Origin of the sequence: Labrys sp. (in: a-proteobacteria) (assembly GCF_047605565.1) — a bacterium.
GTDB classification, from domain to species: domain Bacteria; phylum Pseudomonadota; class Alphaproteobacteria; order Rhizobiales; family Labraceae; genus Labrys; species Labrys neptuniae.
The window spans coordinates 1-54688 of sequence record NZ_JASGFM010000016.1 but is presented as its reverse complement, the minus strand read 5'-3'; the positions used below and the strand labels follow the sequence as shown (position 1 = coordinate 54688).

The following is a 54688-nucleotide window of genomic DNA, read 5'->3' as shown; positions in this document are numbered from 1 at the left end:
GATGCGCAGCAATGTGGACTTGCCGCTGCCGGAGGTGCCGACCAGCACGGTGATCGTGCCGCGCTCGATGGTAAGCGAGACGTTGTCGACGGCCAGCTGGGAGCCGAAACGACGGCTGACTTGCCTGACTTCGATCATGCGTGCCGTCCTTTGAGTATGTCGACGAGTGCATCGAGGATGATGGCTGCCGAAAAGGCGAGGGCGATGGTGGGAATGGCGCCGAGCAGGACGAGATCGATGGCGGTGGCGCCCATGCCGTTCTGCACATAGACGCCGAATCCGCCGCCGCCGATCCAGGCTGCGATGGTCGCGAGGCCGATATTCTGCACCAGCACGATGCGCACGCCTGTCAGGATGACGGGGAAGGCGAGGGGCAGCTCGACCTGGAACAGGCGCTGCCACTGGGTCATGCCCATGCCGCGGGCGGCGTCGACGACGTTGGGAGAGACGGAGTCGAGGCCGATCGCCGTGTTGGAGACCACCGGCAGCAGGGCATAGAGGAAAAGGGCGATCAGAGCCGGCGACGAGCCGGTGCCATGCACGCCGACGGCTTCGATGAGGGGATAGGTCTTGGCCAGGTAGGTCAGAGGGGCGATCATCAGGCCGAACAGCGCCAGGGACGGGATCGTCTGGATCATGTTGAGGGCCGGCAGCACCACGCCGCGCAGCCCCCGATGGCGCTGGCAGACGATGCCGAGCGGCAGGCCGACGACCAGGGCGCCGAAAAGCGAGGCCAAGGCGAGGGTGACATGCACCGCGGCATTCGCGGCAAAGCCCGAACCGTTGGTGGCATATTCCTTCATGATCGACAGCCCGTTCCAGTGGCCGGAGAACAGGAAGGCAAGAAAGACCGCAAGCGTCAGCACGAGCGCGAGCACCCGCTGGGCTGGCCGCAGCGACAGCTTGACCAGCGCGTCCGTGAGCAGGATGGCAAAGGAGAAGGCGAGAAGCCAGAAGCCGGCGGCGGGCCCCACCCGTGGCCTGATATTGCCGGGGGGAATCAGGACCCCGGGTACCAGGCCGATCAGCACGGCAAGGATTAGTAAAGCACTGGCGGCCACCACCAGCCGCAGGCGCGGATCGGCCCGGCGGAGGAGCGCGATCAGCCCCACGACGAGCAGTGCGAGGCTGACCCAGGCAAGACCCGCAGGAAGTGCCTGGATGAAGCCGATGCCCTGGGCCTGGCCGATGCGACTCGGCCGGAAATTGGCAAAGGGCAGCGCCAGCGCCGCGGCGGCGATCAGCGCCATCACGACGCCGAGCTTGTCGAAGCCCGAGGTCAGGGCACCCGTGCCCGTGACGGCGGGGGGCGCCGGGAAAGCGCTCTTGTCGGCGTGAACATCCCCGGCGCTTGAACTCACTTCACCAGGCCCTTCTTCTTCAGATAATCGGCCGCGACATCCTTGGCCGCCTCGCCATCGACCTGGATGCGGCCGTTGAGCTCCTGCAGCGTGGTGAGGTCGAGGCTGGCGAAGACCGGCTTCAGCCAGTCGGCGATCTGAGGATGGGCCTTGAGCACGGATTCCCGAATGACCGGTGCCGGGGCGTAGACGGGCTGCACCGACTTGTCGTCGTCGAGCACCACGAGATTGCCGGCTGCGATGCCGCCATCCGTGCCGTAGACCATGGCTGTGTTGACGCCGTCCGTCTGCTCGGCGGCTGCCTTGATGGTGGCTGCGGTGTCGCCGCCCGAAAGCACCACGAGCTGGTCGGAGGAGAGCTTGAAGCTATAGGTGGTCTGGAAGGCGGGCAGGGCGCCGGCGCTGTTGACGAACTCGGCCGAGGCGATCAGCTTCACCTTGCCGCCGCCGGTGACGAACTTGCCGAAATCGTCGAGCGACTTCAGCTTGTTGGTATCGGCCACGTCCTTGCGGATGGCGATGGCCCAGGTGTTGTTGGCGGGCGCGGGATCGAGCCACACCAGCTTGTTGGCGTCGTAATCGAGCTTCTTGGCCTCGGCATAGCCTTTGGCGGCGTCCTTCCACAGGCCGTCATCGGCCTTATTGAAGAAGAAGCCGGCATTGCCGGTATATTCGGGATAGAGATCGATGTCGCCGGCTACCAGGGCCTTGCGCACGATTGGTGTGGTGCCCAGGCCCACGCGGTTGTTGACCTTGAGGCCATTGGCTTCCAGGACCTGTACGATCAGGTTTCCGAGCAGATTGCCTTCGGTATCGATCTTGGAGGCGACGGTGACGTCGGCGGCCTGGGCCATGCCAGCGGTCGCCATCATGGCGGCGGCGGCCGCTGCGGCTGTCAGCCGGTGCACCCTCTTGCCGATGAGGGAGCGGAGGGGAAGCGAGAATGGCATCTTGTGATCCTCTTGGTGTCCTTTGAGCGACGCCGGAAGCTGGAAGGGCTGTGCCGGCGGCCGATGATTCAGATTCTGAAGTTGAGCGAAGCCCCGCATCTTGTTGATCCGACTCCGGAACGCGCGCCGGCAGTCTTGGTTCAGGCGTCTCCTGCCGTCCCCGTCGCGAGGCTGGCGCACAGGGCGGCGACACCGATCCACAGGCTCGCCGACCAATAGGCGATGATGGCCAGGGGATGGGTGCTGCGGCACAGCGATCTCGCAAGCTGGCAAATATCGCTGTTGCTGACAAGGCAGAGCCCGGCATCCGGGAGCGAGAGGTAATTGTAGCCGATCACATCCTGATAGGTAATCCACCACCAGGCGAGGGACAGCGCGACGATACCAGCCCCGAAGATCTGCAGAAGGCGGGTGAAGGCGGGCAGGGCACTCATGAAAGCTGCAATCCGAGCGCCTGCAGGATCTCCCGACGCAGATGGACCAATTCCGTATCGTCGCGATGGCGCGGATAGGGCTTGTCGACGGCAAACTCCGCCTTGATCCGTGCGGGCCTGTCGGAAAACACGATCACGCGGGAAGCAAGCAGCAGCGCCTCTTCGACGTCGTGGGTTACCAGCAACGCCGTGAAGCCCGTACGTTGCCAGAGCGACACCAATTCGTCCTGCAAAGCGAGGCGCGTCAGGGAATCGAGCTTGCCCAGCGGCTCGTCGAGCAGCAGCAGGGAGGGATCGTGCACCAGCGCCCGCGCCAGCGAGGCGCGCTGCGCCATGCCGCCCGAAAGCTGGTGGGGATAAGCGTCGGCGAAGCGCTCGAGCCCGACCAGCGACAGGGCCTGGCCGATGCGATGGCGCTGGCGGGCGAGCACGCCGCGCGCCTCCAGCCCCGCCGCGACGTTCTTGCGGACCGTCAGCCAGGGAAACAAGGTCGGGTCCTGGAACACCAGGATACGGGCGGGATCGGGGGCCGTGACCGCCTGGCCGTCGGCCAGGATGGCGCCGGCAGCGGGCGGCTCCAATCCGGCGATGAGGCGCAGCAAGGTCGACTTGCCGCAACCCGAAGGGCCCAGCAGGGCAACGAATTCACCCGGTTCGACCTTGAGGTCGACGCTATCCAGCACCGGCAACTCCGCACCCGAGAGGTCGAAATGATGGCTGACGCCGTGGACGTCGATGCCGATGCTGTGGCTCGAGGCAGCCATCAGATAAAGCCCTTCTGCCAGGTGAGGAGGTGATCGCGTATGACGAAGAGCAGCTTCACGATGCCCGCGCAGATCACCGACATGATCAGCAGCGTCGCGTAGACATTGGCATAGCCCGAATAGGCGGTCTGGAACTGGATGTACCAGCCGAGCCCGTATTTCGCGCCGAGCATCTCGGCCACCACCAGCACTGCGAAGGAATAATAGAGGCCCATGAACAGGCCGACGAAGACATGCGGCAGGGAGGCGGGAATGGCGATGTTGCGGATCAGGTACCAGCTGCCGGCGCCGAAGATGCGACTGACGTCGTAATAGGCGCGGTTCACCGAGGCGACGCCGGAGGCCGTCAGGATGGCGACGGGAATGCCGGAGGCCAGCGCCACGATGAAGACGCTGGCATCGAAGGTGTTGGGGAAGAAATAGAAAGTGCAGGGGATCCAGGCCGTGGCCGGAACCGGGCCGATCAGCTTCAGCACCGGCATGCCCCAATAGCTGAACCGCTTCGACCAGCCGAGCGCCACGCCGAGCCCATAACCCACCGCGATGCCGCAGAAGAAGCCGACGGACCACAGGCGCAAGGAATAGGCGATGCAGATGAGAAGGCGCTGGCTCTCGGTGACATAGACATGGAGCAGGCCGTGCGGCGGCGAGAAGAAAGGCTTGGGCAGCCAGCCGGTCTTGGCCGTCGATAGCTCCCACAAGGCCAGCCAGACGCTGATGGCGGCGAACCAGGGGCCATAATGCAGGAGCGTGCGTCCCAACCCGCCGAGGCGATGGACGGTGAAGGCCACCACCAGGAAGATCAGCCCTGCCGTGCCGGTGATGGCGGCGAACAGACCGGCACTGCCCCACGGCACCACGTCCGGCAAGCCGATCGTGATGGCCGCCGTGGCGGCCAGGGTCACCGAGGCCAGGAGCCCATGCTTCCACACGCCGCCCCATAGGCTACGCAGGGATGCCTGTGACGGGGGCGCCGCCTTGAGGAGTCCGGGATTGGGGGCGCGCAGGGTATCGCTCATCGCAAGGCCTCAGGCGAGCAGGTTGATGGTGACCCGCTCGGCGAACTCCTTGGGATCGGTGGTGGAATCGAGCACCTTGACCAGTTTGAGGTCCTCGGCCGCCAGGCGGATCTGGTCGACCAGGGGCTGGCCGATCGGGTGGTTGTGATAGACTAGCGTTCCCAGGATTTCGGTGAGCTGGGCCGCCGTCAGACCGGCCGGCTTGAGCGTGTCGAAATACCACTGCGCCACTTCGTCGGGATGGTTGGCGGTATATTCGTGGATCTCGATATTGGCCTCGGCCAGGCGCCGCAGGCCATCCTTGTTGGCCTCCAGGAAGGGGCCGTTGGCACCGAGGACGCAGCAGGTGTGGTTCTCGTAATAGCCGGTCTGGGTGTCGGCGATCTTGACGAAATCGAACTGCTTTTCGATGGCCCAGGCCCAGGGATCGAGATGGGCGGCAAGCTCGACATCGCCCCGGTTGAGCGTCTCGCCGACGAGCTCGAAGGGCACGGCCTTCCAGGTCACGTCGGTTTCAGGATCGAGACCGGCCTTGGCGAAGCTGACCTGGAAGGCGACCTGGGGCGGGGCACCGATGCCATAGGTGGCGATGGTCTTGCCCTTGGCGTCGGCCAGCGTCTTGATGCCGGAATCCTTGCGCGCCAGCAGGCGCTGGCAGCCGCCATGGGAGCCGACGAAGAGCTTGACGTCGAAGCCCTGCTCCAGGGGCTTCAGCCAATCGCCGATCAGGCCGGCGCCGGCATCCGCCTTGCCGGTGGCGAGTGCCTGGATCAGCGTCTGGCCGCTGGCGCCCTGGTAGAACAGTTCGACGTCGAGATTGTGCTTGGCGTAGATGCCCTTGGCCACGCCGAAACCGAGCGGCGAGTGGCAGGCCGCCACCTCCGTCCAGGCCAGGCGGATCTTCGGCGCCGGCGCTGCGATCGCTGGCGAGAAGATGCGGCCGCCGACGGCGGAGAGAGAGGCGAGGGCACCGGCCGCTCCGGCCAGTTTGAGGGCCTTGCGGCGCGAGAAAGCGGGAAGTCTGGACATGGGTTCCATCCGTGGCCGGCTGCTTGGGGCTGATCCATCGATCAACGAAACGAATTGGCTCGACGTTTGTCATTGCCGGGCTTGACCCGGCAATCCAGTTTCCCTTCCACACGTCGAAGACGGAGGCTCCTGGATGCCCGGATCAAGCCCGGGCATGACAAAGGTGGTGGTTCATTATTCCCGGACCATGTCTCAAGCCGCCTTGCGTTCCGCCGCGTCGTGCTCGCCTTCGGCAGCGGCCAGGGCCTGGGTCAGGTCGGCGATGATGTCGTCCGGGTGCTCGATGCCGATGGACAAGCGCACATAGCCGGGCGTCACGCCGGTGGCGAGCTGGTCTTCCGGCGTCAGCTGCTGATGGGTGGTCGAGGCCGGGTGGATGGCGAGCGAGCGGGCATCACCGATATTGGCGACGTGGTAGAGCAGCTTGAGTGCGTCGATGAAGCGTTTGCCGGCCTCCACACCGCCCTTGAGCTCGAAGCCGACCAGGGCACCATAGCCGCCCTTGAGATAGGCCTCGGCGCGACGGCGGTTCTCGTCCGACTGCAGGCCGGGGAAGATGACGTGGCTGACGGTGGCCTGCTTGGCGAGGAAGTCCGCCACCTTGACGGCGTTCTCATTGTGCTGGCGCAGGCGCAGCGGCAGGGTTTCCAGCCCCTGCAGCAGCTGGAAGGCGTTGAAGGGCGACAGGGCCGCACCGACGTCGCGCAGCAGCTTCACCCGCACGCGCAGGATATAGGCGATCGGCCCGAGCGGCTTGGCGGCCTCGGTCCAGATCGCGCCGTGATAGGCCTCGTCCGGCTGGGTCAGCAGCGGAAAGCGGTCGGCATGGTCCTCCCAGGGGAAATTGCCGCCGTCGACGATCAGGCCGCCGATGGAGGTGCCGTGGCCGCCGATATATTTGGTCGCCGAATAGACCACGACGGCGGCGCCATGTTCGAGCGGGCGGGCGATCAGCGGCGCGGCGGTGTTGTCGACGATGAGCGGAATGCCGAGCGAGCGGCCGATATCGGCGATCTCGCGGATCGGCAGTACCTGCAGCTTGGGATTGGGCAGCGTTTCGGCGTAGAAGGCACGGGTTTTGTCGTCGCTTGCTCGGCGGAAATTCTCCGGATCGGAGGGATCGACGAAGCGGACTTCGACGCCGAATTGCTTGAGTGTCGAGGCGAACAGGGTCCAGGTGCCGCCATAGAGGTCGGTGGACGAGACGACGTTGTCGCCGGCCTGGGCCAGATTGAGGATCGAATAGGCCGAGGCCGTCTGTCCCGACGAAACGGCCAACGCGGCCGCGCCACCTTCGAGGGCGGCAATGCGCTGCTCCAGCGCGTCGGTCGTCGGGTTCTGCACGCGCGTATAGATATTGCCGAGTTCCTCGAGTGCGAAAAGACGCGCGGCGTGGCCGGTATCCTGGAACTGGTAGGAGGTGGTCTGGTAGATCGGCACCGCCACGGCGCCGGTGGCCGGGTCAGCGCGATAGCTGCCGCCATGCAGGGCAAGGGTCTCGAAATGTCGGGAATCGGTGGTCATGCCAATGGCTCCTGAAGCGTGGCTTTGAAGATCGAACCGAAAATCAGTAGGCGGAGGCGACCTGCACCGGCTTGCTGGTGTCGATCAGGTCGGGATGGTGGCGGCGGGCGACGTCGGGATGGGAACGCAGGCGGCTCTTGAGATAGTTGCGCCCAGCCTCTCGGAAGAGCGGATTGAGCGGGTCCTGCGTCAGGCCGCGTGCTTGGGCGGCAAACTCCGGTGCCAGCGTTAGCAGCGGTACTTCGGCCTCAAGATTGGCACCGAGGAAGAAGGGCACCGACAGCCGATCGGTACCGGCCGGTGGCGAGACGACGCGATGGACGTTGGCGCGCAGATAGCCATTCGAGGCCAGTTCCAGGATCTCGCCGATATTGACGACGAAAGTGCCGGGGATAGGGGGAGCCTCGATCCAGCCATGCGCGCCCTCGACCTGCAGACCGCCCTGGACATCCTGCAGAAGCAGCGTGAGGAAGCCCGAATCCTTGTGCGCGCCGACGCCTTGGTCATCCTCACCGGCTTCACGACCGGGATAGCGCACGATCTTGAGGAGCTGGTTGGGTTCGGGCGTGTAGATCGGCTGGAAGGCATCGGCCTTCTGGCCCAAGGCGAGCGCGAAGGCGCTGAGCACGCGAATGCCGAGCTGGGTGACCTCCTGGAGATAGCGCAGTGTGATGAGCTGCAGTTCGGGCAAGGCTTCAGGCCATTGATTGGGCCCCTGCAGGCGATGCCAGGCCGGTGCGGTGGGATCGAGGGGGCGGGCCCTCTTTTCGGCGCCGATATCCACCTGCTCGCGCCAGTCCGGCTTGCCGCGCGTATGCTCGAAGCCGGCCCGGTTGTAGCCGCGGAAATGCGGCGAGTTGATCATTTCGATCGCCAGCTTGTCCTGTTCGGGCAGGTCGAAGAAGCGGCGCGACAGGCGCAGCACATCATCGATCAACTGCTGGGGGACGCCGTGGCCGGTCAGGTAGAAGAAGCCGGGACCGCGAGCTGCCTCGCGCAGGTTCTGGAGGAAGGCCGCGCGCTCTGCGGCTCCGGCCTCGAACCAACGGAAATCGAGGATAGGCAGGCTTTCGGCTGAAGTCGTCATGGCATTGGACCGTTCGGTTGAATCTCTATGTGAAATCGACCATGGCGGTATTTATAAGTCAACTGATTTTATAGACTATATAGAATTATAAAAGAAATCTGCCGAAATTAAGCTTTCATAGCAAAGAGTTAGATGCTGGATCGGAATCAGGTCGCGAACAGTCCGTGAGGGAAACGCGACCTGAATCGTGGGCAAAATTCATGCAGTCGAGACAGGAAATTAATTATTGACTAAATCTATCAACTATTGGGATTATGGCGCCGATACCCTCAAGGATGACCTGATGACTGCGCTCTGGACCCGCCGCTCTCTGCTTGCCGCCGCGCCCGCCTTCGCCGTGACCGCCGCCCTCGGACCCGCGCGCGCCGCGACGAAGACGATCCGTGTCGGCTACCAGAAATACGGCACTTTCCTGTTGCTGAAGGCGCGCGGCAATCTTGAACGCAAGCTCGAGCCTCTGGGTTTCGGCGTGACCTGGACGGAGTTTCCCGGCGGTCCGCAATTGCTGGAAGCCCTGAATGTCGGCGCGCTGGATTTCGGCATCACCGGCGAGGCCCCGCCGATCTTCGCCCAGGCGGCCGGCGCACCGCTGGTCTATGTCGCCAACGAACCGGCGGCTCCCCTCAGCGAGGCGATCCTGGTGCGCAAGGACAGTCCGCTGCAATCGGTGGCGGAACTCAAGGGCAAGAAGGTCGGGCTCAACAAGGGATCGAACGTTCACTATCTTCTGGTCAAGGCGCTGGAAAAGGCCGGACTGGCCTATGGCGACATCCAGACGGTGTTCCTCACACCTTCCGATGCGCGGGCCGCCTTCGAGCATGGCGACATCGATGCCTGGGTGATCTGGGATCCCTTCCAGGCAGCGGCGGAGATCGCCGTCGAGGCGCGCCAGCTTGCCAATGGCGAGGGCCTGGTCGCCAACCGGCAGTTCTATCTGGGCGAGCGCTCCTTCACCGAAGCCAATCCGGCCGCGATCGACGCCGTCCTCGCCGCCATCAACGAGATCGACCAATGGGCGAAGGACCATGTCGACGAAGCGGCGAAAGAGTTGGCCCCCGCCGTCGGCATTCCGGCCCCCGTGCTCAAGCTGGCGCTCGGCCGGCAATCCTGGAACGTGCAGCCGATCACGGCCGAGACGGTGGCCGCCCAGCAGCAGATCGCCGATACCTTCCATAAGCTCGGCCTCATCCCCAAGGCGATCAAGATCGCCGATGCGCTCCGCCCCGGCGTGACGCTCTGACAAGGGAGGGGCCGATGGCTTCGCGACGCTTGAATGGACTGGCCCGTCGCCTAGTGCCCTGGTTGCTGCCGGTGCTGCTGCTGGCCGGCTGGGAGCTTGCCGCCGATCTCGGCTGGCTGCAGGCGCGAGTATTGTCGGCGCCGAGCGCAGTGGCGCTCGCCTTCTGGCAGACCCTCCAGGATGGCACCCTCCTGCACAATGTCGGTGTCAGTGCCGGACGCGCCCTGCAGGGCCTGGCCATTGGCGGCCTGATCGGCTTCGCGCTCGGCGTCGCCAACGGCGTCTGGCGTCCGGCCGAATTGCTGCTCGACTCCACTTTGCAGATGCTGCGCAACGTGCCGCATCTGGCCATCATTCCGCTGGTGATCCTGTGGTTCGGCATCGGCGAAAGCGCCAAGATCTTCCTGGTCGTTCTCGGCGTGCTCTTTCCCGTCTACATCAATACCTATCACGGCATCCGCACCATCGATCCGCATCTCACCGAGATGGCACGCGTCTACGGCCTGGGGCCGGTGGCCCGGTTCTGGCGGGTAATCCTGCCAGGCGCCCTGCCATCGGTCTTCGTGGGCCTGCGCTACGGCCTCGGCATCATGTGGCTGACGCTGATCGTGGCCGAGACCATCTCGGCCTCCTCCGGCATCGGCTACATGACCATGAATGCCCGTGAATTCCTGCAGACGGACGTCATCCTGCTCGGCGTGATCATCTATGCCGTGCTCGGCAAGCTCTCGGACACTTTGGTGAAGCTGCTCGAACAGGCTGCCCTGCAATGGCATCCCACCTATGCGCGGCCCCGCCGGGAGGCACTGGCATGACCAATGCTCTGCTCCCTATAGAGGATGGCTATTTCGCCCCCGAACTGACGCGTAACAGCCTGGCCCCGTCCGATTTCGCCCGGCCGGCGCCGAAGCCCAAGGGGCTGGCGATCGAGTTGAAGGGGGCTTCCAAGGCCTTCGATCATCGCGTGGTGCTCGACAGGCTCAACCTCACCATCGAGCCCGGCGAATTCGTCGCCGTGGTCGGGCGCTCGGGCGGCGGCAAATCCACGCTTCTGCGCCTCATCGCGGGTCTCGATCGACCCAGCGCCGGCGAGGTCTCGGTGGGCGGAGCGGCCTTTCAGGGAGCCCATGCCGGCGCAAGGCTGATGTTTCAGGATGCGCGGCTGCTGCCCTGGCAGCGTGTGATCGGCAATGTCGGCATTGCGCGTGGCCCCAATTGGCGCGGCCTGGCCCAGGCCGCGCTCGATGAAGTAGGGCTGGGAGACCGGGCCAATGAATGGCCGAGCGTGTTGTCGGGTGGGCAGAGGCAGCGTGTTGCCCTGGCGCGCGCCTTGGTCAGCCGGCCCGACATCCTGCTGCTCGACGAGCCCTTCGGCGCGCTCGATGCCATGACGCGGGTGGAGATGCATCAATTGCTCTCGCGGATCTGGCGCGAGCATGGCTTCACCGCCATCCTGATCACCCACGACGTGTCGGAAGCGGTCGCGCTGGCCGACCGGGTCATCGTGCTGCGTGAAGGCGCCGTCGCGCTCGACCTGGCCGTCGAGCTGCCGCGCCCGCGCCGCGACGAGGACCGCAATTCGCAATTGGCAAGCCGCATTCTCTCCTACGTCTGATCCTGCCGCTTATACGAAAAAGCCGGGGCAGCGATGCTGCCCCGGCCCTTTTGTTTGTGCCGTTCTCCGACGATCGGAATCTCAACCACCCGAGAAGAAGGCGAAGCGGACCACGAACAGGACGGCGACCAGCCAGGTGGCCAGATGCACCTGCTGCGGGCGGCCGGTGAGGGTCTTGAGGGCGCAATAGCTGATGAAGCCGAAGGCAAGGCCGTTGGCGATGGAGTAGGTAAAGGGCATCATCAGCGCGGTCAGCGCGGCCGGAGCGGCCTCGGTGATGTCGTCCCACTCCACCTCGAGCAGTTCGCGCATCATCAAGCAGGCGACATAGAGTAGGGCTGGCGCGGTGGCATAGACCGGCACGGAACCGGCGAGCGGTGAGAAGAACAGGGCGGCCAGGAACAGGATGGCGATGACGATGGCGGTAAGGCCGGTGCGCCCGCCGGCCTGCACGCCGGACACGCTCTCGACATAGGCGGTGGTCGAGGAGGTGCCGAGCAGCGAGCCGGCGAGGATGGCGGAGCTGTCGGCCAGCAAAGCGCGGCCGAGCCGGTTGGGCTTGTCGGGCTGGATCAGGCCGGCGCGCTTGGCGACACCGATCAGCGTACCGGTCGCATCGAACACCTCGACCAGCACGAACACCAGGATGACATGCACCAGGCCCGCATGCATGGCGCCCACGAGGTCGAGCTGCAGGAAGGTCGGCAGGATGGAGGGCGGCATGGAAATGACGCCACCGAACTTGCTGACGCCGAGCGCGATCGAAAGCGCGGTGATGACGAGAATACCGATCAGGATGGCGCCGCGTACCTTGAGCACGTCGAGGGCTGCGATGATGAAGAAGCCGAGGATGGCCAGCAGCGTGCCGGTTTCCTTGAGCGACCCCAGGGTCACCAGCGTGGCGGGGCTGGCGACCACGATGCCCGAGCTCTTGAGGGCGATGATGCCGAGGAACAGGCCGATGCCGGCCGCGATGGCCGATCGCATCGAATGCGGAATGCCGGCGATCAGCCAACTGCGCACGCCGGTGACGGTCAGGAGCAGGAAGATACAGCCGGAGATGAACACCGCGCCGAGGGCCTGCTGCCAGGTAAAGCCCATGGTGGCGACGACGGTGAAGGCAAAGAAGGCGTTCAGGCCCATGCCCGGCGCCATGCCGATCGGCCACCGGGCGACCAGGCCCATGATCAGCGAGCCGAGGGCGGCTGCCAGGCAGGTCGCGACGAAGACCGCATTGCGGTCCATGCCGGTGGTCGACAGGATCTCCGGATTGACGAAGATGATGTAGGCCATGGTGAGGAAGGTGGTGATGCCGGCGATCACCTCCGTCCGCACCGAAGTGCCCTGTTCCTTCAGTTTGAAAAACGCGTCCAGCACGTCTCGCTTCCTCTCTTGCGGCACCCGCACGACCAAAGTCGCGCGCCTGACCCTTCCCGGTGAAGCGATTGCGGTCGCCACTCCGGGCTTGGCCTCTGCCGAGCGTTATGACTCCCCTTGCAGAACCTCCGGTTTCATCGCTCGGACGAAGCCAGCACGTACTGCATTTTCTCAATATTCAAGCAGATGATTTCGGGCAGGAAGCGCGTCCCAACCTGAAAGCATCTGCTCCGGCGGCCGTATTTTGTCATCCCGGGAGGAATGGCTGCCGCCGATGATCTGACGCGGCAGGGTGCCAGCCTCAAACCGTTCCAATCTCTGCTGCTTTGGCTCGTGGCACAAGGGGCCCGACGGCAGGCTGGGCTGGAAGGTCTTTCGCAAATATCTGTAAGAGGAAGAAGCCGCCGGAGGGCGGAATGCTGGCCGTGCCGGACAGAAATTCCGGCACAAATACCGTCATCGACCTGCCGGTGAAGGGCGGAGGCAGGACGATATGGCGTCTTTCGTCGTGTCTCGTCGACGCAAAACACGCAATTATGCCCTGTATATGGCGAGCGTGCGGTTTCGACTAGTGACTCGAAGCGTTGCCGGCCTGCTTTGCGCTTATTGTCTGATCATTACGGTAGGTTGAGTTCCGCCCGACAGCGGTTTATGTAAAGGCGCAGCGCTGTTCGGGATGCCCGGTTGTGGACATCGAAAAAATCGCCGAACAACAGTTGACTAATTTTGTGGACTATTTATTTTTGTGTCATCGGCTTCCCAGGGAGTCGGTCGCGGGGATTTGAGCGAGCAGCTTGCGCCGCGTCATCAAACGCTAAAGCGCCACGGCTGATGTCGTGGGCTCCAGACAGGAAGTGTCCCATGATCGTTGTCAGCGGAACGGATATCGGAAAGCCAGACGGAAAGATGTGTTGCGGCTGCTGTTGTTGCTGAAGCCCGTATAATCACATGCATTCCCTGTTTTTTCGGAGCGCCACCAGGTGGCGGCTTTATCCATGTCCCATCCCTCCAATTCCGAATCCTATGTTATTGAGATCTCCGGTGCCGCAGTCGGCATCGTGGTGCGCGAACCCCAGGCGCGCCGCTTTGCGTTTCATGCCGCCAGCCGGCGCTTCAGCCGGTTCGACGGCATGACCTTCGTGGGTCCGCGTGATGCCGAACGCTATCTTTCAGGCCAGGTCGCCAGGCGCCTGCACTCCCTGCTGGAGGAACTGGTCGCGTGAACGCACCTGTGAGAGTGGAAAACCTGACCTTGCCTGGTGAGGCGGAGGCAGGCGGGCCGATCGTGCGCTTCGAGCGCGTGTCGCGTTCCTTTGCTGCGCGCAAGGGCAGTGCGGCCGTGTTCGCGCTCGACGATCTCAGCCTGGAAATCCCGCGCGGCGAGATCTTCGGCGTGATCGGGCGCAGCGGTGCCGGCAAATCGACGCTGCTGCGGCTGATCAATGGGCTGGAGCGGCCGACAAATGGCCGTGTCGTCGTCGACGGCATCGAGATCGATGCCCTGAGCGAAAGCCAGTTGCGCCCGGTCCGCCGGTCCATCGGCATGGTGTTCCAACATTTCAATCTTTTGTCCTCGCGCACGGTCTTCGAGAATGTGGCGCTTCCCCTGGAAGTGGCCGGTATCGGCGTCGCCGAAATCCGGGACCGCGTCGAGCCGTTGCTCGACCTTGTCGGGCTCTCAGACAAACGCAACCGCTATCCGGCGGAGCTGTCGGGCGGCCAGAAGCAGCGTGTCGGCATCGCCCGCGCCTTGGCGACCCGGCCCAAGATCCTGCTCGGCGACGAGGTGACCTCGGCGCTCGACCCGGAGACGACGGCCTCCATCCTGGCCCTGCTGGCCGATATCAACCAGCGCCTCGGCGTCACCATCGTACTGATCACCCACGAAATGTCGGTGATCAAGGAGATCTGCCATCGGGTTGCCGTGCTGGAAGCCGGCAAGCTGATCGAGACGGGGCGGGCCTTCGAGGTGCTGACCCAGCCGCGCCACGCCACCACGGCCAGTTTCGTGCGCGGGGTCACCGGTGTCGAACTGCCGGCCGATCTCGCCCGCCGGCTCTCGGACCAGCCGAGCCCGGGCAGCCAGGCGGTGTTGCGCATCACCTTCACCGGCTCGCACGCCACAGCGCCGGTGGTCAGCCGTTTGACCACCATTCTCGGCATCGACATCAACATCCTGGCCGGCCGCATCGACACGATCGGCGGCGAACCCTTCGGGGCGCTTCTGGTTTCGGTGCCCGGCGACGAAGCGACCCGGCTTGCCGTGGTTTCGGCGGTGGAGAGGCTCAATCTGCAAGGGGAGGTGATCGGTTATGTCGCCTGAGATCCTCAAGGTCATCTGGGGCGCGACCGGCGATTCCCTGATCATGGTCGGCGTGTCCATCCTGTTCGGGACGATCCTGGGCCTGCCCCTCGGCATCTTCCTCGCCACCAGCCGGCGCGGCGAATTGCTGGCTTCTCCCAAGGTGAATGCGGTGCTTGGCGCGATCGTCAACGCGGTGCGCTCGGTGCCTTTCATCATCCTCATCGTCGCGATCATTCCGTTCACAAGGCTGCTGGTCGGCAGTTCGATCGGCCTGAAAGGCGTGATCGTGCCCCTGACCATCGCGGTGGCGCCCTTCATCGCACGCATCGTCGAGAGCGCCATTCGCGAGGTCGACGCCGGGCTGATCGAGGCGGCGCGTTCCTTCGGCGCCACACCGTTCCAGATCATCCGCAAGGTGCTGTTTCCCGAGGCGCTGCCGGGTCTCGTGCTTGGCCTCACCCTCACCACGGTCAGCCTGATCGGCTATTCGGCCATGGCCGGCGTGGTCGGCGGTGGCGGGTTGGGCGACGTCGCCATCCGCTATGGCTATCAGCGCTTCATGCCCGAAGTGATGGGCGCCGTGGTCGTCATTCTCATCCTGCTCGTGCAGGGCGTGCAGTCGGCGGGCGACCTGGCTGCCCGCAAGCTCAACAAGCGCGTGCGACAGGACTGATGTCAGTCCCGACGATGCCGTAGCATCCGGGACCGGAACACCCCGCGGATCATTGGATGAAAGCCGTGATTTGCGGGAGGGAATCGAGGGTCGTTTCCACGGTCTCTCGGCATGATTCAACGTCTATCTAAAACAGGAAAGACTTCCATGTCCGCCTACACATTGACACGCCGCCGCCTCGCCGGCGCCGCCCTGGCCCTGGTCTTCGCTCTGGCTCCGGCCGGCGCGGCCTTTGCCGCCGAGAAGCTCAAGCTCGGTGTCATGGGTGGTGACGAGGAGCGCATCTGGGAGGTGGCCAAGAAGGTCGCCGCCAAGGATGGCCTCGACATCGAACTGGTCTCCTTCTCCGACTACGCCATTCCCAACGAGGCACTCGAGAAGGGCGACCTCGATGCCAATGCCTTCCAGCACAAGCCCTATCTCGACAGCCAGATCGCGGCCCGCGGCTACAAGATCGTGCCGATCGGCTATACGCTGGTGCAGCCGATCGCCCTCTATTCGAAGAAGCTGAAGGCTTTTGCCGATCTGAAAGAAGGCGCCGTCATCGGCATTCCCAACGATCCGTCCAATGGCGGCCGGGCCCTCAAGCTCCTGGAAGCCAACGGCCTGATCAAGCTGAAGACCGCCGAAGGCCAGGTGCCGAGCGTGCTCGACGTTAGCGACAATCCCAAGAAGGTCGAGTTCAAGGAGATCGAGGCCTCGCAGCTTGCCAATCTACTGCCCGACCTCGACGGCGCAGTGATCAACACCAACTACGCCCTCGGCGCCGGCCTGACGCCAGCCAAGGATGCGCTGATCCAGGAAAGCCGCACCAACAATCCCTATGGCAACTTCATCGCCGTGCGCGAGGCCGACAAGGACAAGCCGATCTTCAAGAAGCTGGTGGCCTCCTATCAGAATCAGGAAGTGGCCGATTTCATCAACGCCAACTTCAAGGGCGCGATCCAGCCGGCATGGTAGGGTGGCATTGGTCGAATGCACGTTGCTGTCTCGTGCAGCGGCGTGTCTGAGCCAGAACCATAAAGGCGCTGACCTTTGTCATGCCCGGGCTTGGCCCGGGCATCCATAAGGCCGGCGGTAGAAGGACTGCGCTACAGCCTGGATTGCCGGGTCAAGCCCGGCAATGACAAAGGTCGAGTCGCTGCCGGCATAATCAGCCGGGACGATGGGTGGCTCCTGCTGGCCGTGTCGGCGGTCACAGCGTTATATTGATCATTGCGAAGGGAGATCCTTCGTAATTTTTTGGCCATAAATTCTATAAAATCTATAGACATAAGATTGTTGCTGTTGCACGATCCGCCCACGACGCGCCGCTGGGTGCACCAAGAAAGGGGAGGCGAGGCCTCCGCTGCTTCTTTCAGATGACGGATACGAACATGAATATCGCCGTGAAGCTGCCGCCGGTTACGGGGCCGAATCTGCGCGACGCCATGCGGTTGGTTGCCGGCGGCGTCAGCGTGATCACCGCGGGTGAAGGGGACGAGCGTACCGGTCTCACGGCGACCTCGGCCGTGTCGCTGTCGGTCGAGCCGCCGACCATGATCATCTGCGTCAATCGCGATGCCTCGGCCTGGCCGGTCATCCGCCGCTACGGCCATTATTGCGTGAACATCCTGGCAGACCATCAGCGCCACATCGCCGACCGCTTTGCGGGGCGGGGCGGTATCAAGGGTGCCGCCCGCTATGAGAACGCCGGCTGGAACCGCCTGTTCACCGGCGCCCTGGCGCTCGAAGGAGCGCTCGCCTCCGTCGATTGCGAGGTCGAGGAATTCATCGACCGTCACAGCCACTCCATCATCATCGGCGCCGTGCGCGGCATCCGCACCGCCGATGGCAGGCCGCTCGTCTATGCCCAGGGTGGCTATGGCGGCTTCCACCCTGCCTGATTGAACAAGACCGGGATCACCATGACCATTTCCGTTGCGCCGCCGCTCACCTCTGCGCCGCCCCAATTCGACCTCGAGCCCCAGGCCCATGTCATCGCCTCCGATGCCGAGGCGATCGAAACAGCCACGACCCTGGCGGCTGAATTCGCAGCCGGGGCGGCGTTGCGCGACCGCGACCGTATCCTGCCGGCAGCCGAGCTCGACCGTTTCTCCAAGAGCGGCCTTTGGGGCATCACCATTCCCAAGGCCTATGGCGGCGCCGGCGTCTCCTGGGTGACGCTGACGGAGGTGATCAAGCTGATCTCGGCCGCCGATCCTTCCATCGGCCAGATCCCGCAGAACCACCTTGCTGCGGTTGACGTCATCAGGTCCACCGCTTCGGAAGAGCAGAAGAAGTTGTGGTTCGGCCGCGTGCTCGCGGGCTATCGGCTCGGCAACGCCTTCTCCGAGGCCAAGTCCAAGCATGTCGGCGCCTTCGAGACCACGCTGACCCCGGATGGCGACGGCTATCGGGTCAAGGGCGAGAAATTCTATGCCACCGGGGCGCTGTTCGCGCATTACATCCATATCGGCGCCGTCGATCCGGCCGGCAAGGTGAATCTGGCCATCGTGCCGCGTGACGCCGAGGGGCTTACCATCATCGACAATTGGTCGAGCTTCGGTCAGCGCACCACCGCGAGCGGCAATGTCCATATCGACAATGTGCGGGTGGGGGCCGAGGGGGTGATACCGGCCTATCTCGGCGGCGAGAATCCCTCGACCAACGGAGCGGTCTCCCAGATCATCCAGGCGGCCGTCGATGCCGGCATCGCGCGCGGCACCATCGAGGACACCATCAAGTTCGTGCGCAACAATGTCCGTCCCTGGATCGATAGTGGTCAGGAGCATGGCTATGAGGATGTCTTCACCATCGCCCAGATCGGTGACCTCAAGATCAAGCTTCATGCCGCCGAGGCCCTGCTGGAGAAGGCGGGACGGGCTGTTGACGCGATCGTGGAGCAGCCGACCGAGGAGGGCGTGACGACGGCTGCCGTCGCGGTTGCCGAGGCCAAGGTGCTGACCACTGAGATCGCCATCCTCGCCACCAACAAGCTGCACGAACTGGGCGGCACGCGTTCGACCCTGGGCCAGTACAATCTGGACCGGCACTGGCGCAACGCGCGCACCCATACGCTGCACGATCCGGTGCGCTGGAAATTCTATCACGTCGGCAACCACGCCCTGAATGGCGTGAGCCCGCCGCGCCATCCCTGGAGTTGATTTCTCCGGGTGCGCGGGCGTCCCGCCCGCTTTTGGAAACATCGAACCAACCGGAAGAAGGGGCGGGCGAGACGCCCGCGCACCCGGAATAGGACTCAATCATGCCCACCGCCGCCGCCCTGACCGCCGATACCCCGCCCGAGCGCCTCGTCGCGTTCCGGGCACCACCCCTGCGGGCCGGCAAGGCCCATATCATCAAGGACGATGCCGAGGCGCTCGCTGCCGCGCGTGAGGTCGCGGCCAGGATTGCTGAAACCGCGATCGAGCGCGACCGCGAGCGGCGCTTGCCTTATGAGGAACTCGACTGGCTGTCCGATGCAGGCCTCCTCGCCATCACCGTGCCAAAGGCCTATGGCGGTGCCGAAGTATCGTCCGGTACGCTGGCCGAGGTGATCGCTCTTCTCTCCGCGGCGGATGGCTCGATCGGCCAGATTCCGCAGAACCACTTCTTCATCCTGCACGCCTTGCGCCTGGAAGGCAGCGAAGAGCAGAAACGCTTCTTCTACGGTCGCATCCTGGCCGGCGAGCGCATCGGCAATGCCCTGTCCGAGATCGGCACCAAGACGGCGCAGGACCACAACACCCGCCTCAGCAAGGACGGGCCGGTGCTGCGGCTCAACGGGCGCAAATTCTATTGCACCGGTGCCTTGTTCGCCCATTGGGTGGCCGTGGTTGCCAATGACGACGAGGGTCGTTCCACCATTTCCTTCGTGCCGCGCCAGACCCCGGGTCTCGAGGTCATCGACGATTGGGCCGGCTTCGGCCAAAGGGTCACCGGCTCGGGCACCACCACGCTCGACAATGTCGAGGTGCATCCCTTTTCGGTGATCTCGCTGAAGGCCGTCTTCGATCGGCCTACATCGATGGGGCCGGTGGCGCAGATCATGCACGCCGCCGTCGAAGCCGGCATCGCACGGGCTGCCCTCGCCGAGACCTTGAGCTTCGTGAAGAAGCATGCTCGTCCCTGGAAGGACAGCGGCCTCGATCACGGCTACGAGGATCCCTACACCATCGCCGGCATTGGCGAGGTGAAGATCCGCGTGGCCGCCTCCGATGCCTTGCTGGAGCGGGCAGGGCGCTTTTCCGACATTGCCGTGGCCGATCCCACGGTGGAAACGGTCGCGGCTGCTTCGGTGGCCGTTGCCGAGGCCAAGGTTGCCTCAACCGAGGCGTCGCTGCTGGCCGGCAGCAAGCTGATCGAATTCGCCGGCTCGCGCGCCACTCAGACCCAGTTCGGTTTCGACCGCTTCTGGCGCAACGCCCGCACCCACACCGTGCACGATCCCGTGCGTTGGAAATATCGCGCCATCGGCGACTACTGGCTCAATGGCATCAACCCGCCACGCCACGGCGCCATCTGACCGGAGGATTGTCCATGAACACTGGAAATCCAACCCGCTCGACCTTTGTCATTGCCGGGCTTGACCCGGCAATCCAGCTCCTTTCCTGACAAAGTCGGCGCTTTCGTCGCTTCCCGGCAATGTCCAAGTATACGACCAGAGACTTTACCATGCCCTATGATCTCGACCTGCCCCCGCCTGCCCAGGAAACCGACGTGCTCTGGTTCCTGCCGACCCATGGCGACGGGCGCTATCTCGGCAGCGAGCAGGGGGCCCGGCATGTCTCGCTCGGCTACCTCTCGCAGATTGCCAAGGCCGCCGACGACCTCGGCTATTTCGGGGTGCTGCTGCCCACCGGGCGATCCTGCGAAGACAGCTGGGTCATCGCCTCGGCCATGGTGCCGCTGACCAAGCGCCTGCGTTTCCTGGTGGCGATCCGTCCCGGCCTGACCACGCCGGCCTTCGCAGCCCGCTCGGCGGCGACGCTCGACCGGCTCTCGGATGGTCGCCTGCTCATCAATGTCGTCACCGGCGGCGATCCCGTGGAATTGAAGGGGGACGGCGTCTTCCTCGACCACAAGGAACGCTACGAGGTTACCGACGAATTCCTCGACATCTGGCGCGAGCTGCTGCAGGGCGGCAAGGTCACCCGCGAGGGCAAGCACCTGCGCATCGAGGATGGCGTGCTGCTCTATCCTCCCGTGAATCAGCCCTATCCGCCGCTTTATTTCGGTGGCTCGTCGGAGGCCGGCAACGAGGTCGCCGGCAAGCATGTCGACGTCTACCTGACTTGGGGCGAGCCGCCCCAGCAGGTGGCCGAGAAGATCGCCAATGCCAAGGCGGTTGCCGCCAAATACGGCCGCACGCTCTCTTTCGGCATCCGCCTGCATGTGATCGTGCGCGAGACCTCGGCGGAAGCCTGGCGTGCTGCGGACGCGTTGATCTCCAAGCTCGACGACGAGACCATCGCCACGGCCCAGAAGGTGTTCTCGCGCATGGATTCGGTGGGGCAGAGCCGCATGCGGGCTTTGCATGGCGGTTCGCGCGACAAGCTGGAGATCAGCCCCAATCTATGGGCCGGCGTCGGCCTGGTGCGCGGCGGGGCGGGCACGGCTCTGGTCGGCAATCCCGACGAGGTCGCCGAGCGCATGAAGGAATATATGGCGCTCGGCATCGACCGCTTCATCCTCTCCGGTTATCCGCATCTGGAGGAGTGCTATCGCTTCGCCGAGCTGGTCTTCCCCAAGCTTCCCTTGAAGAAGACCACCGGCAATGATCTCGGGCCCGCGCGCAATGCCGGCCCCTTCGGCGAGGTCATCGCCAATGTCGTGGCGCCTTCTCATCGCAAGACAGCAGCGGGATAGGTTCTTACCCTCCCCTGGAGGAGGAAGGTCGGACGAAGTCCGGGGTGGGGTGATTTCTTTGCAGGATAGAGCTGTTTCCATCATCATCGCGACCAGTGCCTCTTCACCCCACCCCGGCCTTTCAGGCCGACCCTCCCCCTCCAGGGGAGGGTAAAGAAGCCAAGTGATGTCCAAACCCATCCGTTTCAATGCCTTCGAGATGAATTGCGTGGCGCACCAGTCCCCCGGGCTGTGGCGCCATCCAAGGGATCGTTCGCGCTCCTATAACCGGCTCGATTATTGGCTCGACCTCGCCCGCATTCTGGAGCGGGGCCTGTTCGACGGGCTGTTCCTGGCTGACGTGCTGGGGGTCTACGATGTCTATGGCGGCAATGGCGCGGCGGCCCTGCAGCATGCCACGCAGATCCCGGTGAACGACCCCCTGCTGCTCGTGCCGGCCATGGCGGCAGTGACGCGGCATCTGGGTTTCGGCGTCACCGTCAATCTGAGCTATGAGCCGCCCTATGGTTTCGCGCGCCGCATGTCGACGCTCGACCATCTGACGGAAGGGCGTATCGGCTGGAACATCGTCACCGGCTATCTCGACAGCGCGGCTCGTGGTGCCGGCAAGGACAGGCAGACGGCGCATGACGATCGCTACGCCATCGCCGAGGACTATATGGCCGCGGTCTACAAGCTCTGGGAGGGAAGCTGGGCCGACGACGCCGTGGTCGCGGACGCTGAAGCCGGCGTCTTCACCGTACCCGAGCGGGTACGCAAGGTGCAGCATGACGGACCGCATTTCCGCATCGACGCCCTGCATCTGAGCGAACCTTCGCCGCAACGCACGCCCGTGCTCTACCAGGCCGGGACCTCGCCGGCGGGGCTGGGCTTTGCGGCGAGGCATGCCGAATGCGTCTTCATTTCCGGGCCGAGCCGCAAGGTGATCGCCAGCCGGGTGGCTGCCATCCGGCAGGCGGCCGCGCGGATTGGCCGCGATCCCGCCAGCATTCTGATCTTTACGCTGCTGACCGTGATCGTGGCGCCCTCGGATGAAGAGGCGAGGGCGAAGCTCGCCGATTATCGCCGTTATGCCGATCACGAGGGGGCTCTGACCCTGATGTCGGGCTGGACCGGTGTCGATTTCTCGCAGCTTGATCCCGATGCGATCGTCGAGCATGTCGAGAACGAGGCCGGCCGTTCGGCGCTCGAGAATATCACCCGCGCCGATCCCGATCGCCGCTGGACGGTACGCGAAGTCGCCGAGCATGTGGCGATCGGCGGCATCGGCCCGCTCGTTGTCGGCTCGCCCGCCAGAGTTGCCGACGAACTGGAAGCCTGGGTCGATGAAACGGGGATCGACGGCTTCAACCTCGCCTTTGCGGTGCGCCCGGAGACATTCCGCGATGTCGCCGATCTGCTGGTGCCGGAACTGCAGCGGCGGGGACGTTACAAGACGGCCTATGCCGAAGGCGCCCTACGCCAGAAGCTCTTCGGCGGCTCTGCGCGCCTGTCAGAAAGTCATACGGCAGCAGATTATCGCCAGCTTTGGCAGGCTTTAGAGACGGCATGAGTAGCAAATCAGCCCTTTTACGATTACCAGAGGGCGGAAGGGGAATTCCGAATCGCAGTCCGGGGGCCGCATGCTGACGAAAAAGGGCAAATATGGCCTCAAGGCAATGGTGCATCTGGCCGGCGCTGAGCCGGGCAAGCCTTGTCTTGTCTCCGATATCGCCGAACAGAACGGCATTCCCAAGAAGTTCCTCGATACGATTCTGGGTGAATTGAAGAATGCGGGCTTCCTGCATTCGAAGAAGGGCAAGGGTGGTGGCTATGTCCTGGGCCGGCCGGCAAGCGAGATCCGCGTCGGCCATATCGTGCGTGTGTTGGACGGCCCGCTCGCACCCATTCCCTGCGCCAGCCGAACGGCCTATCAGCGTTGTGACGACTGTTCCGACGAGAGCCAGTGCGCCGTGCGCCTGATGATGCTGGAAGTGCGCCAGGCCATTTCCACCGTGCTCGACAACCGCACCCTTGCCGAAATGCGGGCGCTGGCGGATCTCGACGACCTGACCCTGATGTACCACATCTGATCGATTGGCCGGCAACAGGGGCGTTTGCCTGCAATTCGCTGACCGGGACAGCTTGTCGGACGCACGTGTTTGATCTATCAAAATGGTAGATTAATTGAAGCGTGCAGCATGTCGACCAGCCCTTCCGTCTCCTCCAGGCATATCGTGGTCATCGGAGGCGGAGCGAGCGGGGTGCTGATGACGGCCCATCTCCTGCGTCATCACCATCCCGAACTGCGTGTGACGCTGGTGGAGAAGAGCCGGGAGCTTGGCGCCGGTATCGCCTACGGCACCAGCCATCCCGATCATCTCCTGAATGTGCGCGCTGCCAATATGGGCGCCTATCCTGACGATCCCGACCATTTCTGGCGCTGGGTCGGCGAGCACAGCAGCAGCCATTGTCCGGACGCGCAGTCCTTCGCGCCGCGGCGTCTCTATCGCGACTATCTCGCCGATCTGCTCTCGCCGCATCTCGTGCAGCGGCCCGGCAGCCGACGCCTCGCCATCGTGCAGGACGAGGCGGTGGGTTTTGCCGACACGGGGCAGGGCGTCGTTGTGCAACTGGGCGGAGGCGAGCGGCTACACGCCGACATCGCCATTCTCGCCACCGGCAATGAGGGCCCCAAGCTGCTGCCGGCTCCGTGGCGTTTCGACGGCTGGTTCGACGCAGGTCCGGCGGCCTTTTCCCCCGATGCCGATGTCGTCATCGTCGGGACCGGCCTCACCATGGCCGACCGGGTCCTGTCATTGCTGCATGCTGGGCATCGCGGCCGGATCACCGCGATTTCCAGGCGCGGCCTCAGCCCGCATGCACACAGGCCGGTGCAGCCGCTGCGCCTCGACGCCGCCGACATCCCCTATGGCACGGGCATCGTCTACCTGACGCGCTGGCTGCGCCGGCTCGTAGCCGAACACCAGAAGGCGGGGGGCGACTGGCGCGCCATCGTCGATGGGCTGCGTCCCTATACCCAACCTCTGTGGCGCAGCCTGTCGCAGGAGGCCCGCCGGCGTTTTCTGCGCCATGCCCGGGCCTGGTGGGACATCCATCGCCATCGCATGGCGCCGGACGCCGCGGCGCGGATCGAGGCCGCGCGCCAGACCGGACAACTCGCCATCGTGGCGGGGCGTGTTACCGGCTTCGATCCACAAGGCGGTCGCGTCGTGGTGCGCTATACTGCCCGTACCGGCGCGTCCGAAAGGCGGATCGATGCCGATGCCGTCTTCGAATGCCGCGGGCGTGCGGCCGACGTCACCGCCACCGAGAATCCGATTCTGCGCCAGTTGCTCGCCGAGGGCTTGGTATGGCCCGACAGGCTCGGCCTCGGGCTGGATGTCGGTCTCGACTGCGGTGTGCTGGGGGCCGATGGCGTGCCCTCGAATCGGCTCTTCGCCGTGGGGCCGATCACCTCAGGCACGTTCTGGGAGATCGTCGCCGTGCCGGATATCCGCCAGCAGGTCGCCAAGCTGGCGGGCAATCTGCTGACGGTGGCACCCTGAAAGGCTGTCGCTCGCCCATACGCCCTGAGGAGGCGTCCAGAAACAAGTGCTCCGTCATCCCCGGCTGAGCCGCTCGCGAGCAAAGCGAGTAGAGGGCGAAGGGAAGGGGATCCAGGGACCAGGAACTGCGCCTAATGAGCCCTGGATCCCCTTCCCTCGGCCTTCGGCCTCGCCGGGGATGACAACCAGTCGATACACGATTTTCTCAAGTCCTAAACGCTCAGAATCGCCTTGATCACGCCGGTCTCCGGCCTGGACCATTCCGGTATCAGGCCCGGCGCGTCGTCCAGGCTGCCCTCGTGGCTGGCAAGCGCCTGCAGGGGCACCTTGCCGTTCCGCATGGCCTGCAGCACGGTTTCGAAATCCTGCCGGACCGCATTGCGGCTGGCATAGAGTGTGGTTTCGCGCTTGTGGAATTCGGGATCGCTGAAGGCGATGTCCGCGCGCACCAGCGACAGCAGCACATAGGCGCCGCCATGGCCGACGAGATCGAACCCTTTCTGCATGGCGCCGGGGCTGCCGGTGGCGTCGATGACGCAATCGAAGAAATCGCCGCCCGTCGCCTGGCCGAGGCGGTCGCGGATATCGGCCGAAGCTTCGAAGACGGCATCCGCCCCCAATTCGTCCGCGCAGAAGGCGAGGCGGCGCGGATTCATGTCGACCACGCTGACATGAGCGCCGGCCACCTTGGAGAAGACGGCGGCGGCGATGCCGATGGGGCCTGCGCCGACGATGGCCACGCGCTGCCCCGGCCCGATGCCGCCGCGTGCCACGCCGTGGGCACCGATGGCCAGGAATTCCACCATGGCCGCCTGCCTCGCCGTAAGGCCATCGGCTGGAATGACGTTGGCTTCCGGCACGGCGATGAAGTCGCAGGCCCCGCCGTCACGATGCACGCCGAGGACTTCCAGGTGCTGGCAGCAATTGGTCTTGCCCATCCGGCAGGCGCGGCAGTGGCCGCAATAGATCGTCGGCATGATCGAGACGATCTGGCCGGTGCGCAGGGCCGATCCCGGCGGCGCGCTGACGACCTCGGCTCCGAGCTCATGTCCGATGACACGTGGATAGCTCAGATAGGGCTGGTTGCCGTGGAAGATGTGATAGTCGGTGCCGCAGACGCCGACATGGCGAATGCGCACCAGCACCTCGTTCCCGGCAGGGTGCGGCTCGTCGCGCCGGATGATGCTCAGCTTGCCGGGTTCGTCGCAGCTCAGGGCTCTCATTTCTGCCTCCAGGATTGGGCGGCGCCAAGGACGCCCTGGGCGGCGATCGCCCGATAGGCCGCCTGCAGATCGTCGACAAAGGCCGCATTGCGCGGCAGGTCTTCGCCGAAAATGGCGGAAAGGCCGAGAAAAGCCTCGACTACGGCCTGCGGCGCGGTGCTGCGCTGGTCGGGTCGGCCGGTCCAGGCTTCGAAGGTCGGATCGTTGAGGGGGAGAGGACGGCCCTGGTCGTCGCTGCCGCCGCAGGAACGGATCCAGGCGGCGACGGCGAAGACGAGCGGACCGCAGGGCAGGCGCTTGGCGAGGCAATCGCGTAAGGGCGACAGAATACGCTGCGGCAATTTCTGCGACGCGTCGGAGGCGATCTGCGCGGTGCGGTGATGCAGCGAGGTGTTCTCGTAGCGGGCGAGAAGCTGCCTCGTATAGGCGAAGGCCCGATCAGCCGGGATGGCGAGCGTCGGGATCGCACATTGCCAATAGCGTTCGATCAGGTCGCGGATGGTCGGATCGGCGATCGCCTGCGCCACGAAGTCGTGGCCGGCCAGCCGCCCTACTGCGGCGATAGTGGAATGGGTGCCGTTGAGCAGGCGCAGCTTCATATGCTCGAAGGGCTCGACATCGTCGGTGAACTCGACGCCGCTTTCCTCCAGCCGCGGCCGTCCGGCGGCAAAGCGATCCTCGATCACCCATTGGCTGAACGGCTCGCCCAGCACCGGCCAAGCGTCCTCGAGACCGAGCGAAGCGGAAATGGCCGCGCGATCGGCATCTGTCGTCGCCGGCACGATGCGGTCGACCATGGAGGAGGGGCAGGGGATCTCGTCGGCGATATAGGCCGCCAGATCCTTGTCCCGCAACGTTGCGAACTCGCCGAGCACGCGTTTCAGCGTCCGTCCGTTTTGCGGAAGATTGTCGCAGGACAGGACGGTGAAGGGGCGGCTGCCGTCGCGGCGGCGGCGTGCGATCGCTTCCACCAGGAAGCCGAGGGCCGAGCGGGGCGCCTGCGGATTGGCAAGATCATGCACGATGTCGGGATGGTCCTGCCTCAGGCCGCCGCTGCCGAGATCGACGGCATAGCCTTTTTCGGTGATGGTCAGCGTGACGATCCGGATGGCTGGATCGGCGAGCTGGTCCAGAAGCAGGGCGGGATTTTCGGGTGCGACGGTGACACCGAGCACCGAACCGATCACACGCAACTCTTCGCGGCCGCTGTCGCGTATGGCGAGAGTGTACAACCCGTCCTGGGGAGCAAGGGCGTCCCGCGTTTGCGTGCCGCGCAGCGAACTCCCGAGAATGGCCCAATCCGTCTCGCCGCGTGCCAGGCAATCATCGATGGCGACGGCCTGATGCGCCCGATGGAAGGCGCCGGTGCCCAGATGCACGATGCCGGGCCGGATGGCGGCCCGATCGTAGCGCGGCGTGGCGATGCCGGGTTTGAGGCGGGCGAGGGTCGTGGCGTTGAGACGCATCGGGCTACTCCGTAACATAGGGTCCGTACTCGTCCGGCAACTGGGCAAGCATGGTGAAGATCATGTCGAGATGTCGTTCCAGCCGATCGGCGGCCTCGTTCGTCCTGCCATCGTCGAGGGCATCGAGGACGGCCAGGTGCTCCTCCAGCACCAGGGGCAGACGGGATGGCGTGCCGAACAGCCGCACGAAGCGGGCGAGGCGGGCACGGACCTGCAGGATGGTCGGCCAGACGCCTTCGCGCTCGGCAAAACCGGCAAAGGCATAGTGGAAGCGCTCGTCCTGCTCGAAGAAGCGATCCTTGTCATCGGCGAGCATGGCCTGGCGCTGCGTTTCCACGATGGCGCGGGCCTCGGCGCTCTTGGCCGATGTCCAGCGGGCCGCCGCCTCGCGCAGCAGGGCCAGCTCCAGATGCTTGCGGATGAAATGGCTGTCGCGCACTTCGGCCAGGCGAATGGGAGAGACGAAGCTGCCCTGCTGGGGATAGACGTCGATCAGGCCGTCCTCGCTCAACCGTACCACCGCCGAACGCACTGGCGTGCGCGAGACGCCGAAATGGCGGCAGATGCGATTCTCACTGATCGAGGTGCCGGGCATCAGCCTCACCGTGATGATGGCCTGCTTCAGGGCCTCGTAGATCTGATCGCCCACCGGGTGCTTGCGATTGATGTCGACGGCAAAGCCCAGCCCGTCATCATCCGGCCCGGGCTGTTTGTTGGGCAAGGCAGACATCGGCCGGCTCCTTTAAAACCGTAATGATCGCAATGATATGGCGCTCCATCCTGAATCGGAATGGCATGCAGGAAAGGTGACGTTTGCGACCATCATCTCGCAAACACTGTTGCATATGTCGAGCTTGGATCCTAGTATCCATCTCTGTCAAGCGGGGCCGAACGATGTGAGGAGCGCCCGCGGCACGTCATGCCCAGAGGGAGGGAATTTCATGTTCGTTCGACGTCAGCTCTTTGCTTGCGCGGCTGTGGCTGCCCTGTTTGCCAGTACCCTGCCGGCCTTGGCCGCCGACGATACCAAGGTGGCGCTGGTGCCCGGCGGCCCGCATCCCTATTTCGCCGCCTGGGACCAGGCTGGCAAGGATGCGGCCAAGGATTTCGGCCTTGGCGCAGCCGACTACAAGGTTCCGCAGAAATGGGAGCTCAGCCAGCAGAACGAACTGCTCGAGAGCCTGGTCACGCAGGGCTACAATGCCTTCCTGATCTTCCCGGGCGATCCGGTCGGCTCGGTGGCCACCGCCAATGAACTGGCCGATACCGGCGCGCCGGTGATGGCGCTGGCCGGCTGTCTGAAGGATCCCTCCAAGGCGGCCTTCTGCCTCGGCACCGATACCGGCAATTCGGCCTATCTCGGCACCAAGGAATTGTTCAAGGCGATGGGCGGCAAGAAGCGTATCGCTCATTTCACCGGCTTCCTGGTCGACCCGAACACCCAGCTCCGCATCGATGCGGTGAAGAAGGCCGCCGAGGAAGAAGGCGGGCAGGTGGTGCAGGTCATCGCCGACATCGACGCGCCCGAGCCGGCGGAAGAGAAGATCAATGCCTATCTCGCCGCCCATGCCGGCGAGATCGACGGTATCGTCACCACGGCCTGGGTGCCGGCGGTGGTCGCCTCCAACGCCTTGCGCAAGATCGGTGACAAGCGCATCAAGATGGTCGGCATCGACCATGACGAGGTGGTGCTCAAGGCGATCAAGGACGGTTTCGTCAGCGGCACCATGCTGCAGAACCCCTATGGCCAGGGCTATATCGGTTCCTTCGCCGCCGACAAGCTGCGCAATGGCTGCACCGTGAAGGCCGATGCGCCCTGGAAGTCCAATGCGCTGACCAGCCACTTCATCGATTCGGGCACGGTCTTCGTCGATGCCTCAGGCGTCGACAATTACATCTCGGCCATGCAGGGCATCACCAAGACGCTGCTGGCGAGCTTCGAGAAGACCTATCTGACCTGCAAGTAAGCGGGCGGAGGACTGCCGCATTGTTTGACGGGTGTGCAGCCCCTCACCCTTACCCTCTCCCCGCAAAAGCGGGGCGAGGGGGACTTCGACGGCCTGTTTGTGCCGAAACGCAATCACCTGGCCCAACCGCCAAGCCAGATGAGAGCTTTGAGGATAAATCGCGACGCTTGCGCCTCCCTCGCCCCGCTCTTGCGGGAGAGGGGAAGGGTGAGGGGCAGCGCGACGAGACAAAAGAAGCTTCTATTCGCGATCGATCCCGCGAGCCGTGCCGATCTCGATCGCAACGAGATCGGGCGCCCGACTGCAACTCTCTTCCGATGGAGCTCGAGACCGCCGATGGCCGGTGACGAATCCCCAACCGCAACGCTCGCCCCGGCGACCGGCAAGCCGATGCAAAGCGGCACGGTGCGCTTCTACCTGACCAACGAGTTCGGCCTGCTGGTCCTGATCGTGGTCTTCGCCTGCCTGTTCGGCCTCGCCACCAAGGGCTTCTTCTCCCCCTTCAACCAGTTCACGCTGGGGCGCGTCGCCGCCGTCAACATCATGGTCGGCCTGTCCATGATGGTGGTGATCGTCACCGGCGGCCTGAACCTGGCTGTCGGTGCCATCGGCGTCTGCGCGGCCATGGCCTTCGGGGCCCTGGTGGAATTGGTGGGCCTGCCCTGGCCGGTTGCCGCCCTCGGCGCCATCGCCCTGGCGGCGGCGCTCGGCTGGATCAACGGTTTCGTGGTGGTGCGTTCCGGCCTACACAGCTTCATCATCACCCTGGCCAGCATGAGCATCTTCTTCGGAATGATGATCTATCTGACCAAGGCGCAATCCTTCCGCGGCATACCGGCGGACTTCTCCAATTTCGGGCGGCTGCGTTTGTTCGGCCTGGTCTCGCCGCTTCTCGTCGTCGCCCTTGTCGTGGCCGTGGCGCTCGGCGTGCTCTACCGCTTCACCGTTCTCGGCCGCGAGATGCTGGCGGCCGGCGCCCGGCCCGAGGCTGCCGAACTTTCAGGCGTGCGAGTCGGACGCATCTTCATCCTCTGCCACATGCTGTCGGGCGCGCTCGCCGCCATCACGGCCATGCTCGTTGTGGCGCGTACCGGGGCCGCCATTCCCTCGATGGCTGGACAGTTGGGGCAGGACTGGCTGCTGCCCGCCTTTCTCGGCCCGGTGCTCGGCGGCACGCTGCTCAGCGGCGGGCGGGTCTCGGTCAGCGGCACGGTGCTCGGTGCCATCCTGGTGACGATGCTCACCAACGGCCTGCTGCTCTTACAGATCGGTGAGTTCTGGGTGCAGGCGTGCCTCGGCTGCCTGTTGCTCACCGCCGTGCTGATCGACAAAGCGCGCCGTTCCTATCTCGCCCATCGGAGGATGGTGTGATGCCCCGTTTCATGCAGACAGACTGGTTCGGCCCCCTGGCCATCGCAGTGGTGGCCATCGCCCTCATTGGCAGCTTCAATCCGTCCTTCCTGTCGCCACTCAACATCCAGGTGCTGCTGCTCGCCATCACCGTGAACATGCTGATCGCCTTTTCGCAGATGATCATCATCGCTATCGGGCAGATGAACCTGGCGGTCGGGGCTATCGGGGGACTCGCCGCGATCTCCTTTGCCGGCATGATGCAGGTCTGGGGTTTGCCTGCGCCGCTGGCCGCCCTGCTGGCGGCGGGAATCGGCCTGCTGGCCGGCATCGTCAACGGGGCCTTCATCGCCGGCACCGGCATCTCGGCCTTCGTGATCACCCTGGCCACCCTGTCGGTGTTCAAGGGCATCAACCTCGCCATCACCAAGGCGCAGCCCTTCTATGGCGTGCCGCAGAGCGTCAAGGATTTCGGCAACACCACCGTCCTGGGACCTCTGCCCTGGCTGGTGATCCCCGCAGCCATCGTGTTCGCAGCGATGTGGTACCTGCTCAACCGCCTGCCGCTCGGGCGCTTCATCCTGGCCGTGGGCGGCAATGCCCATTCGGCCGAACTGTCGGGCATTTCGGTGTCGCGGACGGTGATATCGGCCCATGCCATTTCGGGCCTGCTGGCAGCCCTGGCCGGTATCGCGCTGGTGGCGCGGCTGGAGATCGGCCAGCCGACGATCGGTGACGACTGGCTGATCCTCTCCTTCGCCGCACCGGTGATCGGTGGTGCCGTGCTCGCGGGCGGTCACGTCTCCAGCTTTGCCACGCTGCTCGGCGTGATCATCGTTGCCATCATCACCCAGGCGCTCGTGCTCTTCCATATCGACCCCTTCCTGGTGCAGGTCGTTCTCGGCGCGCTGATCCTGTGGGCTGTCGGCATGAACCGCTGGCGCGAGATTCGCGTCAGCCGCGGCCTGAAGAGGATCTGAACATGGCGACAGAGACTTCGGCACCGGTTTTCCAGGCGCGCGGCGTCAGCAAGTTCTTCCCGGGCGTCAAGGCGCTGGAAGGCGTCTCGATCTCGCTGCGCCCCGGCTCGATCCATGCCTTGCTGGGCGAGAACGGTGCCGGCAAATCCACGCTGATCAAGCTGATCACCGGCGTGCTCAGGCCCGACGAGGGCGAACTGGTGGTCGATGGTGAGCCCGCACATTTCGCCTCGACCCGCGACGCCATCGCCAGGGGCATCGGCGTCGTGCATCAGGAACGCAACCTCATCCCGCGCTTTTCGGTGGGCGAGAACATCATGCTGGAGCGCCTGAGCGCCAGCCTGTTCAAGCCGATCGACTATGCCGCAGTGAATGCCGAGGCGCGGCGCTGGCTCGACGTGCTCGGGCTCGACCTCGACCCGGCAACGCCGGTCTCGCAGCTCAGCGTGGCCAAGATGCAGCTCGTCGAGATCGCCAAGGCGCTGTCACTGCGTTCGCGTGTGTTGCTGCTCGACGAGCCGACCGCCTCCCTGACGCCGCACGAGACCGTCGCCCTGTTCGCTCTCCTCAAGAAGCTCAGGGACGAGGGCGTCAGCATGCTCTTCGTCAGCCACAAGCTGGAGGAGGTGCAGGAGATCTGCGATCAGGTCACCGTGCTCCGCGACGGGCGCAATGCCTGCGACAGCCGCTCGATGGAAGGGCTCGGCCGCCAGGACCTGGTGCGCCTGATGATCGGGCGCAGCGAGCAGATCCCGGACTGGAAACCGCGCGACCATGCCAGGGCGGCGGCGGTGCTGCAGCTCGACAAGGTGGCGACACCCTTCGGCCATCGCGACATCGATCTCACCGTGCGTCGCGGCGAGATCGTCGGGCTCTATGGCCTGGTCGGGGCAGGGCGCACCGAGCTCGCCAAGTCGATCATGGGGCTGCAGCCGGCGACAGCGGGTACCATCCGGCTCGACGGCAAGCAGGTGACCATCACCAGTGTCGGCGAGGCGATCCACACCCACCGGCTCGGCTATGTCAGCGAGGATCGCAAGCAGGAGGGGCTCATCCTGCTGCATTCGGTACTGGACAATGCCGGCATCGCGATCTGGCGCAAGCTCGCCGGTTTCGGCGGCCTGCTCACCGATCGCACCGTGCGCAAGGCTATCGAGCCCTATATCCGCAAGCTGGAGGTGCGCACGCCTTCGCTGGGGCAGACCGTCGGCAATCTTTCCGGCGGCAACCAGCAGAAGATCAGCGTGGCCAAGTGGCTGGCCGCGGGGGTGCGGCTCCTGATCATCGACGAACCCTCGGTTGGAATCGACATCAAGACCAAGGCCTATCTGCATGAATTGATTCGCGAACTGTCGGATGCCGGCACCTCGATCCTGCTGATCACCTCCGATATGCCGGAGATGATCGCCTTGGCCGATCGGATCGTGGTGATGAACGGTTACCGGGTGGCGGGAGACCTGCACAACAGCCGCGACTACGGCGCCATGAGCGAAGGCATCATGAACCTGATCCATAAGATCGATGCGGCGTGAAGGCTGGTTTGCCATCGATGCCACCCGTCGGTGCCGATAGCTGGTAATATGTCCGCCGGCTCGCCGTCGCCACTCGTCGGACTTGGTTGATTGCCGCAACAAACTGGCGATAATGTCGGATGAATACGCGCCGGCTCTTCGGCGACGTCAGCCAGGAACCGGAGGAAACCCATGCGCGCCCTTGTCCTCGAACGCCAGCACGAATTGTCGCTGCGCGAGATCGATCTCCCGCTCGAGGTCGGCCCGACCGACGTGAAGATCGCGCTGCATACCGTCGGCGTCTGCGGTAGCGACGTGCACTATTACACCCATGGCCGTATCGGCAATTTCATCGTCAACGCACCGATGGTGCTGGGCCATGAAGCGGCCGGCACCGTGGTGGAGGTCGGCGCGAAGGTGACGACCCTCAAGGCCGGCGACCGCGTCTGCATGGAGCCGGGCATTCCCGACCTGAGCTCGCGGGCTTCCAAGCTCGGCATCTACAATGTCGATCCGTCCGTGGTGTTCTGGGCGACGCCGCCGGTGCATGGCGTGCTCACGCCCTTCACCGTGCATCCGGCCGCCTTCACCTACAAGCTGCCCGACAATGTCTCCTTCGCCGAGGGTGCGATGGTCGAGCCCTTCGCCGTCGGCATGCAGGCGGCGGCCCGCGCCCGCATCGCGCCCGGCGACGTCGGGGCGGTGATCGGCGCCGGCCCGATCGGCATCATGGTTGCCTTGGCCGCCCTGGCCGGCGGCTGCTCCAAGGTGCTGATCTCCGATTTCAGCAAGGAAAAGCTCGAGATTGCCGGCCGCTATGACGGCATCATCCCCGTCGACCTCACCAAGGAGACCTTCGCGGCCGCCATCGCGCGGGAGACCGACGAATGGGGGGCCGACGTGGTGTTCGAGGCGAGCGGCAGCGCCAAGGCCTATAATGGCATCTTCGACCTGGTGCGGCCCGGCGGCGCGCTTGTGCTTGTCGGCCTGCCGGTGGAGCCGGTTACTTTCGACGTCCCCGGCGCCATCGCCAAGGAAGTGCGCATCGAGACGGTGTTCCGCTATGCCAACATCTATGACCGCGCTCTGGCGCTGATCGGCTCGGGCAAGGTCGATCTCAAGCCGCTGATCACCGGCACCTATGCCTTCGAGGAATCCATCGCGGCCTTCGAGCGGGCCGCCAAGGCCCTGCCCACCGATGTCAAGCTTCAGATCCTGATGGAAGGTTGACGGGCGAAGGGCGGGGCTATTCGGCCTCGCCATATTCGTCGCTGCGATGCAGAAGGCGGCACCTCGCGGTGCCGCATTCCACGGCGAGGATGCGGTGGGAGGTGCCGCCGCAATTGGCCTGGAATACCGATGTGGAGTCTGAGCGATAGATCGAAGTGATCTTCGCTCCGAGGCAGTCATTGCGCGCCAATATGCCTGCCAGCGCGCCATCGCCGGCATCAGCCTCTGTCGAAACGAGGCCAGCCAGAATTCCGGCTATCAAGAGAACTCTGCGCATTCCGGGAACCTGTCGTGGTTTCGATGGCCCCCTTCCGGGGAAGGGGGCCGGTCGTATCCAGCGCTATTTCGCCTTCTCGATCTTGGTCACCGTCAGGCGCCCGTTGACGCGGTCGGCCTCGAAGGAGACCTTGTCGCCAGCCTTGACCGTCTTGAGCATGGCCGGATCGGTCACGGCGAAGACCATGGTCATGCCGTCCATGTCGAGATTCTTGATCGGGCCATGTTTGAGGGTGATCTTGCCCTGGGCCTCGTTGATCTTGGTGACTTCGCCGCTGACCGGGGCGGTTTGCGCCAGAGCGGTGGTGGCAAAGGTCGAAAGGGCGAGGGCGAAAAAGAGTTTGCGCATTAGAGAGCTCCTGTCTTGGTGGTGACGACGATGGTGCCGGTCATGCCGGCTTCGCGGTGGCCTGGGATCAGGCAGGAAAAGTCGAACTCGCCGACCTTGGTGAACTTCCAGACCATTTCGCCGGTTTTCTTGGGGCTGAGGCGCCGGGCATTGGGATCGTCATGCTCCATGTCCGGGTTTTTCTGCATTTCCGCGCCGTGCTTGAGGTTTTCGGCCAGGGTGGCCAGCACGATCTCATGGTCGATCTCGCCATTGTTGCGCAGGACGAATTTGATCTGCTCGCCCTGGCGCACTTCGATCTTGCTGGGGATGAACATCATCTTGCCGTCGCTCTCACGCATGGTGACGGCGATGGTGCGGGCCGGCTTCCTGGCATCGCCGGGCTCGCCATAGGCGCGCGTGCCGCCATGGCCGGCATCGGCCAAAGCCGGGCCGGACACCAGGGCCAGGGCAACGGTCGCAAACAGGATTTTCGAAAACATCCATGCTCCTTTCATTGAGGGTCAGTGCTGATCGTGGGTCGAACGCCGGCCGGGCTTGACCACCCGGACGTCGGCCGTGCTGCTGCGGCTCGCGGGAATGGAGGGGGCGTGGAAGGCGTTCTTCGACGCGCCGGTCCATTCATAGGAGACCGTGCCCTCCGGGTGCTTGAACCAGCCCGGATCCTTGTAGTCTCCGGAGGCCAGGCCCTGGCGGACCTTGACCACCGAGAACATGCCGCCCATCTCCACCGCGCCGAACTGGGCGAAGCCCGTCATCATCGGCAGGGTGTTGTCGGGCAACGGCATTTCCATCTCGCCCATGTCGGCCATGCCGGCGGATCCCATCGGCATGTAGTCGGGCACGAGCTTGCGGATCTTGGCCGCGACGCCCTTCTTGTCGACGCCGATATAGTTGCGGACGTCGTGGCCCATGGCATTCATGGTGTGGTGCGACTTGTGGCAATGGATGGCCCAGTCGCCCTCGGCATCGGCGGTGAAGTCGAAGGCGCGCATCTGCCCGACGGCGCAGTCGATGGTCACCTCCGGCCAGGCCGCCGCTTCCGGCACCCAGCCGCCATCCGTGCAGGAGACCTTGAAGTCATAGCCATGCATGTGGATGGGGTGGTTGGTCATGGTGAGGTTGCCGAAGCGCACCCTGACCTTGTCGCCCTTGCCGCAGACCAGCGGGTCGATGCCCGGAAAGGCCCGGCTGTTCCAGGTCCACAGATTGAAGTCCGTCATCTCCGCCACCTTGGGCACATAGGACCCCGGCTCGATGTCGTAGGCGTTGATGAGGAAGACGAAGTCGCGGTCGACGCGGCGGAAGGCCGGGTCGCGCGGGTGCACGACGAAGAAGCCCATCATGCCCATCGCCATCTGCACCATCTCGTCGGCATGCGGGTGGTACATGAAGGTGCCGCTCTTGCGCAGCTGGAACTCGTAGACGAAGGTCTTGCCGGGCTTGATGTGCGGCTGGGTCAGGCCGCCGACGCCATCCATGCCATTGGGCAGCAACTGGCCGTGCCAATGGATGGTGGTGTGCTCGGGCAGCTTGTTGGTGACGAAGATGCGCACCTTGTCGCCCTCGACCGCCTCGATGGTCGGGCCGGGGGACTGGCCGTTATAGCCCCACAGATGGGCGACCATGCCGGGGGCGATCTCGCGCACCACCGGCTCGGCGACGAGATGGAATTCCTTCCAGTCGCCATTCATGCGCCAGGGCAGCGTCCAGCCATTGAGGGTGACGACCGGGTTGTAGTCGACACCGCTGGTCGGCACGAGCGGGGGCTGCATGCCGGCCTCCTTCATGCTGGGCGCTTCGGGGATGGCGGCCGCCTGAGCACGGCCGGAGATGGCGCCAGCGCTGATCAAGGCTGCGGCGCCGAGGAGGGAACGGCGGGATACTGTCATGATGTCATCTCCCGTGATCAATGCGCTGCGCCGGCGGCAGGTGCGGCGGCCATGGCGGTTTCCCCGCCCGACGACGGGGCCGAGCCGCCGCCAACGAGGGCAGCCTGGAAATCCACGCCGGCGATGAGGAAGTCGCGTTGTGCGCCGATGGCGGCGACGCTGACGTCGAGGCTCTCGCGCGTGGTTGTAAGCAGGTCGAAGACGTCGATCAGCATGCCGCTATATTCGAGCACGGCCTGCTCATTGATTGTCTTGCGCAGCGGCAGGATGCGGGCGCGGTACTGGCGCCAGATGTCGTGCCGGCCGCGATAGGTGAGATAGGCCGCGCGCGTTTCCGAGCGCACGGTGACGGCCTTTTCCACCAGGCGGTTCACCGCCTGCATGTAGGTCTCGCGTGCACGCCGCACGCCGGTCTCGCCGAGATCGAACAGCGGGATCTGCACTTCGAGCTCGAAGCCGCGGGGATAGTCGCGCTTCTTCACGCCGTCCTCGCTGGCGCGGGTGTAATTGGCCAGGCCCGTGAGGTCGAGGAGGGAGACATAGCGGCTCGCTTGCGTCAGGCCGAGCTCGGCGGCCATGGCGTCGAGGTCGAGCCGGGCGGCGATCAGGTCGACACGCTTGCGGATGGCCTGCGCCTCGATCTCTGTCGAAGGCGGCAGCTTCCCAGGTGTATTCGGCAGGGTGCTGGGCAGTTTGGTGTCGGTCTCGTTGCCCCACAGGCCGAGCTGGCGAATCAGGGCTTCGCGCTCGGTGCCGGCCTGGAGCCTTGCCTCGGCGAGGCGGTTGGCGACTTCGGCATAGAAGGAGGCCGAGCGCGCCTGGTCGAGCTTGGTGGCGGCGCCGGTCTCGCCGAGCTTGCGCGAGAGATCACCGGCGGCCTCGGCCGAGAGCCGCGCCTTCTGCAAGAGGCCGACGGTCTGTCGGGCCGCGACCGCGCGATAGTAGGTCCGCCGCGTATCGGCGGCGAGGCGGAAGGTCGCCTCGATGGCCCGGTAGCGCGCCGCCTCGAACTGGGTCCTGGCGATGTCGCGGCGAGCGGGCAGGGTGAGCAAGGCCAGAAGGTTTGCCACCAGGCGGCGTTCGATGTCGAGTTCGCCGCCGGCTACCACGCGTTCGAGCTGGAAGGTCGGGCTCGGCGGCAGGCTCGCCGCGACATAGGCGGCCTCGGAGATTCCGAGCGTGTTGTACTCGGCCTGCAGACCACGATTGTTGAGAAGGGCGATCTGCACTGCGCTGTCGGCGGTCAGCGGCTTGGCGAGCAGGACAGCGACACGGGCCTTGGCCTGGGCTGCCTCGGCCGGCGAGGTGATCTTGACCGTGTCCTTGCCGAGTTCCGCAGCGACTCTCCCCTTGACGGGTGCCATGCCGCCGTCGGGCGTGAAGCTGGCACAGCCTGCCAGAGTGAAGGCGAGAGAAGTCAGCATCGCCAGCCTCTTCGGCCGCGCGATGGAGTGGGATGGAAACCGGGACATCATGGCTCCTTCCGTCGGGGAGCGACGCTGTCGTTCCGCTCCACCCAGGGTTTGGGATCGACTGGGCGGAAATCCACGGTCCCCGCGGTGACGGGCGTGTATCGCAGGCGCGGGACCGGTGAGGCGGGATTGGCGGGATCAGGGCCGACGGCGAGCCTGGGCGGCGGCGCACAAGCAGACAGGACGACGGCGAGAACCGTCGGGACGGCGATTTTCATGGAATTTCTCGGACAGCGGCGTCCGGGCTGCCGTCAAGGCAGCGGCCGGCACGCCGGTTCTGGGGACAAGGCGGAATGCAGGGCGTCAGGCGCCGTGCATCGCGACCGGTCGGCCGAGCCCGCGCAGATTCCGGCAATGCAGGGGCATCGACCGGAGGATGGAACGGGCGGAATCAGCCGACGGACGCTTCGGCTTGTCTCGGCGGTCTGTCGAGCAGCGACAGCATCGACATCGGCGAGTCCTGTTCCCTGATGGAGCGCTTGATGGCGATGGTAAAGGTGCGCGCATTCAGGAGGGGAGCATCGGTCTCCACCGCAACGTGGCAGGCGAAGGCGCAGCAGGTAGAGGCTGCTTCTCCGGCACTATTTTCATTGCCGCATGGCGCCGGCGGATGACAGGACATTCCTTCCACGGCGGCTTCATCGCCATGATGCGGCGTCTCGGCCTCCTTGCCGGCGGCATGGTGGCTCATGGCCTGGTCGCCGGCCATGCGCGTGCTCGCCATCGCCCAGCCCACCGTCGTCACTGCGAAAAGCAATGCGAGCACTAGGCACAGGAACGGGCGAAGCGGGCGAATCATGGGACCTTTGTATGAAGGTTCCCATGTGGGAAGGACAAGTTACCATTTGGGCGAATGATCGCGCAGATTGGCGCTGCGGGGCCGCAAGTAGTCGGCAGCCGTAGCAAAGATGGTCTTACGCAGGGCATTCTTGCACCTTTTCCGCTTCCCTGAACAAATGCGGCGCCAGTTTCAGTGCCGCAAAGACCCCCGGCAGGGCGATCAGAATGGCCAACGCGAACACGGCCAGCATGGCTTCCTGCAATTGCGGACCCGTGGTGGCGGAACCTGCGCCATTGGCGTTGGCCACGAAGCCGAGCACCGCGGCCCCGATGGCATAGGCGGCCGATTGCAGGGTGGGCAGCAGGGCCGAGGTGCGGTTGCGTTCCTCCGCCGGTGAGGCCTCCATCAGCCCCTGGCTGAGATAGCCCCAGCTCGCGCCGAAGCCCGCCCCGATCAGGACCTGGCCGCCGACGAGCAGTGCGATGTCGGCGCGCCAGAGCGCGACGATGATGGCGATGAGGCCCAGCACCAGGAACAGCGGGCCCAGACAGATCAGCCGGCGGCGGATCTGCTGCGAGCCTACGCTCGCCACCGCGATGGCGACCAGGCTCCAGAACACGGCCATTACCGCGTTGAGCGCGCCCGCCAGCGTGGCGCCGTAGCCCCAGAGATGCTGGATCAGGTAGACGAGATAGACCGAGGCCGCCGAATGGGCCATCGGCATCAGGAAGACGATCCACAGGCCGAGGCCGATGGGCTTGTCGAGCCGAAAGGCGTCCTTGGGGAAGAGCCGCGCCGGCGAACGCCGGTCGCTGTAGACGGCACCGACATAGAAAAGTGCGGCCAGCACCAGCAGCAGCATGGCGGTGCCGGTGCCGCCGGCCACGTCCGCGATCATCACCGCGGCCATGCCAGCCCCGATCGCACCGAGCTGGACGAGGGGAAGCGCTGCCGCCTCCTGTCGGGCTCCATGCGGCACTACTTTGAGGACCAGGACGATGAAGATCAGCGACAGCGGTACATTGACCAGGAAGGCGGCCCGCCAGGACACGGTCTCGCTGATGATGCCGGCGATGGCCGGGCCGCCGAAGGCCGCCGCTGCCCAGACCATCGCCTCGGCGCCGAACACCCTGGGTACCAGGCGCGAGGGAAAGATTTCCGGGATCAGGGCATAGCAGACCGCGGCGATCAGGCCTTCGCCGAAGCCCTGCAGGGCGCGTCCCACCAGCAGCACGGCCATGGCGGGAGCAAAGCCCGCAAGCAGGGTGCCGGCCGTGAACAGCAGAGCTGCCCCGATCAGTGCCGCCCGTGCGCCATGGCGACCCTTGGCCAGCGCCGCAATCGAGCCGCCGAGAATGGCAAAGATCAGATAGAGGCTGACAGACCAGGCGATCAGCGAGGCACCGCCAAGCTCGTCGATCGCCGAGGGTAGGGCGGTCGAGACCAGGAAGCTGTTGAAGGCGAACAGGGCAACGCCAAGGCAGAGCGTGGCTGTCGCGCCGGCATAACGGCCGACCGCGATCTCGCGCCAATGGGCTTGGGTTCCCGTCCCGACCTGCGTGTCCATCCTCGGCTCCAACTCGCAACATCCATCTCGAACAAGGTCCGATGTCACTTCGGCATCGCGACTTCGTCTGGCCTACAACCTCTACTTAAGTTAAGGTCAAGCGGTTTTTTGGGAGACGATCCATGGCTGAACTGAGCGTCGGCGACCTTGCTCATCGCAGCGGCGTGTCGGTGACGGCGCTGCATTTCTACGAGCGCAAGGGGCTGATCCGCAGCCGGCGCAGCCAGGGCAATCAGCGGCGTTACGACCGGGCTGTGCTGCGCCGCGTCGCCCTGATCAAGGTGGCGCAGGAGCTCGGCTTCTCGCTGGCGGAGATCCGGGCGCGCCTCGCCGAGCTTCCCGACAATCGTCCGCCCTCACGCAGCGATTGGGAAAGGCTCGCCACGCACTGGGCCGACGAGCTCGACCACCGCATCGCCCTGATGCAGAACCTGCGCAACGAGCTGACCGGCTGCATCGGCTGCGGCTGCCTGTCGATGGAGCGCTGCACCCTGCTCAACACCGACGACCGGCTCGCCGATGCGGGCAGCGGGCCGATCCGGCTGATGCAGGAGGCTGGAGAATGATGCGGCTCAGGCGGGAGCCTCGAACGGCAGGTTGATCTGCCAGGAGACGCCGAAACGGTCGGCGACCCAGCCGAACCGGCGGCTGAATCCATAGTCGTCGAGAGCCATGAAGACGGTGCCGTCCTGGGACAGGGCCGCGAAGAGGCGATCGAGGTCCTCATTCGTTTCGCAGTCGATGAAGAACGAAAAGGACGGCGTGAAGGTGAAATTGTGCTGCACGGGGCTGTCGATGCACATTACGCTCTGGCCGGCGATGCTGAAGCGTGCCTTCTTGATCGAGCCCGGCAGCCCCATCTCGCCGGCGCCATAACGCTCGACGTCGAGGATCTCGCCGTCGGGAAACAGGGAAACATAGAGGTTCATGGCGGCATCCGCCTGGCCTTGTCCCTGGAACATCAGGAAAGGCTGGACCGTCAGTTTCATCGGCATTTCCTCCAGAAAGGGCGGTCGTCATCCCAGCGCCTGTTCGGCATCGGCCGGCACTTCCTTCCACGATGACGTGGCGAGAATGTGGGCCGGTTACCTCTCCGCGCTTCGGGCGTGGGAGCCGCAGAGAATCGGGGTAAGGCAGCGTGAAGCGCAAGAGCTCGCATCGGGCAGGCGTGCAATCGGGACGGATGGCAATGGATGTCGTTGTGATCAGGCAGGGCGGCGAGGCGGACAAGCCGGCGTTGAAGGCAATCCTCAGGGATACATTCGACAGCACCTGGCGGCCCAACATCACGCCGGCTGCCGTCGAGCGCTATCTGACCTCCGGTGTCGCCGACCGCTTCATCGACGAGCATGGGCTGGAGTGCCTGGTTGCCGAGATCGACGGCGAGGTGGTGGGCTTCATACGCTGGGAAGGCGATTTCATCGATGCGCTGCATGTTCATTCCCGTCACGCCCGTAAGGGACTCGGACAGCGGCTGATGGATGGAGCGGAGGTCGCGATTGCGGCGGCCGGCTTTGCACAGGTGCGCCTCGAAACCGATACCTTCAACCAGGCAGGCCAGGCCTTCTACCGCTCGCGCGGCTATCGCGAGGCCGGGCGCTATCCCGACGAGGAATGGCAGAGCGGGCTGACCACCATTCTCTTCGTCAAGCCTTGAGGCTTCACTGCAGGCGGCGCGCGATGATCGATTGCGCCAGCATGAACAGCGAGACGATGGCGAGGTAATAGATCAAGGCGGCGCAATACCATTCGACGAAGCGGAAGGAGGCGGCGATAGCATCGTTCACCACCGCCATGATCTCGCGCAGCGAAATGACATAGGCGAGCGAGGTCACCTTCAGGAGGTTGATGAACTCGTTGACCAAAGCGGGCAGCGAGACACGCAGGGCTTGCGGCAGGATCACCAGGCGGAAGGCTTGCAGCCGCGTGAGGCCGAGAGCCGTCGCCGCTTCGCCCTGTCCCGCACCGATCGAGCGCAGAGCTCCCTTCATGATCTCCGCCATATAGGCGGCAGTGACCAGAGTGAAGGAGATTGCGGCCGCCACGAAGGGCGTGAACCAGCCGGCCTTGAGCAGAAAGGGCATCAACTGCGGCGAGCCGTTCCACACCAGGAGCAGCACCAGGATGAGCGGGGCGGCGCGGAACACCCAGACATAGAATTGCGCCGAGCCATTGCGTATCGCCTTGCGTGAATTCAGGCACAGCGCCAGCGGCAGGCAGACGAAGAACGAGACGGCGAAGACGATGACGGACAGGACCAGGGCGATGGCCGCGCCCTGCAGCATGGCCGGGTTGGTCAGTGCCGTCAGGAGGAGGGCCGGATCGAAGGACATGTCGACGCTGCCGCTTCCGGCTACTTGTCGTAGTCGACGTCGAAGACAGCAGACTTGAGGCCGTATTTCTGGGCGAGAGCGGTGAAGAAGCCGTCATCGCGCAGCTTCCTCAGGGCGTCGCGCACCACTGCCTGGTCGCCGTCCTTGCGACGCATATAGATGCCGTAGGTGAAGTCGGACTGCCAAGTATAGGCGATTTGGAGCGTGTCCCTGGCGTCGGCGACCCGGAACGCGCCCTCGGCCTCCTCGGTCAGCGTCGCATCGACCCGACCCACCATCACCTGCTGGTAGGCGGCCTGCTGGGTCGGGTAATTGTGGATAGTGACTGGGGCCTTGCCGGCGGCTTCGAGCGTCTTGTTGAGGGGATCCAGGCGCTCTTCCTTGTAATAGGTGCCAGCCTCCAGCGCGACATTGAGGCCGCTGAGATCGTCCGGCTTGCCGATGGCACCGTTTCCGGCCTTGGTCACCAGCACGGTGGCCGATTTCATGTAACGCACGCCGTCATAGGTCTTGCGGCGCTCGTCATTGACATAGATGCCGCTGATGATCAGGCCGCAGCGTCCCGAGCCGAGCGTCGGCAGGAGGCCCGAAAAGTCGGTGACGGTGTAGGTCGTGCTGGCGCCCCAGGCCTTGGCCAATGCCTCGGCGATCTCGACGTCGATGCCGACAGGCGTCAGGTCACCGGGCGAGCGCTTGTAGGTCAAGGGTGGAAACGCTGCGGTAGTGCAAATATTGAGCGATCCGTCCGAGACGAAGCTCGGCTGCTCTGCGAGTGCCGCAGTACTGGCGAGCGTCGCCAGCGCGACCATGGTCACGAATTTTGCTGTCATGACTGGTTCCCCTGGAGCAAAGGCGTGTTCATGGCTGAACGCCGGCACGCTCCGACTCATGTTTCGACGTGTCTTTGTGATTCTTGGCGGCTCCGTCACGCCGCAAAGCGCTTCAGGTTCCCAGGGTGTCCGTTGCCTGGATGCGTCCGATGATCCCGCCATAGGCTTGTGTGTCGAAGGCCGGGAGAATGAGCGGATCGACATGCCCGTCGCGACGCGCGGTGAGCACATATTGCATCATCGCCTCAACGCTCGGCATCTCGAAGACCTGGACGAAGTCGTAGGCGCCGAGCACGGCGTAGAAGGCGATGGAACGGCCGCCGAGCGCGGCGACACGCTCCTCGCTGAGCTGCCGCCGCCCGGCGCTGTCGGCAAGCTCGGCCAGCCCCTTGGCTGTCAGGCGCATCAGGGAAATGTAGCGCTGGGGTGCGCCGCGATCCGGCATCACGCGCCGGCCCTCGGCAGCTTGGCGAGGCCGGCCAGCACCGCGGCCGAATTCGTCAGGGCGCCGAAGATGCCGTTCTCCACCGTCACCATGTGCAGCGCCGCCTCATGGGCGCGCTGGTCGCCGCTGGCGCAGGCATCGGCGATGGTCAGGCACTGGAAGTTGCGGTCGCAGGCCTCGCGCAAGGTGGTGTGGACGCACACATCGGTGGTGCAGCCCGAAAAGAGCAGATGGGTGATGCCCTGGGCCCGCAGCACGTGCTCGAAATCAGTATAGGTGAAGGCGCCGTTGCAAGTCTTGTCGACGATGATGTCCTCGGGGCGCACCTCGATGTCGGAGACGATCTCGAAGCCCGGGCCCGAGCGCAGCAGAACCTGCGTGCCGTCGAGGCCGGCGCGGCTGCGACGCCATTTTTCGTAAGGGGTCATGTCCGCCATGTCACCGCGATAGCCCTGGCGGGTGTGGATGATGCGGATGCCGGCGGCGCGGGCGGCGTCGATCAACTGGTTGACCGTCGGCAGGATGGCCCGAAGCGGGCTGGGATCATAACCCTGCCTGGCGAAATAGCCGGTCGGCGAAAGGAAGTCCTCCTGCAGGTCGATGACAACAAGCGCCGTGCTGCGCGGATCGAGCCGGCCATCATAGGGATAATCGAATGGTGTTGCCTTGATCATCGGGGTGCTCCCTTTCGCCTTCCTGGATAGCACCCGAAATCGTTCTCAAAAAACGATTTGTTTTAACCAAAATTGTTCTATTAAATTCATCAATTATCCTGCGAGGCACCGTGGCCCGGCCCCTGGTCTATCTGCAATATCTTCCGGCCTTCGAGGCGACGGCCCGGCTGGCCAGCCTTCGCCGGGCGGCGGAGGAGCTCAATCTCAGCCCGAGCGCGGTCTCGCTGCAACTCAAGAAGCTCGGCGAAGCGACGGGGATCGTCCTGTTCGAAAGGGCAGGGCGCAACATTGCGCTGACGCCGGCTGGCCGCGATTTTGCCCAGGCAGTCGCCGTCAGCCTTGGCCAGCTCGATGCGGCGGCGCGCGACTGCCGCAGCCGGGGCGCAGCAACCCCACAGCAGAGCCTGGCACTGTCCCTGCCGACTGCGCTCGGGGTCGCCTGGCTGAGTGCGGTGGCGGTGGAGTTTGCGGAAAACCGCAACATCGCCAACCTGGCCATCAACGAGGCGATAACCGCCGCCGAGGTGGATTGGCAGGCCAGCGATGTCGCCATCGTTTATGATAATCCACCTTTTCCAGGACGGTATTGGCGCCTGCTCAGCGAGGTGCGGCTGCGGACAGTATGCGCCCCGACCCTGTTTCCGAGGCTTGACCTGCAGCACCGCGAGCGCAAGCTCAACGGTATCACGCTGCTGCACGAGGATCGCGGCGAGGAATGGGCGCGTTGGGGAGTGGCGGCGCGGGTCAATCTGCAAGGCAGCGCCAGCGTGCGCGTGGCTTCGGTGGCGCAGGCGGTTGCCTCCGCCGTGCAGGGGCAGGGGCTGGCGCTGGTCTCGGACGTGCTCACGCGCAATTTGCTGCGCGAGGGCCGGTTGATCCAGCCCTTCGCCACCTCGATCAACGCCGCGGCGGCCTACTATATCCTCTGCCCCGTCGACCGGGCGGAGGAGCCGCTCCTGCAGGCGCTGATGGAGCGGCTTGTCGAGCGCGTCGGGTCGTAAGAGCCGGGGCGGCTACATGCGGGAGAGCAGGAGGATCCGGCGGCCCCTGGCATCGAGGAGCAGCAGCTTGTTGCGGGCGGCATCGATGCGCCAGCTGCGGGCGGCCTGCAGGGCTTTGAGAAACTTGCCTTCCTGGTCCATGATGGCGGGAGGGCAGGCCATCTGGGTGCTGACGATCTGCCCGAAGCGGATGCGCGAGCCCTTGATCACGGCACTACCGCCCATGCCGTTGCAGCCGCCGCGGCCGGAGACTTTGCCGTCGGCGGCGATTTCGAGCACGCTTTGGGCGTTGTCGACCACGCCGCGGCCATTGATGTCCTCGGCCAGCCAACGTCCGCTCGGACCGGTCGGGCCGGCTTCGGCCTCCTGCCCCACACGATCGACCTGGATGTCACCATTCACCGGCTCGCCCGCGGTGACGGCATGGTGGGTGGTGTTGAGAAACCAGAGCCGGCCATTGACGCTGATGCGCGCCTCCATGGCATAGCGGCCCGACGGTTTGAGCACCCTGTCGTCATAGCGCAGGCGATAGGGAATGGGCACCTGCCTGCCGGATCGAAACGATGTCCGCGCCAGCGTTCGGGCCGGGGCATCTGCCAGGGAGACGTCGACGAGCTTGACTTCGACCACAGCCGTAGGAGGCAAGGCGATGCGCTCGCGATAGCTGACCGTACCGGCGAGGGTGCGCTGCCTTGCGAACGCCTCGCTTGCGGGAAGCATCAGGCCGACCAGGGCGCAGGCTATAGCGAGAGGCCGCCAGCGATTGATCATCGGGTATCACTCCTTCAAAGGCGAGGGGCACAGCACAGGCCAGACCACGGATTTCTCTGGCCAGCCTACCAGCTTGACGCGCCGTTCACACCCTTGGCGGGAATGGGAAGACCCGGCTTAGCTATGAAGCCCCGGTGCCTCATGCCCGGTGCGGGCGACATATTCGGTGTAGCCGCCGCCATATTGATGGATGCCCTCTGGCGTCAGTTCCAGCACGCGGTTGGAGAGCGCTGCGAGGAAGCGCCGGTCATGCGAGACGAACAGCATCGAGCCCTCATATTGCGACAGGGCCGCGATGAGCATCTCCTTGGTGGCCAGATCGAGATGGTTGGTGGGCTCGTCCAGCACCAGGAAGTTCGGCGGATCATAGAGCATCTTGGCCATCACCAGCCGGGCCTTTTCACCACCTGACAGGAAGCGGCATTTCTTCTCGATGTCATCGCCCGAAAAGCCGAAGCAGCCGGCGAGAGTCCGCAGCGAGCCCTGGCCCGCCTGGGGAAAAGCATCCTCCAGTGTCTCGTAGATGCTGCGATCGCCGTCGAGCAGGTCCATGGCATGCTGGGCGAAATAGCCCATCTTGACGCTGCCGCCCTGGACGACCGTGCCCTTGTCGGGGTCGGCAGTGCCGGCGACGAGCTTGAGCAGGGTCGACTTGCCGGCGCCGTTGATGCCCATCACGCACCAGCGCTCCTTGCGGCGGACCTGGAAGGTGAGGCCCTCATAGATGCTGCGATCGCCATAAGCCTTGTGGACTTCCTTCAGGCTGACCACGTCGTCGCCCGAGCGGGGCGCGGGCTGGAACTCGAAGGCGATGCTCTGGCGGCGACGCGGCGGCTCGATCTTGTCGATCTTCTCCAGCTTCTTCACCCGGCTCTGCACCTGCGCTGCATGGGAGGCGCGGGCCTTGAAGCGCTCGATGAACTTGATTTCCTTGGCCAGCATGGCCTGCTGGCGTTCGAACTGGGCCTGCTGCTGCTTTTCGTTGAGGGCGCGCTGCTGCTCGTAGAATTCGTAGTCGCCCGAATAGCTGGTCAGCGTGCCGCCGTCGATTTCCACCACCTTGGAGACGATGCGGTTCATGAACTCGCGATCATGCGAGGTCATCAGGAGGGCGCCTTCATAACCCTTGAGGAACTCTTCCAGCCAGATCAGGCTCTCGATGTCGAGATGGTTGCTCGGCTCGTCGAGCAGCATCGCGTCGGGGCGCATCAACAGGATGCGGGCCAGCGCCACACGCATCTTCCAGCCGCCGGAGAGAGCCCCGACATCGCCGTCCATCATGGCTTCGCTAAAGCTGAGACCGGCCAGCACCTCGCGGGCACGCCCTTCGAGCGCATAGCCGCCCAGTTCCTCGAAGCGCCCTTGCACCTCGCCATAGCGCTCGATGATCGCGTCCATGTTGTCGGCCTGGTCCGGATCGGCCATCGCGGCTTCGAGTTCCTTCAACTCGGCCGCGACTTCGCTGACCGGCCCTGCGCCGTTCATCACCTCGGCGACCGCGCTGTGGCCGGCCATCTCACCGACATCCTGGTCGAAATAGCCGATGGTCACGCCGCGATCGACCGAGACGCGGCCTTCATCGGTCTCCTCCTCACCGGTGATCATGCGAAACAGCGTGGACTTGCCGGCGCCGTTGGGGCCGACGAGCCCGACCTTCTCGCCCTTCTGCAGGGTGGCCGAAGCCTCGATGAAGAGAATCTGGTTGCCGTTCTGCTTGGAGATGTTTTCGAGGCGGATCATGATGCGGTGCGGTCAATGAATAGGGAACCGCGCTCTTACGCGATGCCGGGATTTTGAGGAAGCCTCCAATGTCCGGAGAAGGAAGGACAGATCAGTCATTCCTCGCAGGCATGGAACGGCACTTAAGCTCATGCCCACAAATAACTGACAATGTGAAGGAAAGAAGAGAATGGCGCGCCCGAAAGGATTCGAACCTCTGACCCTCAGATTCGTAGTCTGATGCTCTATCCAGCTGAGCTACGGGCGCGCTGGGAAGCGACCGGCGCTTCCATGGGCGGTCTGATAACCAAGCGAAGCGGGGGATGCAAGCCCCCCTCGCGCTTTTTTTCACATTATCGAAATAAACCCTCGCCCTGCTCGTCGATCAGCTGCTTGCCCTTGGTCAGGGAAAACTGCACGGCATCGTCCAAACTGGCGAAACGATCGGCCCGAATGAACTTGTGGCTCTTGAGTTCGCCACCGATCTCTTTTTCCACATAGCCGCAGGTCTGGTACTGGCCTCCCTCCTTGTAGGGGGCCGGACGCACGGTGAATCCGTTGTATTCCTCGCCGTCGCCCTTGGGGGCGGGCTCACCATCCGATTCGCGTTTGCCTCCGAACAGAGAGGAGAGGGATTTAAGGAAGGAGGCCACGGCAAAGTCCCAGTCTGATTGATCAAGGCCCGCACGATAGCCGCATTGACGCCTGTCGCCAATGGGCGCATGTTCCGCCCGGTTGTGGGAGGACGAGCTTTCGCGCAGGGGCTGCGGGGATTTGCTCCAGCCGGCGTGCTTCACTAGAATTTGCCGGCCGCTACGAGATGCGGCAGCGATTCCTGGGACACAGACATGAACAAGCTCATTCTCGCCAGCATGATCGTGATGGGTGGGTTCTATGCTGGGACAGGTACGGGACAGGCGGCCTCCCGCCCTCAAGGCGAGCGCTACGCCGACAATGCCAGGCTCGAATGCATCCTGCCCTGGTACCGCTTCTTTGGTGCCTGCGACGAAGCAATCCAGGATCCGCCCGATGGCAAGAACGGGCATGCCTGGGAGTATCGCAGCCACCGACATCGCGGCTGGCGTCGCTAAAGCCTTACGCCGTAAACAGGATTCCGGTTCTCAGCGAGGACGGCCCGCCGGTGGGAATCCTCGAAGCTGGCCTCGATGCCAAGCCCGGGGGCGCCTCTTCGGAGCACGGGGGCGCATTTTTTTCCGCATCGCTCTTCATCCAGTGGCCTTGAAATTGCCGCGGGAAGACCAAAATCTAGGAACCCCACAAGACGGCGGGGAGCCGCGGGGATTTCATTTTCAGTTTTGCCGGACAAGGGAGCCGGCATCGGGATTGTCGACGGACCCGGCAGACGGGCGCGTCGGTATGCCTGGTGCCGATTTTCGCTAACTTATTGATTTTTCACCAGGGTCCATAAAGGGGCAGCGATGCGTGAAGGTAAGATGATACTAGATAGTTTGCATGGCCGCGATGCCCTCATCGGCACCCTGCTGGCCTTGGGACTCTCGACGGCGGCGATCGCCCAGAATGCACCGCCACCCCCGGTTTCCGTCGCCAAGCCGGTGGTGAAGGACGTCGTCGAATATGACGATTTCATCGGCCGCTTCGAAGCGGTAGACCGCGTGGACGTCCGGGCTCGGGTCTCGGGCTATGTCGACAAGATCCATTTCATCGACGGTGCCATCGTCAAGGCGGGAGATCCGCTCTTCACCATCGACCAGCGCCCCTATCAGGCCGCCCTCGAGGAGGCGCAGGCTGGCGTCGAGGCAGCCAAGGCGCGGGTGGATTTCGCCGCGGGCGACGTCAGCCGGGCCGAGAATCTGCGTAAGTCCGGCAACATCACCGGCCAGATCTACGACGAGCGTACCCAGACCCTTGCGACGGCCAAGGCCGACCTCAACCGGGCGCAGGCAACCTTGAACCGCGCCAAGCTCGACCTGCAATTCACCGAGATCAAGGCACCGATCGGTGGCCGCATGTCTCGCCGGCTGGTCTCGCTCGGCAATCTCGTCAACGCAAACGAGACCGTTCTCACCAATGTGGTGTCGATGGATCCGATCAATTTCTATTTCGACGTCGACGAGCGCTCCTATCTCGCCTACCAGAAGCTCTCGACCGGGTCGTTGCGCGTCTCCAGCGACGGCAATCTCAACGAGGTCCTGGTCGCCACCTCCAACGAGCGCGAGCCCATCCACAAGGGCCATATGGACTTCACTGACAACCGCCTGGACGCCGCCAGCGGCACCATGCGGGCCCGCGCCGTGTTCGAGAACAAGGACCTGGCTCTGGTGCCCGGCCTGTTCGGCCGCATCCGCATTCTCGGTTCCGACAAATACAAGGGCGTGCTGGTGCCCGAGGACGCGCTCGGTTCCGACCAGGATCGGCGTGTCGTCTATGTCGTCGGTGCCGACAACACGATTGCGCTGAAGCCGGTGCGTGTCGGCTCGCGCGTGGACGGCTACCGCGTGATCCGCGAAGGGCTGAAGGGTGACGAGACCATCGTCGTCAATGGGCTGATGCGGGTGAGACCGGGTATCAAGGTCGATCCCAAGCTGACGACCTTGCCGGCGACCGCCGTCGCAGCCGCCAACTGAGAGAGCGGTCATGCGGTTTGCCCATTTCTTCGTCGACCGGCCGATCTTTGCTTCGGTTTTGGCGGTCGTGATCACCCTTGTCGGCGCCATCGCCTTTCTCGGTCTGCCGGTTGCGCAATATCCCGAGATCGCACCACCCACCATCGTGGTGCGCGCCAGCTATCCCGGCGCCAATGCCCAGACCGTTGCTGCCACGGTGGCGACGCCTTTGGAGCAGCAGATCAACGGCGTGGAGAACATGCTCTACATGTCCTCCTATGCCTCCAACGATGGCTCGATGTCGCTGACCATCACCTTCAAGCTCGGTACGGATCTCGATACCGCGCAGGTGCTGGTGCAGAACCGGGTGGCCATCGCGACGCCCCGTTTGCCCGACGATGTCAGGCGCCTCGGCGTCACCACGCTGAAGTCCTCGCCCGACCTGATGATGGTCATCCACATGTTCTCGCCGGATGATCGCTATGATCAGCTCTACGTCTCCAACTACGCCCGCAACAATGTACGCGACGACCTCCTGCGTCTCGATGGCGTCGGCGATCTCACCATCTTCGGCGAGCGCCAGTACAGCCTGCGCGTCTGGCTCGATCCGGACAAGCTGGCCAGCTATGGCCTGACCTCGTCCGACGTGGTCAAGGCGATCCAGGCCCAGAACGTCCAGGTTTCCAGCGGCGCCATCGGCCAGGAGCCGACCAGTTCGGGCGGGGCCTTCCAGGTTACCATCAACACGCAGGGGCGCTTCCAGGACGTCGCCCAGTTCCGGCGCGTGATCGTGCGCTCGACCCCGGACGGACAACTCGTCCGGGTCCAGGACGTGGCGCGCGTCGAACTCGGCGCCCAGGATTACGTCACCAATTCCTATCTCAATGGCAAGCCGGCGGTAGCGTTGGCGATCTTCCAGCGCCCGAACACCAATGCGCTGCAGGCCGCCGACGAAATCATCAAGAAGATGGAGGAGCTCAAGCAGTCGTTCCCGCCCGGCATCGCCTATTCGATCGTCTACAATCCCACCCAGTTCATCGCGGAATCGGTCAATGCCGTCTACCACACCCTCGGCGAGGCCGTGGTGCTGGTGGTGGTGGTGATCATCATCTTCCTGCAGAGCTGGCGCACGGCGCTCATCCCGGTGATCGCCATTCCGATCTCGCTGATCGGCACCTGTGCGATCATGGCCATCTTCGGCTTTTCGCTCAATACGCTGACCCTGTTCGGCATGGTGCTGGCGATCGGTATCGTGGTCGACGACGCCATCGTGGTGGTGGAGAATGTCGAGCGCAACATCAGCCTGGGCATGTCGCCGCGCGATGCGGCGCATGAAACCATGGACGAGGTCGGCACGGCGGTGATCGCCATCGCCCTGGTGCTGGGCGCGGTCTTCATTCCCACCGCCTTCATTCCTGGGATATCGGGCCAGTTCTATCGGCAGTTCGCGCTGACGATCGCGGTCTCGACTTTCCTTTCCGCCTTTGTCTCGCTCACACTGTCGCCGGCGCTTGCCGCGATCCTGCTCAAGCCGCACAGCCATGAGCCGCCGCGCAATCCCCTGACGAGGCTCGGCAAGAGCTTGGCCGGTGGCTTCAACCGCGGCTTCGACGGCCTGTCCAATGGCTATGCCTCCAGCGTCAATCGTGTCGTCAGGCGCAAGCTCGTCATGTGGCCGATCTATGCGGGGCTGCTGGCCGGTACGGTCTGGGCGGTGCAGAAGGTGCCGCAAGGCTTCATCCCGACGCTCGACCAGGGCTATGCCATCGTGGTGGTGCAGCTGCCGGACGGTGCCGCGCTTTCGCGCACCGATGTCGTCACCCGGCGGGTCTCGGAAATCGCGCGGGCAACGCCCGGTGCGCAGGATGCCGTCGCCTTTGCCGGCTTCTCTGGCGCGACCTTCACCAATGCCACCAATTCGGCTGCGATCTTCGTGCCGTTCAAGCCTTTCGAAGAGCGTCTCAAGGAAGGGCTGACGGCCGACAAGATCATCAAGGACCTGTTCGGCCGCATGCAGGTGATCGAGGAGGCCTTCATCATCGCCATCCCGCCGCCCCCGGTGCGTGGTATCGGCAATGCCGGCGGCTTCAAGCTGCAGGTGCAGGAGCGGTTGGGCTCGGACATCCAGCGCATCCTTGCTTCGACCTATGAGATGATGGGCAAGGCGCGCCAGAATCCGAAGCTGTCGGGCGTGTTCACCACCTTCTCGGCCAACTCGCCGCAGCTCTTCCTCAATATCGACCGGCAGAAGGCCGAGATCCTGAACGTGCCGATCACCAACATCTTCGACACGCTGCAGCAGAATCTCGGCACGGCCTATGTCAATGACTTCAATGCGTTCGGGCGCGTCTACCAGGTGCAGGCGCAGGCCGACCAGCGCTTCCGCAACGATCCCGAACAGATCGGGGGCCTGCGCGTACGCTCGGCGTCGGGGGCCCTGGTGCCGCTCGGCACGCTGGTGGAGGTGAAGGAGGTCTCCGGCCCGCAGTTGATCCAGCGCTACAACATGTACCCGTCCGTGCCACTACAGGGCAATGCCGGCCCGGGCGTCTCCACGGCCCAGGCCCTGGACGAGATGGAGGCCCTGGCCAAGGCAACCTTGCCGCAGGGCACCAGCTTCCAATGGACGGACCTGGCCTTCCAGGAGCGGGCGACCGGCAATACCGCGATCTTCATCTTCGCCCTGTCGGTGCTGTTCGTCTTCCTGGTGCTGGCCGCCCAGTATGAAAGCTGGTCGCTGCCGCTCGCCATCATCCTGATCGTGCCGATGGCCGTGCTCTCGGCGCTGCTCGGCGTGATGGCGCGGGGCATGGACAACAACATCCTCACCCAGATCGGCCTGATCGTGCTGGTGGGCCTGGCCGCCAAGAACGCCATCCTGATCGTGGAGTTCGCGCGCGAGGCCGAGGCGCGGGATGGCAAGAGCCCGATCGAAGCGGTGGTGGAGGCCTGCCGCCTGCGCCTGCGCCCGATCCTGATGACGGCCTTCGCCTTCATCCTGGGCGTGGTGCCGCTGCTGATCGCTACAGGCCCCGGCGCCGAAATGCGCCAGGCTCTCGGCACCGCCGTGTTCTTCGGCATGCTGGGCGTCACCTTCTTCGGCCTGTTCCTGACGCCGGTGTTCTACGTCACCATGCGCCTGATCGCGCCCGGCAGGAAGAAGAAGGAGGTCAAGCCGGCGGAGGTTGCACCGGCTGCGGAGTAGCGCCTCTTCGGAGCGCGGACTTCCAGTCCGCTCTTGGAAGCAACATCCTACGAAAAAGGGCGCGACCGGTGAGGTTCGCGCCCTTTCTTGTTGTGCTCTCTGCTTCCAAGAGCGGATATCGCGACATGCTTGCATGTCGCTGAGAAGTCCGCGCTCCGAGGAATCAGTTGTCGAGGAAGCTCCTCAGCTTGCGCGAGCGGCTCGGATGCTTGAGCTTGCGCAGGGCCTTGGCCTCGATCTGGCGGATACGTTCGCGCGTCACCGAGAACTGCTGGCCGACTTCCT

General features: G+C 64.6%; 56 protein-coding genes and 1 tRNA gene (1 of these 57 cut by a window edge). 25 read left to right on the top strand and 32 right to left on the bottom strand.

Annotated elements, in window-relative coordinates; genetic code table 11:
• The 9 genes from QM672_RS15920 to QM672_RS15880 all read right to left on the bottom strand — a co-directional run.
• Nucleotides 1-138: the 5' end (the start) of an ABC transporter ATP-binding protein gene (locus QM672_RS15920; protein ID WP_311933130.1), read on the bottom strand. Its footprint begins 825 nt before the window's first position; only the first 138 of its 963 coding nucleotides appear in the window; it begins with the start codon at nucleotides 136-138; its stop codon lies beyond the left edge, outside the window.
• Nucleotides 135-1250, bottom strand: a complete 1116-nt coding sequence (locus tag QM672_RS15915; protein WP_415083787.1) for an ABC transporter permease — start codon at nucleotides 1248-1250, stop codon at nucleotides 135-137. The genes QM672_RS15920 and QM672_RS15915 overlap by 4 nt, the downstream gene beginning before the upstream one ends.
• Before the next feature lie 107 nt (nucleotides 1251-1357).
• Nucleotides 1358-2233, bottom strand: coding sequence for an ABC transporter substrate-binding protein (locus tag QM672_RS15910; RefSeq protein WP_367625752.1), 876 nt, complete (start codon nucleotides 2231-2233; stop codon nucleotides 1358-1360).
• A 218-nt stretch (nucleotides 2234-2451) separates the two neighbouring features.
• Nucleotides 2452-2745, bottom strand: a complete 294-nt coding sequence (locus tag QM672_RS15905) for a hypothetical protein (protein WP_311933127.1) — start codon at nucleotides 2743-2745, stop codon at nucleotides 2452-2454.
• Nucleotides 2742-3509, bottom strand: coding sequence for an ABC transporter ATP-binding protein (locus QM672_RS15900; protein ID WP_311933126.1), 768 nt, complete (start codon nucleotides 3507-3509; stop codon nucleotides 2742-2744). The genes QM672_RS15905 and QM672_RS15900 overlap by 4 nt, the downstream gene beginning before the upstream one ends.
• Nucleotides 3509-4528: an ABC transporter permease gene (locus QM672_RS15895; RefSeq protein WP_415083695.1), complete on the bottom strand. Its 1020-nt coding sequence runs from the start codon at nucleotides 4526-4528 to the stop codon at nucleotides 3509-3511. The genes QM672_RS15900 and QM672_RS15895 overlap by 1 nt, the downstream gene beginning before the upstream one ends.
• A gap of 9 nt (nucleotides 4529-4537) precedes the next feature.
• A complete protein-coding gene (locus tag QM672_RS15890) occupies nucleotides 4538-5557 on the bottom strand; it encodes an ABC transporter substrate-binding protein (RefSeq protein WP_415083693.1) in 1020 nt (339 codons plus the stop codon).
• 192 nt (nucleotides 5558-5749) lie between these two features.
• A complete protein-coding gene (locus QM672_RS15885) occupies nucleotides 5750-7081 on the bottom strand; it encodes an O-acetylhomoserine aminocarboxypropyltransferase/cysteine synthase family protein (protein ID WP_367625664.1) in 1332 nt (443 codons plus the stop codon).
• A 43-nt stretch (nucleotides 7082-7124) separates the two neighbouring features.
• The gene (locus tag QM672_RS15880; protein ID WP_415083691.1) at nucleotides 7125-8168 is read right to left on the bottom strand and encodes an isopenicillin N synthase family dioxygenase; all 1044 of its coding nucleotides are present in this window, start codon (nucleotides 8166-8168) and stop codon (nucleotides 7125-7127) included.
• Between the two features lie 283 nt (nucleotides 8169-8451).
• Here QM672_RS15880 and QM672_RS15875 point away from each other — a divergent pair, with 283 nt between their 5' ends.
• The 3 genes from QM672_RS15875 to QM672_RS15865 are packed head-to-tail and all read left to right on the top strand — an operon-like array spanning nucleotide 8452 to nucleotide 11023.
• Entirely contained in the window at nucleotides 8452-9408 is a 957-nt protein-coding gene (locus QM672_RS15875; protein ID WP_415083784.1) for a sulfonate ABC transporter substrate-binding protein, read from the top strand.
• Between the two features lie 14 nt (nucleotides 9409-9422).
• A complete protein-coding gene (locus tag QM672_RS15870) occupies nucleotides 9423-10223 on the top strand; it encodes an ABC transporter permease subunit (RefSeq protein WP_311933116.1) in 801 nt (266 codons plus the stop codon).
• Nucleotides 10220-11023, top strand: coding sequence for an ATP-binding cassette domain-containing protein (locus QM672_RS15865; RefSeq protein WP_311933114.1), 804 nt, complete (start codon nucleotides 10220-10222; stop codon nucleotides 11021-11023). The genes QM672_RS15870 and QM672_RS15865 overlap by 4 nt, the downstream gene beginning before the upstream one ends.
• Nucleotides 11024-11104: 81 nt before the next feature.
• Here the strand turns inward: QM672_RS15865 and QM672_RS15860 are convergent, their stop codons facing one another.
• Together QM672_RS15860 and QM672_RS15855 are read right to left on the bottom strand one after the other, a co-directional pair.
• Nucleotides 11105-12400 (bottom strand): NCS2 family permease, encoded by a 1296-nt coding sequence (locus QM672_RS15860; RefSeq protein ID WP_311933112.1) that lies wholly within the window; start codon nucleotides 12398-12400, stop codon nucleotides 11105-11107.
• Between the two features lie 871 nt (nucleotides 12401-13271).
• Complete coding sequence (locus tag QM672_RS15855) at nucleotides 13272-13397, bottom strand: hypothetical protein (RefSeq protein ID WP_311933110.1); 126 nt, start codon at nucleotides 13395-13397, stop codon at nucleotides 13272-13274.
• Between QM672_RS15855 and QM672_RS15850 the strand changes: the two genes are divergently transcribed.
• The 11 genes from QM672_RS15850 to QM672_RS15800 all read left to right on the top strand — a co-directional run bounded on the left by QM672_RS15850 (nucleotide 13396) and on the right by QM672_RS15800 (nucleotide 24776).
• Nucleotides 13396-13623, top strand: a complete 228-nt coding sequence (locus QM672_RS15850) for a hypothetical protein (protein WP_068287353.1) — start codon at nucleotides 13396-13398, stop codon at nucleotides 13621-13623. The genes QM672_RS15855 and QM672_RS15850 overlap by 2 nt on opposite strands.
• Entirely contained in the window at nucleotides 13620-14723 is a 1104-nt protein-coding gene (locus QM672_RS15845; protein ID WP_394309828.1) for a methionine ABC transporter ATP-binding protein, read from the top strand. The genes QM672_RS15850 and QM672_RS15845 overlap by 4 nt, the downstream gene beginning before the upstream one ends.
• Nucleotides 14713-15378: a methionine ABC transporter permease gene (locus QM672_RS15840; protein ID WP_149254592.1), complete on the top strand. Its 666-nt coding sequence runs from the start codon at nucleotides 14713-14715 to the stop codon at nucleotides 15376-15378. Before QM672_RS15845 ends, QM672_RS15840 begins: the two co-directional genes overlap by 11 nt.
• A 147-nt stretch (nucleotides 15379-15525) precedes the next feature.
• Nucleotides 15526-16338 carry a MetQ/NlpA family ABC transporter substrate-binding protein gene (locus tag QM672_RS15835; protein WP_367625667.1) on the top strand — a complete coding sequence of 271 codons (813 nt, stop codon included), beginning with the start codon at nucleotides 15526-15528 and terminating at the stop codon, nucleotides 16336-16338.
• 416 nt (nucleotides 16339-16754) lie between these two features.
• Entirely contained in the window at nucleotides 16755-17264 is a 510-nt protein-coding gene (locus QM672_RS15830) for a flavin reductase family protein (protein ID WP_311933106.1), read from the top strand.
• A gap of 21 nt (nucleotides 17265-17285) precedes the next feature.
• Nucleotides 17286-18524, top strand: coding sequence for an SfnB family sulfur acquisition oxidoreductase (locus QM672_RS15825; RefSeq protein WP_367625668.1), 1239 nt, complete (start codon nucleotides 17286-17288; stop codon nucleotides 18522-18524).
• Nucleotides 18525-18625: 101 nt separating this feature from the next.
• Nucleotides 18626-19885: an SfnB family sulfur acquisition oxidoreductase gene (locus QM672_RS15820; RefSeq protein ID WP_311933104.1), complete on the top strand. Its 1260-nt coding sequence runs from the start codon at nucleotides 18626-18628 to the stop codon at nucleotides 19883-19885.
• Nucleotides 19886-20034: 149 nt separating this feature from the next.
• Complete coding sequence (gene ssuD, locus QM672_RS15815; RefSeq protein WP_367625669.1) at nucleotides 20035-21228, top strand: FMNH2-dependent alkanesulfonate monooxygenase; 1194 nt, start codon at nucleotides 20035-20037, stop codon at nucleotides 21226-21228.
• Nucleotides 21229-21394: 166 nt separating this feature from the next.
• Nucleotides 21395-22780, top strand: a complete 1386-nt coding sequence (locus QM672_RS15810) for an LLM class flavin-dependent oxidoreductase (RefSeq protein WP_415083685.1) — start codon at nucleotides 21395-21397, stop codon at nucleotides 22778-22780.
• A 70-nt stretch (nucleotides 22781-22850) separates the two neighbouring features.
• Nucleotides 22851-23300: an RrF2 family transcriptional regulator gene (locus tag QM672_RS15805; RefSeq protein WP_105865248.1), complete on the top strand. Its 450-nt coding sequence runs from the start codon at nucleotides 22851-22853 to the stop codon at nucleotides 23298-23300.
• Between the two features lie 108 nt (nucleotides 23301-23408).
• A complete protein-coding gene (locus QM672_RS15800; RefSeq protein WP_415083682.1) occupies nucleotides 23409-24776 on the top strand; it encodes an FAD/NAD(P)-binding protein in 1368 nt (455 codons plus the stop codon).
• A 212-nt stretch (nucleotides 24777-24988) separates the two neighbouring features.
• Here QM672_RS15800 and QM672_RS15795 read toward each other — a convergent pair whose 3' ends face one another.
• Genes QM672_RS15795 through QM672_RS15785 form a run of 3 tightly spaced genes read right to left on the bottom strand, consistent with a single transcriptional unit; the run spans nucleotide 24989 to nucleotide 28195 of the window.
• A complete protein-coding gene (locus tag QM672_RS15795; RefSeq protein WP_415083680.1) occupies nucleotides 24989-25999 on the bottom strand; it encodes a zinc-binding alcohol dehydrogenase family protein in 1011 nt (336 codons plus the stop codon).
• Nucleotides 25996-27465, bottom strand: coding sequence for a mannitol dehydrogenase family protein (locus QM672_RS15790; RefSeq protein ID WP_415083678.1), 1470 nt, complete (start codon nucleotides 27463-27465; stop codon nucleotides 25996-25998). The genes QM672_RS15795 and QM672_RS15790 overlap by 4 nt, the downstream gene beginning before the upstream one ends.
• Before the next feature lie 4 nt (nucleotides 27466-27469).
• Nucleotides 27470-28195, bottom strand: a complete 726-nt coding sequence (locus QM672_RS15785; RefSeq protein ID WP_311933093.1) for a GntR family transcriptional regulator — start codon at nucleotides 28193-28195, stop codon at nucleotides 27470-27472.
• A gap of 211 nt (nucleotides 28196-28406) precedes the next feature.
• Here QM672_RS15785 and QM672_RS15780 point away from each other — a divergent pair, with 211 nt between their 5' ends.
• The 5 genes from QM672_RS15780 (at nucleotide 28407) to QM672_RS15760 (ending at nucleotide 34503) form a co-directional block, all read left to right on the top strand.
• Entirely contained in the window at nucleotides 28407-29432 is a 1026-nt protein-coding gene (locus QM672_RS15780; protein ID WP_311933092.1) for a sugar ABC transporter substrate-binding protein, read from the top strand.
• Between the two features lie 336 nt (nucleotides 29433-29768).
• Complete coding sequence (locus tag QM672_RS15775; protein WP_367625674.1) at nucleotides 29769-30803, top strand: ABC transporter permease; 1035 nt, start codon at nucleotides 29769-29771, stop codon at nucleotides 30801-30803.
• The gene (locus QM672_RS15770; RefSeq protein WP_311933089.1) at nucleotides 30803-31762 is read left to right on the top strand and encodes an ABC transporter permease; all 960 of its coding nucleotides are present in this window, start codon (nucleotides 30803-30805) and stop codon (nucleotides 31760-31762) included. Before QM672_RS15775 ends, QM672_RS15770 begins: the two co-directional genes overlap by 1 nt.
• Before the next feature lie 2 nt (nucleotides 31763-31764).
• Entirely contained in the window at nucleotides 31765-33294 is a 1530-nt protein-coding gene (locus tag QM672_RS15765) for a sugar ABC transporter ATP-binding protein (protein ID WP_311933087.1), read from the top strand.
• A gap of 171 nt (nucleotides 33295-33465) precedes the next feature.
• Nucleotides 33466-34503 carry an NAD(P)-dependent alcohol dehydrogenase gene (locus QM672_RS15760; protein WP_415083675.1) on the top strand — a complete coding sequence of 346 codons (1038 nt, stop codon included), beginning with the start codon at nucleotides 33466-33468 and terminating at the stop codon, nucleotides 34501-34503.
• A 16-nt stretch (nucleotides 34504-34519) separates the two neighbouring features.
• On the opposite strand, the gene QM672_RS15755 is transcribed toward QM672_RS15760, so the two are convergent.
• The 8 genes from QM672_RS15755 to QM672_RS15720 all read right to left on the bottom strand — a co-directional run bounded on the left by QM672_RS15755 (nucleotide 34520) and on the right by QM672_RS15720 (nucleotide 40840).
• Nucleotides 34520-34780, bottom strand: a complete 261-nt coding sequence (locus QM672_RS15755; RefSeq protein WP_415083673.1) for a hypothetical protein — start codon at nucleotides 34778-34780, stop codon at nucleotides 34520-34522.
• Between the two features lie 63 nt (nucleotides 34781-34843).
• Nucleotides 34844-35128: a copper-binding protein gene (locus QM672_RS15750; RefSeq protein ID WP_415083671.1), complete on the bottom strand. Its 285-nt coding sequence runs from the start codon at nucleotides 35126-35128 to the stop codon at nucleotides 34844-34846.
• Nucleotides 35128-35610: a plastocyanin/azurin family copper-binding protein gene (locus tag QM672_RS15745; protein ID WP_367625680.1), complete on the bottom strand. Its 483-nt coding sequence runs from the start codon at nucleotides 35608-35610 to the stop codon at nucleotides 35128-35130. Before QM672_RS15745 ends, QM672_RS15750 begins: the two co-directional genes overlap by 1 nt.
• A gap of 21 nt (nucleotides 35611-35631) precedes the next feature.
• Nucleotides 35632-37020: a multicopper oxidase family protein gene (locus tag QM672_RS15740; RefSeq protein WP_367625681.1), complete on the bottom strand. Its 1389-nt coding sequence runs from the start codon at nucleotides 37018-37020 to the stop codon at nucleotides 35632-35634.
• A gap of 17 nt (nucleotides 37021-37037) precedes the next feature.
• Nucleotides 37038-38444 carry a TolC family protein gene (locus QM672_RS15735; RefSeq protein WP_415083668.1) on the bottom strand — a complete coding sequence of 469 codons (1407 nt, stop codon included), beginning with the start codon at nucleotides 38442-38444 and terminating at the stop codon, nucleotides 37038-37040.
• 47 nt (nucleotides 38445-38491) lie between these two features.
• Nucleotides 38492-38710: a hypothetical protein gene (locus tag QM672_RS15730; protein ID WP_367625683.1), complete on the bottom strand. Its 219-nt coding sequence runs from the start codon at nucleotides 38708-38710 to the stop codon at nucleotides 38492-38494.
• A 173-nt stretch (nucleotides 38711-38883) separates the two neighbouring features.
• The gene (locus QM672_RS15725; protein WP_415083666.1) at nucleotides 38884-39291 is read right to left on the bottom strand and encodes a hypothetical protein; all 408 of its coding nucleotides are present in this window, start codon (nucleotides 39289-39291) and stop codon (nucleotides 38884-38886) included.
• A gap of 115 nt (nucleotides 39292-39406) precedes the next feature.
• Nucleotides 39407-40840 carry an MFS transporter gene (locus QM672_RS15720; RefSeq protein WP_415083664.1) on the bottom strand — a complete coding sequence of 478 codons (1434 nt, stop codon included), beginning with the start codon at nucleotides 40838-40840 and terminating at the stop codon, nucleotides 39407-39409.
• Between the two features lie 122 nt (nucleotides 40841-40962).
• Here QM672_RS15720 and soxR point away from each other — a divergent pair, with 122 nt between their 5' ends.
• Complete coding sequence (soxR, locus tag QM672_RS15715; RefSeq protein ID WP_394309790.1) at nucleotides 40963-41406, top strand: redox-sensitive transcriptional activator SoxR; 444 nt, start codon at nucleotides 40963-40965, stop codon at nucleotides 41404-41406.
• A 6-nt stretch (nucleotides 41407-41412) separates the two neighbouring features.
• On the opposite strand, the gene QM672_RS15710 is transcribed toward soxR, so the two are convergent.
• Complete coding sequence (locus tag QM672_RS15710; RefSeq protein WP_367625686.1) at nucleotides 41413-41829, bottom strand: VOC family protein; 417 nt, start codon at nucleotides 41827-41829, stop codon at nucleotides 41413-41415.
• Nucleotides 41830-42029: 200 nt separating this feature from the next.
• Between QM672_RS15710 and QM672_RS15705 the strand changes: the two genes are divergently transcribed.
• Nucleotides 42030-42497 carry a GNAT family N-acetyltransferase gene (locus QM672_RS15705; RefSeq protein WP_415083661.1) on the top strand — a complete coding sequence of 156 codons (468 nt, stop codon included), beginning with the start codon at nucleotides 42030-42032 and terminating at the stop codon, nucleotides 42495-42497.
• A 4-nt stretch (nucleotides 42498-42501) separates the two neighbouring features.
• Here the strand turns inward: QM672_RS15705 and QM672_RS15700 are convergent, their stop codons facing one another.
• From QM672_RS15700 to QM672_RS15685, 4 genes are all read right to left on the bottom strand, one after another.
• The gene (locus QM672_RS15700) at nucleotides 42502-43173 is read right to left on the bottom strand and encodes an amino acid ABC transporter permease (protein WP_415083659.1); all 672 of its coding nucleotides are present in this window, start codon (nucleotides 43171-43173) and stop codon (nucleotides 42502-42504) included.
• Nucleotides 43174-43193: 20 nt separating this feature from the next.
• A complete protein-coding gene (locus QM672_RS15695) occupies nucleotides 43194-44003 on the bottom strand; it encodes a transporter substrate-binding domain-containing protein (protein WP_415083657.1) in 810 nt (269 codons plus the stop codon).
• A 112-nt stretch (nucleotides 44004-44115) separates the two neighbouring features.
• The gene (locus QM672_RS15690) at nucleotides 44116-44448 is read right to left on the bottom strand and encodes a GYD domain-containing protein (RefSeq protein WP_311933066.1); all 333 of its coding nucleotides are present in this window, start codon (nucleotides 44446-44448) and stop codon (nucleotides 44116-44118) included.
• The gene (locus QM672_RS15685) at nucleotides 44448-45122 is read right to left on the bottom strand and encodes a cysteine hydrolase family protein (RefSeq protein ID WP_415083655.1); all 675 of its coding nucleotides are present in this window, start codon (nucleotides 45120-45122) and stop codon (nucleotides 44448-44450) included. Before QM672_RS15685 ends, QM672_RS15690 begins: the two co-directional genes overlap by 1 nt.
• 110 nt (nucleotides 45123-45232) lie before the next feature.
• Here QM672_RS15685 and QM672_RS15680 point away from each other — a divergent pair, with 110 nt between their 5' ends.
• Nucleotides 45233-46123, top strand: coding sequence for a LysR family transcriptional regulator (locus QM672_RS15680; RefSeq protein WP_246683724.1), 891 nt, complete (start codon nucleotides 45233-45235; stop codon nucleotides 46121-46123).
• A gap of 12 nt (nucleotides 46124-46135) precedes the next feature.
• On the opposite strand, the gene QM672_RS15675 is transcribed toward QM672_RS15680, so the two are convergent.
• The 4 genes from QM672_RS15675 to QM672_RS15660 form a co-directional block, all read right to left on the bottom strand.
• Nucleotides 46136-46894: a YbaY family lipoprotein gene (locus QM672_RS15675; protein WP_415083653.1), complete on the bottom strand. Its 759-nt coding sequence runs from the start codon at nucleotides 46892-46894 to the stop codon at nucleotides 46136-46138.
• A gap of 117 nt (nucleotides 46895-47011) precedes the next feature.
• Nucleotides 47012-48634 carry an ABC-F family ATP-binding cassette domain-containing protein gene (locus QM672_RS15670; RefSeq protein WP_311933060.1) on the bottom strand — a complete coding sequence of 541 codons (1623 nt, stop codon included), beginning with the start codon at nucleotides 48632-48634 and terminating at the stop codon, nucleotides 47012-47014.
• 170 nt (nucleotides 48635-48804) lie between these two features.
• A tRNA-Arg gene (locus QM672_RS15665) sits at nucleotides 48805-48881 on the bottom strand.
• Between the two features lie 85 nt (nucleotides 48882-48966).
• Nucleotides 48967-49410: an HlyU family transcriptional regulator gene (locus QM672_RS15660; protein ID WP_311933059.1), complete on the bottom strand. Its 444-nt coding sequence runs from the start codon at nucleotides 49408-49410 to the stop codon at nucleotides 48967-48969.
• Nucleotides 49411-49461: 51 nt separating this feature from the next.
• On the opposite strand from QM672_RS15660, the gene QM672_RS15655 reads away from it, so the two are divergent.
• From QM672_RS15655 to QM672_RS15645, 3 genes are all read left to right on the top strand, one after another.
• Nucleotides 49462-49704: a hypothetical protein gene (locus tag QM672_RS15655; RefSeq protein ID WP_311933057.1), complete on the top strand. Its 243-nt coding sequence runs from the start codon at nucleotides 49462-49464 to the stop codon at nucleotides 49702-49704.
• A 363-nt stretch (nucleotides 49705-50067) separates the two neighbouring features.
• Complete coding sequence (locus QM672_RS15650) at nucleotides 50068-51219, top strand: efflux RND transporter periplasmic adaptor subunit (RefSeq protein ID WP_394309776.1); 1152 nt, start codon at nucleotides 50068-50070, stop codon at nucleotides 51217-51219.
• A 10-nt stretch (nucleotides 51220-51229) separates the two neighbouring features.
• Entirely contained in the window at nucleotides 51230-54403 is a 3174-nt protein-coding gene (locus QM672_RS15645) for an efflux RND transporter permease subunit (RefSeq protein ID WP_415083649.1), read from the top strand.
• Nucleotides 54404-54566: 163 nt separating this feature from the next.
• Here QM672_RS15645 and QM672_RS15640 read toward each other — a convergent pair.
• A partial coding sequence (locus QM672_RS15640) for a sigma factor-like helix-turn-helix DNA-binding protein (RefSeq protein ID WP_415083782.1) occupies nucleotides 54567-54688 on the bottom strand: 122 nt, incomplete at its 5' end.

Excerpts from the sequence above, each read along its gene's own strand:
- QM672_RS15650 (WP_394309776.1), top strand. The coding sequence starts at position 50,068 with ATGATACTAGATAGTTTGCATGGCCGCGATGCCCTCATCGGCACCCTG.
- QM672_RS15820 (WP_311933104.1), top strand. The coding sequence starts at position 18,626 with ATGCCCACCGCCGCCGCCCTGACCGCCGATACCCCGCCCGAGCGCCTC.
- QM672_RS15890 (WP_415083693.1), bottom strand. The coding sequence starts at position 5,557 with ATGTCCAGACTTCCCGCTTTCTCGCGCCGCAAGGCCCTCAAACTGGCC.
- QM672_RS15765 (WP_311933087.1), top strand. The coding sequence starts at position 31,765 with ATGGCGACAGAGACTTCGGCACCGGTTTTCCAGGCGCGCGGCGTCAGC.
- QM672_RS15825 (WP_367625668.1), top strand. The coding sequence starts at position 17,286 with ATGACCATTTCCGTTGCGCCGCCGCTCACCTCTGCGCCGCCCCAATTC.
- QM672_RS15695 (WP_415083657.1), bottom strand. The coding sequence starts at position 44,003 with ATGACAGCAAAATTCGTGACCATGGTCGCGCTGGCGACGCTCGCCAGT.
- soxR (WP_394309790.1), top strand. The coding sequence starts at position 40,963 with ATGGCTGAACTGAGCGTCGGCGACCTTGCTCATCGCAGCGGCGTGTCG.
- QM672_RS15740 (WP_367625681.1), bottom strand. The coding sequence starts at position 37,020 with ATGACAGTATCCCGCCGTTCCCTCCTCGGCGCCGCAGCCTTGATCAGC.
- QM672_RS15855 (WP_311933110.1), bottom strand. The coding sequence starts at position 13,397 with ATGGATAAAGCCGCCACCTGGTGGCGCTCCGAAAAAACAGGGAATGCA.
- QM672_RS15755 (WP_415083673.1), bottom strand. The coding sequence starts at position 34,780 with ATGCGCAGAGTTCTCTTGATAGCCGGAATTCTGGCTGGCCTCGTTTCG.
- QM672_RS15725 (WP_415083666.1), bottom strand. The coding sequence starts at position 39,291 with ATGATTCGCCCGCTTCGCCCGTTCCTGTGCCTAGTGCTCGCATTGCTT.
- QM672_RS15795 (WP_415083680.1), bottom strand. The coding sequence starts at position 25,999 with ATGAGAGCCCTGAGCTGCGACGAACCCGGCAAGCTGAGCATCATCCGG.
- QM672_RS15900 (WP_311933126.1), bottom strand. The coding sequence starts at position 3,509 with ATGGCTGCCTCGAGCCACAGCATCGGCATCGACGTCCACGGCGTCAGC.
- QM672_RS15885 (WP_367625664.1), bottom strand. The coding sequence starts at position 7,081 with ATGACCACCGATTCCCGACATTTCGAGACCCTTGCCCTGCATGGCGGC.
- QM672_RS15700 (WP_415083659.1), bottom strand. The coding sequence starts at position 43,173 with ATGTCCTTCGATCCGGCCCTCCTCCTGACGGCACTGACCAACCCGGCC.
- QM672_RS15675 (WP_415083653.1), bottom strand. The coding sequence starts at position 46,894 with ATGATCAATCGCTGGCGGCCTCTCGCTATAGCCTGCGCCCTGGTCGGC.
- QM672_RS15835 (WP_367625667.1), top strand. The coding sequence starts at position 15,526 with ATGTCCGCCTACACATTGACACGCCGCCGCCTCGCCGGCGCCGCCCTG.
- QM672_RS15690 (WP_311933066.1), bottom strand. The coding sequence starts at position 44,448 with ATGCCGGATCGCGGCGCACCCCAGCGCTACATTTCCCTGATGCGCCTG.
- QM672_RS15905 (WP_311933127.1), bottom strand. The coding sequence starts at position 2,745 with ATGAGTGCCCTGCCCGCCTTCACCCGCCTTCTGCAGATCTTCGGGGCT.
- QM672_RS15750 (WP_415083671.1), bottom strand. The coding sequence starts at position 35,128 with ATGCGCAAACTCTTTTTCGCCCTCGCCCTTTCGACCTTTGCCACCACC.
- QM672_RS15780 (WP_311933092.1), top strand. The coding sequence starts at position 28,407 with ATGTTCGTTCGACGTCAGCTCTTTGCTTGCGCGGCTGTGGCTGCCCTG.
- QM672_RS15775 (WP_367625674.1), top strand. The coding sequence starts at position 29,769 with ATGGCCGGTGACGAATCCCCAACCGCAACGCTCGCCCCGGCGACCGGC.
- QM672_RS15670 (WP_311933060.1), bottom strand. The coding sequence starts at position 48,634 with ATGATCCGCCTCGAAAACATCTCCAAGCAGAACGGCAACCAGATTCTC.
- QM672_RS15875 (WP_415083784.1), top strand. The coding sequence starts at position 8,452 with ATGACTGCGCTCTGGACCCGCCGCTCTCTGCTTGCCGCCGCGCCCGCC.
- QM672_RS15805 (WP_105865248.1), top strand. The coding sequence starts at position 22,851 with ATGCTGACGAAAAAGGGCAAATATGGCCTCAAGGCAATGGTGCATCTG.
- QM672_RS15710 (WP_367625686.1), bottom strand. The coding sequence starts at position 41,829 with ATGAAACTGACGGTCCAGCCTTTCCTGATGTTCCAGGGACAAGGCCAG.
- QM672_RS15880 (WP_415083691.1), bottom strand. The coding sequence starts at position 8,168 with ATGACGACTTCAGCCGAAAGCCTGCCTATCCTCGATTTCCGTTGGTTC.
- QM672_RS15685 (WP_415083655.1), bottom strand. The coding sequence starts at position 45,122 with ATGATCAAGGCAACACCATTCGATTATCCCTATGATGGCCGGCTCGAT.
- QM672_RS15645 (WP_415083649.1), top strand. The coding sequence starts at position 51,230 with ATGCGGTTTGCCCATTTCTTCGTCGACCGGCCGATCTTTGCTTCGGTT.
- QM672_RS15870 (WP_311933116.1), top strand. The coding sequence starts at position 9,423 with ATGGCTTCGCGACGCTTGAATGGACTGGCCCGTCGCCTAGTGCCCTGG.
- QM672_RS15810 (WP_415083685.1), top strand. The coding sequence starts at position 21,395 with ATGTCCAAACCCATCCGTTTCAATGCCTTCGAGATGAATTGCGTGGCG.
- QM672_RS15850 (WP_068287353.1), top strand. The coding sequence starts at position 13,396 with ATGTCCCATCCCTCCAATTCCGAATCCTATGTTATTGAGATCTCCGGT.
- QM672_RS15720 (WP_415083664.1), bottom strand. The coding sequence starts at position 40,840 with ATGGACACGCAGGTCGGGACGGGAACCCAAGCCCATTGGCGCGAGATC.
- QM672_RS15840 (WP_149254592.1), top strand. The coding sequence starts at position 14,713 with ATGTCGCCTGAGATCCTCAAGGTCATCTGGGGCGCGACCGGCGATTCC.
- QM672_RS15865 (WP_311933114.1), top strand. The coding sequence starts at position 10,220 with ATGACCAATGCTCTGCTCCCTATAGAGGATGGCTATTTCGCCCCCGAA.
- ssuD (WP_367625669.1), top strand. The coding sequence starts at position 20,035 with ATGCCCTATGATCTCGACCTGCCCCCGCCTGCCCAGGAAACCGACGTG.
- QM672_RS15655 (WP_311933057.1), top strand. The coding sequence starts at position 49,462 with ATGAACAAGCTCATTCTCGCCAGCATGATCGTGATGGGTGGGTTCTAT.
- QM672_RS15730 (WP_367625683.1), bottom strand. The coding sequence starts at position 38,710 with ATGAAAATCGCCGTCCCGACGGTTCTCGCCGTCGTCCTGTCTGCTTGT.
- QM672_RS15745 (WP_367625680.1), bottom strand. The coding sequence starts at position 35,610 with ATGTTTTCGAAAATCCTGTTTGCGACCGTTGCCCTGGCCCTGGTGTCC.
- QM672_RS15910 (WP_367625752.1), bottom strand. The coding sequence starts at position 2,233 with ATGATGGCGACCGCTGGCATGGCCCAGGCCGCCGACGTCACCGTCGCC.
- QM672_RS15785 (WP_311933093.1), bottom strand. The coding sequence starts at position 28,195 with ATGTCTGCCTTGCCCAACAAACAGCCCGGGCCGGATGATGACGGGCTG.
- QM672_RS15735 (WP_415083668.1), bottom strand. The coding sequence starts at position 38,444 with ATGCTGACTTCTCTCGCCTTCACTCTGGCAGGCTGTGCCAGCTTCACG.
- QM672_RS15705 (WP_415083661.1), top strand. The coding sequence starts at position 42,030 with ATGGATGTCGTTGTGATCAGGCAGGGCGGCGAGGCGGACAAGCCGGCG.
- QM672_RS15895 (WP_415083695.1), bottom strand. The coding sequence starts at position 4,528 with ATGAGCGATACCCTGCGCGCCCCCAATCCCGGACTCCTCAAGGCGGCG.
- QM672_RS15830 (WP_311933106.1), top strand. The coding sequence starts at position 16,755 with ATGAATATCGCCGTGAAGCTGCCGCCGGTTACGGGGCCGAATCTGCGC.
- QM672_RS15790 (WP_415083678.1), bottom strand. The coding sequence starts at position 27,465 with ATGCGTCTCAACGCCACGACCCTCGCCCGCCTCAAACCCGGCATCGCC.
- QM672_RS15760 (WP_415083675.1), top strand. The coding sequence starts at position 33,466 with ATGCGCGCCCTTGTCCTCGAACGCCAGCACGAATTGTCGCTGCGCGAG.
- QM672_RS15915 (WP_415083787.1), bottom strand. The coding sequence starts at position 1,250 with ATGGCGCTGATCGCCGCCGCGGCGCTGGCGCTGCCCTTTGCCAATTTC.
- QM672_RS15800 (WP_415083682.1), top strand. The coding sequence starts at position 23,409 with ATGTCGACCAGCCCTTCCGTCTCCTCCAGGCATATCGTGGTCATCGGA.
- QM672_RS15770 (WP_311933089.1), top strand. The coding sequence starts at position 30,803 with ATGCCCCGTTTCATGCAGACAGACTGGTTCGGCCCCCTGGCCATCGCA.